This is a genomic window from Streptomyces sp. NPDC001536, assembly GCF_042894505.1.
Lineage (GTDB): Bacteria > Actinomycetota > Actinomycetes > Streptomycetales > Streptomycetaceae > Streptomyces.
Window position 1 is genome coordinate 959,366 of record NZ_JBIAVQ010000001.1, and the last position, 56,981, is coordinate 1,016,346.

At 69.4% G+C, this 56,981-nt stretch carries 49 protein-coding genes, 1 pseudogene and 1 riboswitch (2 of these 51 running past the window's edge); of the genes and pseudogenes, 27 read left to right on the forward strand and 23 right to left on the reverse strand.

All coding sequences use genetic code 11. From position 1 onward, the window contains the following. Together ACFY0U_RS04330 and ACFY0U_RS04335 are read right to left on the reverse strand one after the other, a co-directional pair. Positions 1-51, reverse strand: partial view of a hypothetical protein gene (locus ACFY0U_RS04330; RefSeq protein WP_388629912.1) — the start only. Its footprint begins 711 nt before the window's first position; 51 of the gene's 762 nt are visible here — the first part of the coding sequence; it begins with the start codon at positions 49-51; the stop codon falls past the left edge of the window. Positions 52-279: 228 nt separating this feature from the next. Continuing rightward, the gene (locus ACFY0U_RS04335; protein WP_388629914.1) at positions 280-1,392 is read right to left on the reverse strand and encodes an ROK family protein; all 1,113 of its coding nucleotides are present in this window, start codon (positions 1,390-1,392) and stop codon (positions 280-282) included. A gap of 56 nt (positions 1,393-1,448) precedes the next feature. Here ACFY0U_RS04335 and ACFY0U_RS04340 point away from each other — a divergent pair, with 56 nt between their 5' ends. Beyond that, positions 1,449-2,543 carry a Gfo/Idh/MocA family oxidoreductase gene (locus ACFY0U_RS04340; RefSeq protein WP_388629917.1) on the forward strand — a complete coding sequence of 365 codons (1,095 nt, stop codon included), beginning with the start codon at positions 1,449-1,451 and terminating at the stop codon, positions 2,541-2,543. Then, the gene (locus ACFY0U_RS04345; protein ID WP_388629919.1) at positions 2,540-3,049 is read left to right on the forward strand and encodes a heme-degrading domain-containing protein; all 510 of its coding nucleotides are present in this window, start codon (positions 2,540-2,542) and stop codon (positions 3,047-3,049) included. The genes ACFY0U_RS04340 and ACFY0U_RS04345 overlap by 4 nt, the downstream gene beginning before the upstream one ends. An 82-nt stretch (positions 3,050-3,131) precedes the next feature. Here ACFY0U_RS04345 and ACFY0U_RS04350 read toward each other — a convergent pair whose 3' ends face one another. The 4 genes from ACFY0U_RS04350 to ACFY0U_RS04365 all read right to left on the reverse strand — a co-directional run bounded on the left by ACFY0U_RS04350 (position 3,132) and on the right by ACFY0U_RS04365 (position 5,892). Beyond that, on the reverse strand, positions 3,132-3,989 hold the full coding sequence (locus ACFY0U_RS04350; protein WP_388629922.1) for a fumarylacetoacetate hydrolase family protein: 858 nt from the start codon (positions 3,987-3,989) through the stop codon (positions 3,132-3,134). A 189-nt stretch (positions 3,990-4,178) separates the two neighbouring features. After that, the gene (locus ACFY0U_RS04355; RefSeq protein WP_388629924.1) at positions 4,179-4,877 is read right to left on the reverse strand and encodes a YidC/Oxa1 family membrane protein insertase; all 699 of its coding nucleotides are present in this window, start codon (positions 4,875-4,877) and stop codon (positions 4,179-4,181) included. Positions 4,878-4,994: 117 nt separating this feature from the next. Next, a complete protein-coding gene (locus ACFY0U_RS04360; RefSeq protein WP_388629926.1) occupies positions 4,995-5,297 on the reverse strand; it encodes a DUF6412 domain-containing protein in 303 nt (100 codons plus the stop codon). Between the two features lie 67 nt (positions 5,298-5,364). Further along, a complete protein-coding gene (locus ACFY0U_RS04365) occupies positions 5,365-5,892 on the reverse strand; it encodes a winged helix-turn-helix transcriptional regulator (protein ID WP_388629929.1) in 528 nt (175 codons plus the stop codon). 69 nt (positions 5,893-5,961) lie between these two features. On the opposite strand from ACFY0U_RS04365, the gene ACFY0U_RS04370 reads away from it, so the two are divergent. Continuing rightward, the gene (locus ACFY0U_RS04370) at positions 5,962-7,404 is read left to right on the forward strand and encodes an MFS transporter (RefSeq protein ID WP_388629931.1); all 1,443 of its coding nucleotides are present in this window, start codon (positions 5,962-5,964) and stop codon (positions 7,402-7,404) included. 220 nt (positions 7,405-7,624) lie between these two features. Continuing rightward, the gene (locus ACFY0U_RS04375) at positions 7,625-7,927 is read left to right on the forward strand and encodes a hypothetical protein (protein ID WP_388629934.1); all 303 of its coding nucleotides are present in this window, start codon (positions 7,625-7,627) and stop codon (positions 7,925-7,927) included. Between the two features lie 15 nt (positions 7,928-7,942). On the opposite strand, the gene ACFY0U_RS04380 is transcribed toward ACFY0U_RS04375, so the two are convergent. Next, positions 7,943-8,719 (reverse strand): class E sortase, encoded by a 777-nt coding sequence (locus tag ACFY0U_RS04380; RefSeq protein WP_388629936.1) that lies wholly within the window; start codon positions 8,717-8,719, stop codon positions 7,943-7,945. 379 nt (positions 8,720-9,098) lie between these two features. On the opposite strand from ACFY0U_RS04380, the gene ACFY0U_RS04385 reads away from it, so the two are divergent. Next, entirely contained in the window at positions 9,099-10,571 is a 1,473-nt protein-coding gene (locus ACFY0U_RS04385; RefSeq protein ID WP_388629938.1) for a beta-1,6-galactanase, read from the forward strand. 54 nt (positions 10,572-10,625) lie between these two features. On the opposite strand, the gene ACFY0U_RS04390 is transcribed toward ACFY0U_RS04385, so the two are convergent. Continuing rightward, on the reverse strand, positions 10,626-11,408 hold the full coding sequence (locus ACFY0U_RS04390) for a hypothetical protein (protein ID WP_388629941.1): 783 nt from the start codon (positions 11,406-11,408) through the stop codon (positions 10,626-10,628). Positions 11,409-11,557: 149 nt separating this feature from the next. On the opposite strand from ACFY0U_RS04390, the gene ACFY0U_RS04395 reads away from it, so the two are divergent. From ACFY0U_RS04395 to ACFY0U_RS04425, 7 genes are all read left to right on the forward strand, one after another. Then, complete coding sequence (locus ACFY0U_RS04395; protein ID WP_388629944.1) at positions 11,558-12,574, forward strand: SEC-C domain-containing protein; 1,017 nt, start codon at positions 11,558-11,560, stop codon at positions 12,572-12,574. Positions 12,575-12,595: 21 nt separating this feature from the next. Continuing rightward, positions 12,596-13,018 (forward strand): DUF3592 domain-containing protein, encoded by a 423-nt coding sequence (locus tag ACFY0U_RS04400; protein WP_388629947.1) that lies wholly within the window; start codon positions 12,596-12,598, stop codon positions 13,016-13,018. 355 nt (positions 13,019-13,373) lie between these two features. Then, the gene (locus ACFY0U_RS04405; protein ID WP_388629950.1) at positions 13,374-14,927 is read left to right on the forward strand and encodes an ATP-binding protein; all 1,554 of its coding nucleotides are present in this window, start codon (positions 13,374-13,376) and stop codon (positions 14,925-14,927) included. Between the two features lie 52 nt (positions 14,928-14,979). After that, a complete protein-coding gene (locus ACFY0U_RS04410; RefSeq protein ID WP_388629952.1) occupies positions 14,980-17,919 on the forward strand; it encodes a Z1 domain-containing protein in 2,940 nt (979 codons plus the stop codon). A gap of 54 nt (positions 17,920-17,973) precedes the next feature. Then, entirely contained in the window at positions 17,974-18,375 is a 402-nt protein-coding gene (locus ACFY0U_RS04415) for a very short patch repair endonuclease (protein WP_388629955.1), read from the forward strand. Next, a complete protein-coding gene (locus ACFY0U_RS04420; protein ID WP_388629958.1) occupies positions 18,372-19,373 on the forward strand; it encodes a DNA cytosine methyltransferase in 1,002 nt (333 codons plus the stop codon). Before ACFY0U_RS04415 ends, ACFY0U_RS04420 begins: the two co-directional genes overlap by 4 nt. Positions 19,374-19,384: 11 nt before the next feature. Then, entirely contained in the window at positions 19,385-20,692 is a 1,308-nt protein-coding gene (locus tag ACFY0U_RS04425) for a DNA cytosine methyltransferase (protein ID WP_388629960.1), read from the forward strand. Positions 20,693-20,698: 6 nt separating this feature from the next. Here the strand turns inward: ACFY0U_RS04425 and ACFY0U_RS04430 are convergent, their stop codons facing one another. Genes ACFY0U_RS04430 through ACFY0U_RS04440 form a run of 3 tightly spaced genes read right to left on the reverse strand, consistent with a single transcriptional unit; the run spans position 20,699 to position 24,770 of the window. After that, positions 20,699-21,577 carry a DUF6339 family protein gene (locus ACFY0U_RS04430; protein WP_388629963.1) on the reverse strand — a complete coding sequence of 293 codons (879 nt, stop codon included), beginning with the start codon at positions 21,575-21,577 and terminating at the stop codon, positions 20,699-20,701. After that, a complete protein-coding gene (locus ACFY0U_RS04435) occupies positions 21,574-22,569 on the reverse strand; it encodes a hypothetical protein (protein ID WP_388629966.1) in 996 nt (331 codons plus the stop codon). Before ACFY0U_RS04435 ends, ACFY0U_RS04430 begins: the two co-directional genes overlap by 4 nt. Positions 22,570-22,571: 2 nt before the next feature. Further along, entirely contained in the window at positions 22,572-24,770 is a 2,199-nt protein-coding gene (locus ACFY0U_RS04440; RefSeq protein ID WP_388629969.1) for a helix-turn-helix domain-containing protein, read from the reverse strand. A 493-nt stretch (positions 24,771-25,263) separates the two neighbouring features. Between ACFY0U_RS04440 and ACFY0U_RS04445 the strand changes: the two genes are divergently transcribed. The 7 genes and pseudogenes from ACFY0U_RS04445 (at position 25,264) to ACFY0U_RS04475 (ending at position 38,371) form a co-directional block, all read left to right on the forward strand. Continuing rightward, positions 25,264-25,467 carry a hypothetical protein gene (locus ACFY0U_RS04445; protein WP_388629971.1) on the forward strand — a complete coding sequence of 68 codons (204 nt, stop codon included), beginning with the start codon at positions 25,264-25,266 and terminating at the stop codon, positions 25,465-25,467. A 120-nt stretch (positions 25,468-25,587) separates the two neighbouring features. Next, the gene (locus ACFY0U_RS04450) at positions 25,588-30,360 is read left to right on the forward strand and encodes a DEAD/DEAH box helicase (protein ID WP_388629973.1); all 4,773 of its coding nucleotides are present in this window, start codon (positions 25,588-25,590) and stop codon (positions 30,358-30,360) included. Then, positions 30,357-32,261, forward strand: a complete 1,905-nt coding sequence (locus ACFY0U_RS04455; protein WP_388629976.1) for a UvrD-helicase domain-containing protein — start codon at positions 30,357-30,359, stop codon at positions 32,259-32,261. The genes ACFY0U_RS04450 and ACFY0U_RS04455 overlap by 4 nt, the downstream gene beginning before the upstream one ends. Then, a complete protein-coding gene (locus ACFY0U_RS04460; RefSeq protein ID WP_388629978.1) occupies positions 32,258-35,509 on the forward strand; it encodes a helicase-related protein in 3,252 nt (1,083 codons plus the stop codon). Before ACFY0U_RS04455 ends, ACFY0U_RS04460 begins: the two co-directional genes overlap by 4 nt. Then, entirely contained in the window at positions 35,506-37,368 is a 1,863-nt protein-coding gene (gene drmB / locus ACFY0U_RS04465) for a DrmB family protein (RefSeq protein ID WP_388629981.1), read from the forward strand. The genes ACFY0U_RS04460 and drmB overlap by 4 nt, the downstream gene beginning before the upstream one ends. 154 nt (positions 37,369-37,522) lie before the next feature. After that, a pseudogene (locus tag ACFY0U_RS04470) lies at positions 37,523-37,719 on the forward strand (Scr1 family TA system antitoxin-like transcriptional regulator); the annotation flags it as partial. A 154-nt stretch (positions 37,720-37,873) separates the two neighbouring features. Then, positions 37,874-38,371, forward strand: a complete 498-nt coding sequence (locus ACFY0U_RS04475; protein ID WP_388629984.1) for a peptidylprolyl isomerase — start codon at positions 37,874-37,876, stop codon at positions 38,369-38,371. Positions 38,372-38,467: 96 nt separating this feature from the next. On the opposite strand, the gene ACFY0U_RS04480 is transcribed toward ACFY0U_RS04475, so the two are convergent. Together ACFY0U_RS04480 and ACFY0U_RS04485 are read right to left on the reverse strand one after the other, a co-directional pair. Next, positions 38,468-39,022, reverse strand: a complete 555-nt coding sequence (locus tag ACFY0U_RS04480) for a GNAT family N-acetyltransferase (protein ID WP_388630453.1) — start codon at positions 39,020-39,022, stop codon at positions 38,468-38,470. Positions 39,023-39,119: 97 nt separating this feature from the next. Further along, complete coding sequence (locus tag ACFY0U_RS04485) at positions 39,120-39,932, reverse strand: alpha/beta fold hydrolase (RefSeq protein ID WP_388629986.1); 813 nt, start codon at positions 39,930-39,932, stop codon at positions 39,120-39,122. Between the two features lie 171 nt (positions 39,933-40,103). Here ACFY0U_RS04485 and ACFY0U_RS04490 point away from each other — a divergent pair, with 171 nt between their 5' ends. After that, positions 40,104-40,406, forward strand: a complete 303-nt coding sequence (locus tag ACFY0U_RS04490; protein WP_388629988.1) for a hypothetical protein — start codon at positions 40,104-40,106, stop codon at positions 40,404-40,406. A 61-nt stretch (positions 40,407-40,467) separates the two neighbouring features. Next, the gene (locus tag ACFY0U_RS04495) at positions 40,468-41,142 is read left to right on the forward strand and encodes a hypothetical protein (RefSeq protein WP_388629990.1); all 675 of its coding nucleotides are present in this window, start codon (positions 40,468-40,470) and stop codon (positions 41,140-41,142) included. Here ACFY0U_RS04495 and ACFY0U_RS04500 read toward each other — a convergent pair. After that, on the reverse strand, positions 41,139-41,498 hold the full coding sequence (locus ACFY0U_RS04500; protein ID WP_388629992.1) for a VOC family protein: 360 nt from the start codon (positions 41,496-41,498) through the stop codon (positions 41,139-41,141). The genes ACFY0U_RS04495 and ACFY0U_RS04500 overlap by 4 nt on opposite strands. Before the next feature lie 93 nt (positions 41,499-41,591). Here ACFY0U_RS04500 and ACFY0U_RS04505 point away from each other — a divergent pair, with 93 nt between their 5' ends. Then, on the forward strand, positions 41,592-43,082 hold the full coding sequence (locus ACFY0U_RS04505) for an alginate lyase family protein (protein WP_388629994.1): 1,491 nt from the start codon (positions 41,592-41,594) through the stop codon (positions 43,080-43,082). A gap of 141 nt (positions 43,083-43,223) precedes the next feature. Here the strand turns inward: ACFY0U_RS04505 and ACFY0U_RS04510 are convergent, their stop codons facing one another. Both ACFY0U_RS04510 and ACFY0U_RS04515 read right to left on the reverse strand, forming a co-directional pair. Then, entirely contained in the window at positions 43,224-44,684 is a 1,461-nt protein-coding gene (locus ACFY0U_RS04510) for an MFS transporter (protein WP_388629996.1), read from the reverse strand. A gap of 121 nt (positions 44,685-44,805) precedes the next feature. Continuing rightward, complete coding sequence (locus ACFY0U_RS04515; RefSeq protein WP_388629998.1) at positions 44,806-46,182, reverse strand: DUF445 domain-containing protein; 1,377 nt, start codon at positions 46,180-46,182, stop codon at positions 44,806-44,808. Positions 46,183-46,369: 187 nt separating this feature from the next. Between ACFY0U_RS04515 and ACFY0U_RS04520 the strand changes: the two genes are divergently transcribed. After that, positions 46,370-47,707, forward strand: coding sequence for an SGNH/GDSL hydrolase family protein (locus ACFY0U_RS04520; RefSeq protein WP_388630000.1), 1,338 nt, complete (start codon positions 46,370-46,372; stop codon positions 47,705-47,707). A gap of 178 nt (positions 47,708-47,885) precedes the next feature. Here the strand turns inward: ACFY0U_RS04520 and ACFY0U_RS04525 are convergent, their stop codons facing one another. Genes ACFY0U_RS04525 through ACFY0U_RS04540 form a run of 4 tightly spaced genes read right to left on the reverse strand, consistent with a single transcriptional unit; the run spans position 47,886 to position 51,446 of the window. Further along, entirely contained in the window at positions 47,886-48,707 is an 822-nt protein-coding gene (locus ACFY0U_RS04525) for a DUF1707 domain-containing protein (protein ID WP_388630003.1), read from the reverse strand. Between the two features lie 33 nt (positions 48,708-48,740). Beyond that, the gene (locus ACFY0U_RS04530; RefSeq protein ID WP_388630005.1) at positions 48,741-49,754 is read right to left on the reverse strand and encodes an ATP-binding cassette domain-containing protein; all 1,014 of its coding nucleotides are present in this window, start codon (positions 49,752-49,754) and stop codon (positions 48,741-48,743) included. Positions 49,755-49,759: 5 nt separating this feature from the next. Then, positions 49,760-50,617 carry an ABC transporter permease gene (locus ACFY0U_RS04535; RefSeq protein ID WP_388630456.1) on the reverse strand — a complete coding sequence of 286 codons (858 nt, stop codon included), beginning with the start codon at positions 50,615-50,617 and terminating at the stop codon, positions 49,760-49,762. Positions 50,618-50,645: 28 nt separating this feature from the next. Next, positions 50,646-51,446: an ABC transporter permease gene (locus ACFY0U_RS04540; protein WP_388630008.1), complete on the reverse strand. Its 801-nt coding sequence runs from the start codon at positions 51,444-51,446 to the stop codon at positions 50,646-50,648. A 213-nt stretch (positions 51,447-51,659) separates the two neighbouring features. Between ACFY0U_RS04540 and ACFY0U_RS04545 the strand changes: the two genes are divergently transcribed. Beyond that, a complete protein-coding gene (locus tag ACFY0U_RS04545) occupies positions 51,660-54,050 on the forward strand; it encodes a transglycosylase domain-containing protein (RefSeq protein WP_388630010.1) in 2,391 nt (796 codons plus the stop codon). Here the strand turns inward: ACFY0U_RS04545 and ACFY0U_RS04550 are convergent. The 3 genes from ACFY0U_RS04550 to ACFY0U_RS04560 all read right to left on the reverse strand — a co-directional run bounded on the left by ACFY0U_RS04550 (position 54,044) and on the right by ACFY0U_RS04560 (position 55,263). After that, a complete protein-coding gene (locus ACFY0U_RS04550) occupies positions 54,044-54,364 on the reverse strand; it encodes a multidrug efflux SMR transporter (RefSeq protein ID WP_046259004.1) in 321 nt (106 codons plus the stop codon). The two genes, ACFY0U_RS04545 and ACFY0U_RS04550, sit on opposite strands and share 7 nt — an antisense overlap. A 33-nt stretch (positions 54,365-54,397) precedes the next feature. Further along, positions 54,398-54,473, reverse strand: a riboswitch (guanidine-III (ykkC-III) riboswitch). A gap of 58 nt (positions 54,474-54,531) precedes the next feature. Beyond that, a complete protein-coding gene (locus ACFY0U_RS04555; protein WP_388630013.1) occupies positions 54,532-54,882 on the reverse strand; it encodes a GroES family chaperonin in 351 nt (116 codons plus the stop codon). Positions 54,883-54,933: 51 nt separating this feature from the next. Then, on the reverse strand, positions 54,934-55,263 hold the full coding sequence (locus ACFY0U_RS04560; RefSeq protein ID WP_388630016.1) for a DUF3618 domain-containing protein: 330 nt from the start codon (positions 55,261-55,263) through the stop codon (positions 54,934-54,936). A 95-nt stretch (positions 55,264-55,358) separates the two neighbouring features. Here ACFY0U_RS04560 and bcp point away from each other — a divergent pair, with 95 nt between their 5' ends. From bcp to ACFY0U_RS04575, 3 genes are all read left to right on the forward strand, one after another. After that, positions 55,359-55,826: a thioredoxin-dependent thiol peroxidase gene (gene bcp, locus ACFY0U_RS04565; RefSeq protein ID WP_388630019.1), complete on the forward strand. Its 468-nt coding sequence runs from the start codon at positions 55,359-55,361 to the stop codon at positions 55,824-55,826. Between the two features lie 196 nt (positions 55,827-56,022). Continuing rightward, complete coding sequence (locus ACFY0U_RS04570) at positions 56,023-56,664, forward strand: HNH endonuclease signature motif containing protein (RefSeq protein ID WP_388630022.1); 642 nt, start codon at positions 56,023-56,025, stop codon at positions 56,662-56,664. Continuing rightward, positions 56,661-56,981: the 5' portion of an HNH endonuclease gene (locus ACFY0U_RS04575; protein WP_388630024.1), read on the forward strand. It continues 375 nt past the right edge of the window; the window shows 321 of its 696 coding nt (coding positions 1-321); it begins with the start codon at positions 56,661-56,663; its stop codon lies off the right edge, out of view. Before ACFY0U_RS04570 ends, ACFY0U_RS04575 begins: the two co-directional genes overlap by 4 nt.

The following is a 56,981-nucleotide window of genomic DNA, read 5'->3' on the forward strand; positions in this document are numbered from 1 at the left end:
GAGGGCGGCTGCCGCGGTGATGGTCAGGGGGGCGGGCGTGAACAGTCGCATGAACACATGAGCATGGCGGGTGGGGGGTGGGGGCTGGGGGTGCCGCTCCGGGTGGGGGTTGAATGCCGCCCGATCGGCGGTGGGGGTGCGCCTCGTATGCCTGCGGCGGCCCGTTGCGGTTCGGTGGGGGTTCGCGTTGCGCACTACTCGTCGTCGGGGGTCGGGGCCGCACCGGGGGGTGTCCCCTGCTCGCCGTTGCGCCGGTGCGGGTCTCGTCCCGCCTGGGCGTCAGCCGTCGGAACGGCCGAACAGTGGTGCGAGCAGGAGTTGGGCGGCGCCCTCCGCTACTCCCCGGGGGCCGCCGTCGGCCAGTCTTACGGGTACGGCGTCCGCGGTCCGTGCGCGTTCGGCCAGTGCTGCTCGCACTCCTCGTACGAATGCCTGCGGTGCTGCGGTGATCGTGCGGCCGCCCAGGAGTACTACGTCTATGTCGAGCAGGCCGACCAGGTTCGCGGCGCCCGCGCCCAGTACGCGGGCCGCTGTCTGCGTGTCTCCCTGTGCCACCGCTGCCAGGCACAGGGCCTCGATGCAGCCGCGGTTTCCGCAGGGGCAGGGGGGGCCGTCGAGTTGGATGACCTGGTGGCCGAACTCGCCGGCCCCCGTGCGGGCTCCGCGGTGAACCTTGCCGCCGATCACCAGGCCGGCGCCCAGGCCCGTGCCGAGGTGCAGGTAGGCGAAGTCGTCGGCCTCGTCTCCTACGGCCAGGCCCAGGGCTGCCGCGTTGGTGTCCTTGTCCACGACGACCGGCATGCCGAGGCGGTGTGCCAGTGCGTCGCGGAGGGGGAAGCCGTCCCATTCGGGGAAGCCGGTGACGCGGTGCAGGACGCCCCGTCCGTGGTCCAGCGGGCCCGGCAGGGCCACTCCCAGGCCGAGTACGGACGTCGGCCGGAGCTCCGAGAGCAGCGCCTCGGCCAGGACTGCCACCCCCTCCACCACGGCGTCGGCCCCGGACCCCAGGTCCATCGCGACGCACCGCTCCCCCACCACGGTCCCGTCCAGGTCGACCAGCACCGCCCGCAGCTCGTCCCGGTCCAGGTGCGCTCCCAGTGCGTGGCCGGCCTCCGGGACCAGTCGCAGTACCGTCCGGGGCTTGCCGCCCGTGGAGGCCCGGTGGCCCGCCTCCGTCGCGAGGTCCTCCTCGCGGAGCCGGGCGGTGATCTTGCTGACGGCCTGGGGGGTGAGGCCGGTGCGGTCGGCGAGTTCCAGGCGGCTGATGCCCCCGGCTCCGGCGGTGCGCAGCAGGTCCAGCACCAGGGCGGTGTTGTGGCTGCGCAGCCCGAGCAGGTTCACTCCGGCCGTCACCGGGCGCCCGCCGCCCGCCGGCTTCTTCGTCCTGTCCACGCCACCATTCTCCCTACCGCTTGCACTTTGGCAACAGCGTTGCCAAAGTGGGAGGCATGACTGGTACGACTGGTACGGCTGGTACCCCCCTCCGCGTGGGCCTCATCGGCTACGGCCTCGCGGGCTCCGTCTTCCACGCCCCGCTGATCGCCGCGACCGAGGGCCTCGTCCTCGACACGGTGGTCACCTCGAACCCCGAGCGCCAGGAGCAGGCCCGCGCCGCGTTCCCGGACGTACGCGTCGCCGCCACGTCCGACGAGCTGTTCGCACAGCGGGGCGGCGAGCTCGATCTCATCGTCATCGCCTCGCCCAACAAGACGCACGTCGCGCTCGCCACCACCGCCCTCGAGGCCGGTCTCCCGGTCGTGGTCGACAAGCCCGTCGCCGGCACGGCGGCCGAGGCGCGGGGTCTGGCCGCTCTCGCCGAGGAGCGGGGGCTGTTTCTGTCCGTGTTCCAGAACCGGCGGTGGGACAACGACTTCCTGACGCTCCGCAAGCTGCTCACCGAGGGTGAACTGGGCGACGTATGGCGCTTCGAGTCCCGCTTCGAGCGGTGGCGGCCGCAGCCCAAGGGCGGGTGGCGGGAGTCCGGTGACCCGGCAGAGATCGGAGGTCTGCTGTACGACCTCGGCAGCCATCTCGTGGACCAGGCCCTCGTTCTCTTCGGGCCCGTCACCTCCGTGTACGCCGAGTCCGACATTCGGCGGTCGGGCGCTTCCGTCGACGACGACACATTCATCGCCCTCACCCATGAGAGCGGGGTGCGGACCCAGCTCTACGCCACCGCCACCACCGCCCAACTCGGGCCCCGCTTCCGGGTGCTGGGCTCGCGGGCCGGCTATGTGAAGTACGGTCTCGATCCCCAGGAGGCCGCCCTCAAGGACGGCGAGCGGCCGGCCGAGGACAAGGACTGGGGGCTGGAGCCCGAGTCGCTGTGGGGGCGGGTCGGTGCCGGGGAGTCCCCGCTGACCGGTGGCGGTCGGCCCGAACCGACCCTCGCCGGCGACTACCCCGCTTACTATGCGGCCGTGGCGAAAGCCCTGCTCGACGGCGGTCCCAACCCGGTGACCGCACTGGAGGCGGCCGCCGCCCTCGACGTGCTCGAGGCGGCCCGCCGTTCGGCCCACGACGGAGTGGTGGTGAAGCTGTGACGCACAGTGGTGAATTGACTCCGAAGTTCCACCCTGAACTGACCCCGCCGCTGGAGGAGTTGGAGGCCCAGGAACGGCGCCTGGTCTTCAGCCGGTTCACGAACGACGACGCGTGGGCGCTGGGCTCCCTGCTGGTGGAGCTGGCCCGTGAGCGCCAGGCCCCCGTCGCCATCGACATCCACCGCGCCGGCCAGCAGCTCTTCCACGCCGCCCTTCCCGGCTCCGCCCCGGACAACGACGCCTGGATCAACCGCAAGCGGCGGGTCGTCGAGCGCTACGGGTCGGCCTCGTATCTGGTGGGCGCCCGGTTCCGCGCCAAGGGGACCACTTTCGAGGAGAGTTCACGCCTGGACCCCGATGAGTACGCGGCCCACGGCGGCTCGTTCCCGATCACCGTGGAGGGTGTCGGAGTCGTGGGCTCGGTGACGGTGAGCGGTCTGCCCCAGCTCCAGGACCACAAGTTCGTGGTGGAGGCGCTGGAGGAGTTCTTGCAGAAGAACGTATAGCCGACCCGCCTGAGGGGCGCGGGGAACTGCGCGACCAGCCACAACCGGCCCGCAGATGCGTACGTCGCGCAGTCCCCACCCCTCAGGCGCTCTTGAACTCCTGACGCTGACGCCCGAGCCCCTCGATCTCCAGCTCCACCACATCCCCGGCCCGCAGGAACGGCTTCGGCTCCGGCTGCCCCAGCGCCACGCCCGCCGGCGTCCCCGTGTTGATCACATCGCCGGGGTACAGCGTCATGAACTGGCTGACGTACCGCACCACTTCCGCCACCGGGAAGATCTGCTCGGCCGTCGTCCCGTCCTGCTTCAGCTCCCCGTTGACCCAGAGCTTCAGGGACAGGTTCTGCGGGTCCGGCACCTCGTCCGCCGTCACCAGCCACGGGCCCAGCGGGTTGAACGTCTCGCAGTTCTTGCCCTTGTCCCAGGTCCCGCCCCGCTCGATCTGGAACTCCCGCTCGGACACGTCGTGCGCCACCGCGTACCCGGCGACATGCGCGAGCGCCGCCTCGTGGGAGTCGAGGTAGCGGGCCGTACGTCCGATGACCACGGCCAGCTCGACCTCCCAGTCGGTCTTCTCGGACTTGCGGGGCACGAGGACGGTGTCGTGCGGGCCCACGACCGTGTCCGCGGCCTTGAAGAAGATGACGGGCTCGGCGGGCGGCTCGGCGCCGGTCTCGCGGGCGTGGTCGTGGTAGTTCAGGCCGATGCAGACGATCTTGCCGATCCGGGCGAGCGGCGGTCCGACGCGCAGCCCGGTGGCGTCCAGCGCGGGCAGTTCGCCGGCCTCCGCGGCCGTACGGATCCGCCCGAGCGCCGCGTCGTCGGCGAGCAGCGCTCCGTCGATGTCCGGGACGAGACCGCTCAGGTCCCGCAGCGTCCCCTCGGCGTCGAGCAGCGCGGGTGTCTCCGCTCCCGCCGTACCGACTCGCAGCAGCTTCATGATCACAATCTCCCTCGATCGCGGGGCGTCGTCCCATGGGTGCAGCCATCGGATGACTGGTCGATCCTCCAAGGTCGACGTCCAGTCCGCAATACCCGGTTCACGGACTGGACCGAGGGTCCCGGGGCTTCGGGACTTCGGGACTTCAGGGCTTCGGGGCCTCGGGGCCTCAAACGGCCTCAGGCCGTCTCAGCGGTAGAGCGCCGCCCGTTCCACCGCGCTCCACGTCGTACTGGTGACGACGTACAGCGCGGCCGCCAGCGGCACCACGGCCACGGTGAAGAGCGTGAAGAAGGACATGAACGGCATGACCTTGCTCATCGCCCCCATCCCGGGCACCGGCTGGCCGTCCATCACCGGCACGGCCGGATTCGCGGCCATCATCCGCTTCGTACGGCGGAAGTTGAAGGCGGCCACACAGGCGACCAGGGCGAACAGTCCGACGTAGACCAGTCCCGCTCCCCCGAACACCCCGTCGCCACTGAGCGCGTCCGCCCAGTGGTCGCCGAGGGGCGCGGCGAAGAGCTGGTGGGTCAGGAGCGGGTTGGTCGTGTTCGAGAACAGGTGGTAGAGGAGGAAGAACGCGGGCAGCTGGCACAGGCTCGGCAGGCAGCCGGACAGCGGGGAGACCTTCTCCTCGGCGTGCAGTGCCAGTACGGCCTTCTGGAGCTTCTCGGGGTTCTTCGCGTGCTTCTTGCGCAACTCGGCGATCTTCGGCTGGAGCTCGGTGCGGGCCTTCTGCCCGCGCGCCGCCGCGCGGGACAGGGGGTGCACGAGGAGGCGTACGAGCGCGGTGAACAGGACGATCGCGCCGGCCGCGGCGGATGCGCCGAGCAGCGGCTGGAGGAGGTCGGCGAGATGTTCGACCAGGGTGGCGAAGACGGACATGGGTGAGCCCTCCGGGGGTCTCGTCAGTGCCGGGTGTGAGAACAGGCGGCATGACGACCCGCGTGGGGCGCACAGTCGTGCGTCAGGAAAAGGAGGCAGGTGGAGAAGCAGGTGCCCCTACGCGGTGGTCGCCAGGAGGGCGTGTCCGGGCGCGCGGGGCCTGGTGCGGCCCCTGGCATCGGGGTCGCGTTGCGGCAGGAAGGCCGTACGGCGGGCGCGGTCGCGGATGGCCGTACGGACCCGGGTGGGCGGTACGGCGGGTGCGCAGCGCGCGACGAGCAGGGAGCAGGCGGCGAAGGCGGAGCCGGCCGCGGCGGTCGCCGCGAGGGCGACGGTGGCGGAGAGGCTGCCGGTGTCGAGGAGTGCGACCTGGAGGAACAGGAGCAGCAGGGGTACGGCGGGGCGTGAGCCGCGGATCATCGGCCACCCCTCCCCTCGCTCACCGGATCGCTCGCCGGACGGCGTACGTCATTCGTACTTGTGTCGGTTATACCTGATCGGTCACTACCGGCTCCAGCAGCCGCTTGGGCTTCAGCAGCGCCCGGCTGACCGGATCCACCGGGTCCGGATCCAGTCCGGGGCCCGGCGTCATGAGGACGTCGGCGGGCGGTACGACGGTTGCGCAGGCGGGGCACTCGCCGTACGAGCCGAGTTCGGTGCCGCACTCCGCGTGCCGGAAGGCGCGCAGCACCGTCTTGTCGTAGTGCTCGCGGCCCCACCGCCCCAGTGAGCGCACCACGGGCCACAGCTCGATGCCGCGGTCGGTCAGGACGTACTCGTCGCGCGGCGGCGACTCCTGGTACCGGCGCTTCTCCAGGACGCCCTCCTCGGTGAGCATCTGGAGGCGGGCGGCGAGGACGGCGCGGGGGATGCCGAGGTGGCCGAGGAAGTCGTTGTAGCGCCGTACGCCGTAGAGCGCGTCGCGGACGACGAGCAGCGTCCAGCGCTCGCCGACGATCTCCAGCGCGCGGGCCATCGAACACTGCTGTGTCACGTAGTCCTTGCCCAGTGCCATGCCGTCCACCTCAGTCACTTTGCGAGCGGATGGTTCATTGACCGAACCTTCCCTGTTACGGTACTCCGCATGACAAGGTTCAGTGAACGAACCCTCACCGAGGCACCGACTCCGGCGCCCCTCGCACCCGCCGGGCCCACCCTCGCCCTGACCAGCGCCGCCACCGCCGTGGCCCTGATGACGTACACCGCGCCGATGGTCACGCTCCCCGACATCGCCGCCGCCCTGCACACCCCGCTCTCCGCCCAGGCCTGGCTCCTGAACGGCACCCCGCTCGGTCTCGCCGCCCTCCTCCTGGTCGCCGGCAGCCTCGCCGACGACTACGGGCGCCGCCGGGTCTTCGTCGCCGGCACCCTCGCGCTCGGGCTCACCACGGTCCTCGGCGCCTTCGCCTCCACGACCTTGCTCTTCACCCTGGCCCGCATCGCCCAGGGCGCGGCCAGCGCGGCCCTCCTCGCGAGCAGCCTCGGCCTGATCGCCCACGCCTTCCCGACACCGGCCGGACGGCTGCGCGCGACCGGGGTGTGGGGCGCGTTCGTGAGCGGCGGGATCGCGGTGGGGCCTCTCGTGACCGGCGCGATGCCGAGTTGGCGGTTGTCGTACGTCGTGCTCGGCGCCGCCGCCGTGGTCGTGGGGGTCTTGTCGGCGCGCGCGTTGCCGCGTTCCGACGGCGGGAGGGCGACGGCGGGCCCCGCCGCGGAGGCGCCTTCGAACGACCACGCGTCCCGCGCCCCACGCGGTCCCCGCCCCGACCTCGGCGGCGCCGTGACCTTCGGGCTGGCCCTGGTCGCCCTGGTCGCCGCCCTGACGCTGGGCCGGGACGGGTGGCTGCGGGCCCCGGTGGGGCTGCTGCTGCTCGCCTCGCTGGTACTGCTGGCCCTCTTCGTCGTGGTCGAGCGGCGCGCGACCGCCCCGATGATCGACCTGGGTCTCCTGCGCCGCCCCGGTTTCCTCGCCTCCTCCGCGGGCGGGCTCTTCACCGGGCTCGCGGTGATCGGCCTGTTCAGCTTTCTGCCGGCCCTGCTCCAGCAGACGATGGGGCTGTCGCCGATGGACACGGCCTGGCTGTTCCTCCTCTGGTCCGGCCTCTCCTTCGCGGTGGCCCTCCAGGCACGCCGGCTCTCCGGCCGGATACCCCCGCGTCTGCAACTCGCCCTCGGCTTCCTGCTCCACGCGGCCGGCGTCCTGACCATGCTGGGCTCCCTCGACTCGGGCTCCTGGACCCGCCTGCTCCCCGGACTGGTCGTGGCGGGGGTGGGCAGCGGTCTGCTGAACGCCGCGCTGCCGCTGCTCGCCGTCGAGTCGGTACCGGCTCGGCGGGCGGCGATGGGGTCGGGGGCACAGCAGACCCTCCGGTACATCGGGTCGTGCGCGGGGGTCGCCCTGACGATCGCCCTCGCGACGTCTTCGGGCGGGGATCTGGCTCGGGGGGCGGATGTCGCGATGGTGGTGTCGGCGGGGTTGGGTGTGGCGGCGGGGGTTTTGGTGGGGGTGCTGCGGGAGCGGGGGTGAAGGGGGAGGGGTGGGGTGGCCGGGATCGGGGCTGGGACGGGGTTGGGCCGCGCTCGGCTGGGTTCGGCTCGGTCGGCCAGGTTGGTCGGGCTCGGCTCAGTCGGCTGGGTTCGGCTCAGCTCGTCTGGGCGGGCACGGCACGGCAGGGTTGGCCTCGGCACGCCACGGCTGGGCTGACTCGGCACAGCGGGGCCGGGCTCGGCTGGTGGACGTCGACTCGATGGGACTGACCCGCGTCGCCGTGGACGCCTTGTCCGGTCCCCAGGTCACCCTCGACGGCATCCGGCTGATCGGCCGGCCGCCGTCGGAGCTCGCGGCCGAGCTCAGCGCCTGCCTGGAGAAGACCGACAGGGACATCGGGATCACCACCGAGGGCGATGTCGGCGCGCACGAGCTGGGGATGATCCCTCGTGCGCAGCGCGCCGGGGATGTCCTGCTCACGCGGGTGGTCTTCGGAAGGCCCAACGACTGGGCCCACACCCTGTACGACTGCGTACCGGCCGAGGAGTGGCACGTGCGCTGAGGGGCGGCACGTGCGTCAACGGGGGCGCATCGAGACCAGTTTGCCCCAGACCACCAGGCGGTACCGGGACGTGTACTCCGGGGTGCAGGTGGTCAGGGTGATGAAGTAGCCGGGCGCGGTGTAGCCGCGGGTGGGGTGGACCGTCGAGCTCGGGATCTTCCGGAGCACTCCCGAGTCGCGGGCCGAGGTCTGGGCGAGGGTCCTGTCGACGGCGTACGTGTAGACGGCGTCCCTGGTCTCGACCTGGAGGGTGTCCTTGGGCGCGAGCCGGTTGATGTACCGGAAGGGCTCGCCGTGGGTGTTGCGGTGCCCGGCGAGGGCGAAGTTGCCTGCCTGGCCCGGCTGTTGGGTGCCGGAGTAGTGGCCGGCGTAGCCCTTGTCGAGGACGCCCTGCTTGCCGACGCCCTCGGCGACGGGGACGCGCAGGCCCAGGCGGGGGATGGTGAGGATGGCGTAGGCCTGGGACCAACTGGGCTGCCGGGAGCGGGTGGTGGACCGCTGCGGCTGCCCGGGGGCGGGGTCGGTGGTCGCGGTGCCGGTGCTCTGGGTATCGGTGCCCTGGGGGCTGGGGGCGAGGGCCGGCTCCTGCTCGGTGTCCCACTCGCGCTCCAGCGCCTCGACCTTCCGCTCGGCGCCCCGCAGCGCCTCCCGGTTGGTCCACCACAGCTGATGGACGACGAGCAGCAGGAGTACGACCCCTACGGTGACGAGGAGTTCGCCGCCGGTCCACAGCACGCGCCGGCGACGGGCCCGCCGACGCCGGGTGTCGTGCCCCACGACGGGAACCCGCATGCCGTACACCGCCCTCCGCCCGTGCACGCCGTCTCCACCGGGCCCGCACGATAAGCGCTGCCACCTCAAGTGACCAGCCCGGCCGCCGTATCGCTTCCGACCGCCGGTATCCGTCACCTCTCGCTGTCCAGCACCGCTCGGCGCCCATCGCCTCTCGGCGCCCCGCCCCCACTAACCGCTACCCCTTCGGATAACCGTTGGAAAAATAGAAACCCGGATAGAAAGAAAGCGCTGTCACACATCTCGACAACCCCATGCACCACACCTGATGCTTCGTGATGGCACGCGGGGGGCGCGATGGGCGAGCCACTACGTCGTCAGCCCGGCCATCTGTTCAGGGACAGGAGCCGAGCCCCACGGAGAGGCAGAGAAGACAGCCATGATCCGACGCAGAACGCTGCTGACAGCCGCAGGAGGCACCCTCCTCGGCAGCGCCCTGGCGACCGGCACCGCACGCGCGGACGCCACGATCGCCGTCAACCCCGGCACTTCGTACGGCACTTGGGAGGGCTGGGGCACCTCGCTGGCCTGGTGGGCGAACGTGTTCGGCGCCCGGGACGACTTCGCCGACCTCTTCTTCACCACCAAGTCGACGACCTACAACGGCACTTCGCTCCCCGGTCTCGGTATGAACATCGCCCGCTACAACCTGGGCGCGTGCAGCTGGAACTCGGTCGGCGGCGAGTCGATGGTGGCCTCCCCCAACATCCCCGCGTTCAAGCAGATCGAGGGCTACTGGCAGGACTGGAACAACGAGAACCCCACGTCCTCCGCCTGGGACTGGACCGCCGACGCCACCCAGCGCGCGATGCTGACGAAGGCGGTGGCACGCGGCGCGACGACGGAGCTGTTCGCCAACTCCCCGATGTGGTGGATGTGTTCCAACCACAACCCCTCCGGCGCCTCGGGCGGCGGCAACAACCTCCAGACCTGGAACTACCGCCAGCACGCCTCCCACCTCGCCGCCGTCGCCCTCTACGCCAAGAACAACTGGGGCGTGAACTTCGCGACGGTCGACCCCTTCAACGAGCCCTCGTCGTCCTGGTGGACCGCCACCGGCACCCAGGAGGGCTGCCACATGGACTCGGCGGTCCAGTCGGCCGTACTGCCGTACATGCGCAGCGAGTTGAACAGCCGCGGGCTGTCGGGCGTGAAGATCTCCGCCTCGGACGAGACGAGCTACGACCTCGCCCGCACCACCTGGAACTCCTTCAGCTCCACGACGAAGGGGTACGTCGACCAGGTCAACGTGCACGGCTACCAGGGCTCGGCCGGCCGCAGGGACCTGCTCTACACGGACGTGGTCACCACGGCCGGCAAGAAGCTGTGGAACTCGGAGACCGGCGACGGCGACGGCACCGGCTACACCATGGCCTTCAACCTCCTCTACGACTTCCGCTGGCTGCACCCGACGGCCTGGGTCTACTGGCAGGTCATGGACCCGACCGCGGGCTGGGGCGTGATCAAGTACGACGCGAGCACCTTGCAGGCCGGCGCGATCGAGACGAAGTACTACGTGCTGGCCCAGTTCAGCCGCCACATCCGCCCCGGCATGCGCATCCTGGACACCGGCGTGAGCTATGCGACGGCGGCCTACGACGCAACGGCGAGGCGGCTGGTCATCGTGGCCCTGAACACCTCGACCTCGGCCCAGACCCTGACCTTCGACCTGTCGCGCTTCACGACGGTGACGGGCGGGACGGGCGGCCTGGTCCCCCGCTGGAACACGGTGACGACGGGCGGGGACGCCTACCGGTCGTACTCGGACAGGTTTCTGAGCGGGAAGTCGGTGGCGGTGCCGTTCGCGGCGAAGGCGGTGCAGACGATTCAGATCGACGGGGTGACGATCTGAGGGAGTGAGCTGGGGCGAATCGCTGGGGCGGTTCGCTGGGACGGGGCCGGCCGATCAGGCCGGTTCCGTCGGCTCCGCCTGGGAGGGCGAGCGGTCGCGGGCCGCGGTCCGGCGCACGTGCTGGTGGAGCCGCCAGGCCGTGACCGCGACGATCGGTACGACGACGGCGGGCACGATCCAGGACGGAACGCCGATCCACACGGCCGGCAGCCCCACGCCGGCACAGGCGGCCGTCACGACGATCAACAGGGTCTTCCCCAACGGCCGCCAGGTGAACGGCTCGCGACCGAGGGGCCGGGCGATCCGTACCGCGCCGAACCCGAGCCCCAGCGCCGCGAGGAGCCCCAGGAAGGTGCCGAGGGCGTACGTCATCTGGGGCTCGTCGCGAGGCGCGTCGGAGGTGTTCTGCCGTAGCTCCCCCTTGCCTACGGTCATGACGTCGCCGCGCCAGACGGTGCCGGTGATCCGGTCGCCCGGCGCGAGCCGCTCCAGGACGGGGTCCGGGTCGCCGAAGGACACGGTTCCGCTCCAGACAGGGGTGCCGTCCAGGGTCGCGGTGTAGCCGCCGCTCCTCTTGCCCGGCTCGTTCCTGGTGCGCTCGACGGTGAAGGCGACCGTGAGGAGACAGTCCGCCCCCTTCCCCACCGTCGAAGGATCCGGGCACGGCTCGGCGGCCCGGTACTCCCGATACCGCTCGACGTCGTGGGGCAGCCAGGCGGAGAACACGAGCCAGCAGCTCACGGCCGGGACGAGGGAGAGCAGGACGAGCAGGACGCCCACGAGTCGCACCCGTATCGAGGACCGCGGCTCCGTCCCTGTCGTCCCGGTCACCGTCATCACGCGCCCCCGTATCGCCGTGCCGTGGTGTCGCCGTCGCCCCCTATGGTCACCCACCCGGCGGCCACGAACCCGGGCCGGAGCCTCGCCGGGTGTCCTGGCCTGCGTATATCTCTCCTCATTGGGCCATCGGCAGTACGGTGTCCCCCATGCGCCCCGACACGCCTGCCGAGAACGTCGACCACACCGCCGAAGCGGCACGCCTGGAGCGAACCGCCGGCCTGTATCCCGAGGACGCCGAGGCCCTGCTGTTGCAGGCCGCGGCCCACCTGGAACTGGCCGGCGACCGCCCCGCGGCGACCGCCCTCTACGACAGCCTGCTGGCATCGCAGACCGGCCTGGAGAACCCCTTCCTGGTACGGGCCCTCAAGGCGTCGAACCTCTGGGAGTACGGCCATGAGGCAGAGGCCCGCGCCATCATCGAGGGGGTCCGGGCGGCGGCACCACGGGACCCGGCGCCGTGGGTGATCGTGGCGGAGGCCCTGGAGGCCCACGACGAGCTGGAGGCGGCCCAGGAGACGTTCACCGAGGGCACCCGCCTGCTCCTGGCGGACGTGCAGGAGCCCCCGTACTCCACCCACCCGCTGCTGTTCGGCCGCCACCGGGTCCGCCGCATGCTGGGCTCGGTCCACGACGACTGGGACATGCTCGCGGACACCCTCCACACGTCCCCGGTCCCCCTGGACGAACTCCACGACCCCAAGCGCGTCTGGTCCCTCGGCTCGGACAACCCGGTGGAACTGGCGGCGGAGATCTCCCGCCTGAGGGCGGAGCTCGGCTCCTACCGCGAGGCCCTGTCCCGCCCCTTCCCGGTGGCGGTCCTGCACTGGCCGGCGGCCGAACTGACGGAACTGGTCACGGCGTACCCGACCCTCGCGGAGGACTACCCCTCCCACGAGGAGCACCTCGCGACGATAGAGGCCTCCCTGAGGGAACTGGCGGCGTCCGGAACGGGGAACCTCGGCATCGTCACGGGCACGGTCCCCTCCTACGAGGCCTTCGCCGCCTCGGAGGGTGCGTCACCGGGCGACGGGGCGCTGCTCCCGCAGTACGCGACGACCCTGGCGGCCCGAGGACGAGCGGTGGCTTGGCCTCCGCAGCGGGGCGCGGTTTGCTGGTGCGGGTCGGGGCGGGTCTACGGGGAGTGCCACGGCACACAGGCATAACCGATCCAGGGGGAACCGGACATGTCCCAGCCAGGCCTGACAGTCGCCCTACTCTTCGTCGCCCTCTGGCTGGGCACCGGCCTCGCCATCATCTACGCAGCCCTCCACAACCACCGAGGCCTCCGCCTCCTGGGCGTACGGGGCACCCGCACCAAGGGCGAGGTCGTCCGGGGCCCCCGCCGCGAGGGCCCCACGGTCCACCCCGCCCAGGTCCGCTACCAGGCGGGCCCATCGAACCAGACCTACCGCCGAGCCCCGCTCAACGCGGAGTACGTGCCCGAGCTGGAGGCCGGGCTGCCGGTGACGGTCCGGTACGACCCGGAGGATCCGCGGCGGATGGTGGTGGCGGGCACGGGGAAGACAGCCGGGCCTGTGTCCAGCCTGTGGGGCGGGGTGGGGTTGTGTCTGTTCGGGGTGGGGTTGGCGGTGTGGGCGTTGGTCTGACCCCGGACGTCACCCCCTGTAGACGGGCGGAGCATTGGTGTACGTGTGCCCTGTCGGGGCCGATGATGCCGACGGCAAAGGGGCTGCAGATTGTCCGGAGTCGTCTGCCCACCACGCTCCGGATGGCGATGATCGAACGGCCGCAGCTTCTGTCCCCTTCACCAGCAAAGCTGCTCGGCTCAACCACGACCACCTCCTGCCACGTCAAAGCACAGGACAGATAAGGGAATTATCGGCCTACTTCAACGTTCTACCTCCCTCTATGTCCCACCTTTGCAGTACGGTCACATTCACCGTCCATATCGAGGGGCCGACGTCTTCGGAGCGGTCCTGACCTGTGTATTTCGAGGAACCAATGCCTTACGAGCCCGGCACCGTCTGGCAGTACGACGTCCCCACCACCGGCAGCACGCATCTGCCGCCAGACGCCGGCTACGGCAGAGCACTCACCAATCAGGGTTACGGCTTCGAAGTCGCCGTGGCGGACCTGATCGACAACTCGATCGACGCGGGCGCGGACAAGGTCGTCGTGCACTTCCTGCGGGACGCCGAGCGCATCCTCACCCTGCTGATCATCGACAACGGCAAGGGCATGGACGAGACCGGCCTGGACGACGCGATGACGGTCGGCAGGCGCCGCACCTACGGTGACCACGCCCTCGGCATGTACGGCACCGGCCTGAAGGCCGCGTCGCTCTCGCACGCTTCGTCCCTCACCGTGGTCAGCCGCACGAAGCGCAGTCGCGCCGCGGGCCGCCGCCTGACCGCGGAGGGGATCGAGGACAGCTTCCGCTGCGACACGGTCGACCCTCGCTACGCCCAGGATCTCGTCGACCGGTACGACGGCATCATCGAGTGGCACGGCACGGTCGTACGGTGGGACCAGGTACGCGCCTTCGAAACCGTGACGCCGGGTCAGAGCGACCAGTACCTGTCGCAAGCGATCTCCCGCCTGGAAACCCACCTCGGCCTCTACCTCCACCGCTTCCTGCAACGCGGCCTCCAACTGGACATCGCGGTGTGGGACGTGAGCAGCAGCGCGGACGAGCTCGGCGAAGAGGTGGACCACATCGCCGTAGAAGCGCTGGATCCCTTCGGCTACAAGGTGCCCGGAAGGAAGGGGTATCCGCGACAGTTCACCGCGCCCGTGGAGGGCATCGGGGACATGCGTCTGACCGCCCACATCTGGCCCGCCAAGTCGAAGCAGGCAGGCTTCCGGCAGATCGGCGCGCTCGCGGAACGTCAGGGCTTCTACTTCTACCGGAACGACCGCCTTGTCCAGGCGGGAGGCTGGAACGGTCTGCGCAACCCCGAAGGACACCACGTGTTGGCCCGGGTAGCCGTGGATCTCCCCACGCACGCGAACAGCGTCCTCAGCCTCGACGTGAAGAAGGAAAAGGTCACGGTCACTCCGGCTTTCACCCTCGGCGTGGACAAGGCGGTGGACTCCGGGGGCAACACCTTCCACCAGTACCTCGGTGACGCCGAGGCCGCCTATCGGGACGGTTCAAGGCGCACGGAGATCGTCCGCAAGCCGGTCACCCCTCCCGGCAAGGGAATCGATCCGAAGATCAAGCGGGTCATCAAGGAGGAACTGCCGGAGAAGGGAGGCGAGGAGCCGATCACGTTCACCTGGGCAGCGCTTCCCCGCGATCGCTTCTTCGACCTCGACCGCGAGAACAACACCGTCATCCTCAACAAGGATTTCCGCGAGGACTTCAACGACGGGAGACGCGGCGGCGCAAACGACGCTCCGGTCTCGAAAACCCTGCTGTACCTGCTCCTTGAGGACTGCTTCGGGCTCGGCCGCTGGGAGCGAAGCCGCCAGGACCGCGTGGACTACTGGAACACCATCCTTGTGGCTGCTGCGGAAGCGCACCGCATACGGCGCACACAGGCGTTCTCCTGACCGCCGTACGGCTCCCTGACTCCCTCCCCGCACCGCTGATTGAGGCCCGCACATGAGCTACACCCCGGCCGACGTTCTCCTGGACATCCATGCTTCCGCTCTCGCGGGCATGGCCGGCAGCCCCAAGCATTTCGAACGCTGGGCCGCGCTGGCCGCCGACGAGGACCATCCCGACGCCGATCTCAGCGAAGAACGCTTCCACGAGAGTCTGGTCGGCGCGGACGAGGCACTCATCGCCGTGTGGAGCCGCCACCTCACCGCATGGGACTTCGCGGAAGAACCTCAGTGGGCACTCGGCACGTCCGCCCGCACCGACGAACGACGGACGGTCGTCTACGACCGGCTGCGCTTCGGCAGCGACCTGCGGAAGGCGCTGGACAACGCCGTCCCCGTGGCAAAGCTCCCCGGCCCCACCGTGATCACCCGTGAGTTCACCCCCTGGTACACCCCGGAGCGCACGGCTGCCCGCTCCTTCTACTGGAAGTCGTACGAGGGGAAGCTGCGCGCCAAGGGCTGGTCCGACGCGGCGATAGCCGGCCTGGACGAGGCGAGCCGAGCGGTCGTCGAACGCCTCACCGACCCCGAGCAGCCCGCCGCCCGGCAGGCGAAGGGCCTGGTCGTGGGCTACGTCCAGTCGGGCAAGACAGCGAACTTCACCGGAGTCACCGCCAAGGCCATCGACGCCGGCTACCGCCTGGTCATCGTCCTCGGCGGAACCCTGAACCTCCTTCGCGCGCAGACCCAGCGCCGCCTGGACATGGAGCTGATCGGCCAGGAGAACATCCTGCGCGGCGCCGACATCGAAGACCTGGACTCCCTCGTCGGCATCGACTACGTCAGCGACGACGACGCCGACTGGCCCGACTTCGTCCAGCACGGCGGGCGCCCCTCCACGCTGGGCGCCTTCGACATCGAGCGCCTGACGACCCGGGACGACGACTACAAGGGCCTCGCCCAGGGCATCCGGGCCCTGGAATTCGAGAAGCGCGAACCGACCCGCCCCCTGCACGACCCGGCGAACCTCCACCACGCCGCGGCCCGCGTTCTGGTGGTGAAGAAGAACAAGTCCGTCCTCACCAAACTCGTCAAGGACCTCAAGCAGATCCACGGCCTGCTCGGAGAGCTCCCGGCCCTGATCATCGACGACGAGTCCGATCAGGCTTCCGTGAACACGCTGGATCCGAAGAAGTGGGAAGCCGGCAAGACCGACCGTACCGCGATCAACGGGCTGATCTCCCAGCTTCTGGGGCTGCTGCCGCGGGCGCAGTATGTGGGGTATACGGCGACTCCGTTCGCCAATGTCTTCGTCGATCCCGGTGACGAAGAGGACATCTTCCCCCGCGACTTCCTCATCTCGCTTCCCCGTCCGACCGGTTACATGGGCGTCCAGGACTTTCACGACCTGGACGAGGCCGGGCCGGGGCAGGCCGAGACGACTCACGTCCGCGGCATCCACGACTCCACCGGCGACCGGCTCCAGGAGGCCTTGGACGCCTTCGTGCTCACCGGTGCCCTCAAGTTGTACCGAATCGCAAACGGCCTCCCCGAGAGACCGTTCCGCCACCACACCATGTTGGTGCACGAGTCGGTCAGGATGGCCGAGCACGCCGTGCTCGCCCAGCGCATCAGCACCATGTGGCACAACGCGGCGTACCAGCGGGCGGAGGGCCACACTCGCCTCGCTTCTCTCTTGGAGAGAGATTTCCACAAGTACGCGGACGACGCTCTGCCCATCCCGGAGACATACACGGACCTCAAGCCGTACATCTCCCGCGCCCACCAGCTCATCGCCAAGGGCGGCACGCCGGTCATCGTCGTCAACGGCGACAGCGAACGCGACTACAACCAACCCGACCTCGACTTCGACCGCACCCCGCACGTCTGGAAGATCCTCGTCGGCGGCACAAAGCTCTCCCGCGGCTTCACGGTCGAGGGCCTGACGATCACGTATTACCGCCGTACGACCCAACAGGCGGACACGCTGATGCAGATGGGCCGCTGGTTCGGCTTCCGGCACGGGTACCGGGATCTCGTACGTCTGTACATCGGACGTGAGGAAACGCTCGGCCGCGGCCGCAACGCCAAGACGGTCGACCTGTACGAGGCCTTCGAGGCCATCTGCCGCGACGAGGAGCTCTTCCGCGAGGAGCTGGCCCGGTACGCACCCCTGGTGGACGGCCGCCCCCAGGTGACGCCCGCGCAGATCCCGCCGCTGGTGGCGCAGCATCTGTCGTGGGTGAAGCCGTCGGCGCGGAACAAGATGTTCAACGCGGAGCTGGTGGAGGTCCGGTCGCCCGGAACATGGGTGGAACCCACGGCCTACCCCGAGAACCCGGCGGAACTGGTCCACAACACGGAGGTCTGGGAGCCGGTGCTGGCCGCGCTGGGGGACACCCCGGTTCGACTGGCCGTCGGGAGCGAGGCCGGTTACGAGGCAAGGGTGGGGACCGTCTCCCACGAGACGCTGATGCAAGCGCTGTGCGACCTGCGCTGGTCCGTCCCGAGTCAGTTCTCGCCGCACCTCGAATTCCTGTTGCGAGCGGGACAGCGACCGGCGACGATCGACGACTGGTTCGTGATCACGCCTCTGCAGACCGCCGCCGGTCGCCGCGAGGCCCGCATCCTGGGACAGGGCCTGTTCACCCCGGCCCGACGGACGCGTCGTCGCGCTCCGCTGTTCGGCGCGATCAGCGAGCCGAAGCATCGCGCCGCCGCACTGCGGATCGCGGGCGCCGTCACCACGGCCGGGAGCGTGGCGGTCGAGGAGAACGTCCGTCCCCGTCGGGGCGCCCTGGTGCTCTACCCGGTGGTGGAGTCCGAGCTCCGGCTCACCGCCGACGGGTCGGTGGATCCGCGCGACCTCGTCATGGCCTTCTCCTTCGTGGCCCCGAAGTCGTCGGTGGGACCGGGCAGCCCGCTGGTCCGGTTCCGCGCGATCGACTCGGGCCGGCAGGATGCGATCGTCATCGATCGAGACTACGTACGTCCCTGAGGCGCGACAGCATTGAGCAACCTGACACCTTCTTCGCCCGGAGTCTCCGCACGCATGTCCCGGCAGGTCAGCAAGAACACCGGGGCCGAGCTGGCGGTACGGCGCCTGCTCCATGCCGCCCGCCTGCGCTACCGCGTGGAGTACCCGGTGCCGGGCATGGCACGGCGCCGGATCGACGTGGCGTTCCCCGGAGTGAAGGTGGCGGTCCTGATCGACGGGTGCTTCTGGCACGGGTGTCCGCAGCACGCGACGCAGCCGAAGGCCAACGCGGAGTGGTGGCGCAACAAGCTGGACCGGAACATGGCGCGCGATCGGGAGACGACCGAGCATCTGATCGCGGAGGGCTGGACGGTACTGCGGTTCTGGGAGCACGAAGCTCCCGAGGAAGTGGCCGTACGCGTCGCGGCGGCTGTGGAGGGACGTCGGGCGGAACGGGCCGGGGGGAGACGGAAATGAGCGCTCTGACCTTCGTGGATGTGTGCTCCGGGGCGGGTGGGCTCGCCCTCGGATTGGAGCGGGCGGGGTTCGAGCCTCGTCTGCTGCTGGACGACGACGCGGACGCCGTCGGCACACTGCGGGCCAACCGGCCGCAGTGGAACGTCCTGCAGACCGACCTGATGGACTTCGACCCTGCCGAGCACCCCGAGAGCCAGGACGTGGATCTGCTGTCGGCGGGACTGCCACGAGTGAAGTCCAACGCCACGATCACCCGTGACGAAACCGGCCGGGAGGAACAGCTGCTCCGGGCCACGGTCTATCTCGCGCACGCGATCCGGCCCCAGGCTCTGTTGCTGGAGAACGTGCCAGGCCTGGCCGACTCGGACAGGTTCGGGGAGTTCCGTGACTTCGCTCGTGCCGAACTGGAGCACCTCGGCTACGAGTTCAGCTGGTTCGTCCTCAACGCCGCGGACTTCGGCGTCCCTCAGGACCGCAAGCAGGGTGTCCTGGTCGCGATCCAGCGGCCCTGGTTCACCGGCTTCCACCCGCCGGCCCCGACCGTGACAGAGCATGTGTCCGTGGGCAAGGCTCTGGGCCCCTCGATGCGGTCTCTCGGCTGGCCGGACGCCGACCGGTGGGCTGCCCAGGCGACCTCGGTGGCACCGACACTGGTCGGTGGTTCGAAGAACCGCGGAGGAGCCGACCTCGGTCCCAGAGGGACGAAGCGGAAGTGGGAGACCATGGGGGTCAACGCCCATTCGCTCAGGAACGAGCTTCCGGGACCGGATTTCGTGTGGAACCCGGAACTGGGCCGGGACGGCATGGTGCAGGTGACCGTGGAACAGGCGGCCGTGTTGCAAGGGTTCCCGCCCGACTGGACAGTCACCGGCAAGAAAACGCCACGTTATCGACAAATCGGCCATGCGTCGCCTCCGTCGGTCGGCGAGGCACTCGGCCTGGCCATCGCCGCTGCCCTGGATCGGAAACCGGATTCGATGATGTCCGCAGCCGGCTAGACTTCCACCCCATGACCAGCACGGCGCCCCACCAGTCCATCCTCGACAAGCCCTTTGTCCTGGACCTCTTCGCCGGACCTGGGGGGCTGGACGTCGCAGGGCGGGCACTCGGCATCCCGAGTCTCGGTATCGAGTGGGACAGGAGCGCCTGTCTGACGCGGTACGCGGCCGGGCTGGACACCCTTCACGCCGATGTGAGCGCGGTGCGCAGGGACGCCTTCGAGTCGCTGCCGCCGGAGATCAACGTGCTCGCCGGCGGCCCTCCGTGCCAGACCTACTCGGTGGCCGGGAAGGGCGCGGGCCGCAAGGCGCTGAACGAGGTCAAGGACTACATCAAGCGCCTCATGGCGGAAGAGAAGATCGACAAGGACCTGGAGAACCTCAGCGATCCACGCACGGCGATGGTCCTGGAACCGCTTCGCTACGCGATTCAGGCGACCAGGAGTCCGAACCGGGAGAACCGGCCGTACGACGTGATCGTCCTGGAACAGGTCCCCGCGGTCGAGGCGCTCTGGGAGCACTACGCCGAGGTGCTGGAGGAGACCGGCCTTCCCGACGGCACCAAGTACAAGGTCGTCGTCGACGTACTCGACACCGAGACCTACGGGGTTCCGCAGACGCGTTCCCGCGCGGTGCTGATCGCTCGGCGTGAGGGGCTCGGCGAGCCCTCGCTTCCCGGGCCGACTCACCGTGCCTACGACCCGAAGGAATGGAATCGCAGGCAGGAACGGGACACGGCCTCGGCCCATCAGCCGACGCTCTACGACGAAGCCGTATCGGAGTCCGAGAAGCAAAAGAACGTGGACGACGACCTCCAGCCCTGGAGGTCGATGGGTGAGGTGCTCGCCCCGCACGGGCGTAGAACTCCCTTCCTGGTCCGCTCGAACTACGGCAGTTCCGGAGTCCCTGGGCGGCGCGGGGTTCGGACCGACCGGCAGCCCGCCACCACCGTCACCGGCCGCATCTCCCGCTTCGTGGTCTTCGAACACCTCGACGAGAACATCGTTTACGAGGGTCCGCGGTTCAGCATGAACGAGGCGGGATTGCTGCAGAGCTTCCCACCGGACTATCCGTGGTCGGGTACGGCACGGGCTCAGCAGGTGGGCAATGCCGTTCCTCCCCTGTTCGGTGCGCACCTGTTGAGTGCCGCACTCGGCCTGCCCGCGCCGGACCCGGATGTGATGAAGGAGTCCTGGCAGCCGGCCACGGAGGAAAAGCGGGCCAAGCTGCGGAGCCACGGCTGTGGGGACGCGTACGAGTGCACCGCCAGGTGTCCGCGTCCCGAGGATCAGATTCCCGTCCGTTCCACGATGAAGTAGACCTGGTCAATCCACGCTCTTCCTGCCTCGGACCGGCGCGGTCTCGAACATCTCGGCGAAGTATTCGGTGAGCGCGGCCACGGACCCTTCCGGGGCGGGGTCCTCGTCGGGTCCGGACGGTAGATCGTGTCGATCGACCGGCAGTGCGGATTCCGCCGCCGCGATCCAGTCCCTCAGACGGGCGGGGTCACGAGGCTCGTCCGGTGCGAGGACGTCGTAGACGAGGGTGGCGCCCGCCGCATTGATCGCGACGCTGAGGCCATCGGCCTCGCGCCCGGTGGTGACCAGTCCGCTCTTCAGCAGACGGACCAAGGCCTGAGCGGTGGGACGGTGGTCGATGATCTCCTTCTTCAGAATGCTGTGGATGAGATCCTGGTTCCCGCAGGCGACCTCGACCGGTTCGTAGTCCGGTCCGTTCCGGAAGAGCTCGGCCACCCACCAAAGGCGGGAGAAGCACTGCCGGTCCGCGGCCCCCCGGAAGCGCTCCGCGGGGACGCGCCGTTCTGGCCTGTCCGCCTTCGGCTCCGACAGATGACGCCAAGCAACGTAGTCGGGAGCCACGGCCAAGGCCAAGTGGTTCCACAGCCGCTTGTCCGCCGCCTCTCGCCGTGTCAGCCGCAGCGTCGCGTGGAGCCGTGGCGCGAGCCAGGCGTCAGCGCGGGTGCGGTCCTCCCTGAACGCGAACATGGCGTCTTCCACCAGGCTCCGGATCGGCTCGACCGACCACCTGGCGTCGTCTTCGGGTAGCGCCTCGACGACCTTGGCCAGATCGATCCCCTCATGCACCTGCTCGGCCTTGAGCAACTCCTCCGTGAGGAACGGATCGGCGTCTGCGGCCGCGAGCAGCGCCAGGCGCTCCGGTAGGAATTTCGGTGCGGTGATCACGTCTCACTCTCTCGGTTCTGCTGTTCGAGACTGCGGATGGCATAAGCGAGCGCCCTGCCGGCATCGGCACGGCGGACAGCCGCGTAGTGGATGCGGGTCTGAAGTTCGACCCAACCCGACTCGCCGGTGCGACGGCGGTGCACCTGGCGCAGGGCTTCCTCGACGTGCACGCCGGGGATCACGTCCGGGAGCATCTCCCGGAGTACCTCGCCCTGCCAGTCGGTCGGAAAGATCGGGCCGCCACCGGGTTCCACCTCCAGGTCACCGATGGCGCCGTGGAACACCGCGGTCCAGATGTCAGTGGCCATCTGGGCGACCAAGAGGTCGCGCACCTTGCTCTCGACACCGGAACCGTTGCTGTCCAGCAGCCCGAGGACACCCTCGACATCGGTGTTCACGAACACGGTGGGGACACGTGCTGAGGCATCCACGATCCAGGGTGCGTCGGCGCAAGCCCGCAGCGACTCTCTTGAGCTGTTCTTGAAAGAGGCTTTCTGGACGTCCAGTCGGAGCCCGCTCACCGGTTCGTCGGAGACCGTGTCGATGGTCCAGCTGCGGCTCGTCTCGGCGATCGACCGTCCTCTTACACCGTCCACAGTCCCGACGGCGTGGACGGCCAGGGAAGCCCGCCCCAAGTGGTCGTCCCGGCACACCTTCAGGGACCCTGACCAGTCCAGATCGCCCCCCGCGTCACGCGTGAGGTCCACGGACGTACGGACGTTGGTCTCACCGTCAGTCAGCACTGCGAGGACGCGCAGGTCGGACCAGGCCGCGTCCGGCGCGTTCGCCCCCGGCGGGAGCGTTGCCGAGAGGCCGATCGTGGCACTCACCCAGTCTGTGTGGCCCGCGATGCCCAGTGCGACAGCCTGCTGCTGGGTCGAGTAGGCGGTGGTCTCCAGCTGATCGCGGGTGCCGTCGGGGAGGTTGAGGGAGACCGAGGTCACTCTGAGCTGGATCGGTCGGTTGAGCCTCTTGTACGGGTAGATCTTCATGGTCACTCCCCCTTGCCGGCACGGAGCTCGACAACGAGGCGTGTGAGCGTGGTCCTGACCGGATGGCTGGTGACATCGGTGGACCCTCGGAACTTCGCACGCCGTGCACCAGGTGTGAAGCGCAGGACACCGTCGTCCACCTCGCAGCCCTCGACCGCCACGAGTTCCGCCCAATCCAATTTCGGGCGGCCCCCGGAACGGACGTCCAACTGGGCGACCGGCACCATCGGAACGACCTCGTCGCCGCGCGGAATGCTCACCTCGGCGGTGATCTGCCATTCCCCGTCGGCGCCGATCGTCGCGTCGAGGTCGTTCAGTTCCGGAACGACCGGCCCGGTGGGCACCTTGGCCTTGGGCCTCTTCTTCACGGTCAGTGCCTTGCGCAGGGCTTCCCCGCCCTCACGGCCGCCGCGCTTCGGCTGTGCGACGACGAGTTCCTTGACCGCGCTGTTGACCTCGGAGGTGAGAGCTTGGATCCGACGGTGCGCGGACGGCGACCACCGCAGGGTCAGCTCCTCCGTCTGGCCCCAGCGGTCGTGCTCGGGCGGTTCCGCGGCGCGCAGGAACTCCTCGGCGTCCTGCGCGAAGAGGGCCGACTCCCCGGCGGCCTCTCCCACCAGGAGGACGGCCTGGAACGGATTGGTGCCGATCGGCAGGTTCGGGACCGTCGCTTTCTTGACGGTCATGCGATTGCCGCGCAGCGAGTGCACCTGGTTCTTCGGCCCGTCCTTCTTCTGGTCGGCGTCGGTGAGGGCGTCCGTGACCAACACGACCGCTTGGTGGGTGCCGAGAGTCCCCCGGGCACCTCCGAGCAGAGGGAGGTTGAGCGGGACGCTTCGCGCCACCACCTGCCCGGACTCGGTGAGCCGATCCACGGTGGTGCCCTCGTAGTACGCCCGCAGTGCACGAGTCCGGGAGGGCTGCTCGACGGACGGGTCCACCTGTTCCTCCGCCACGACCACTTCACCGTCGTTGCGCACGGCACGCACGAAGACCTCCAGGCGGGGCAGTTGACCTCCCCCGCCGGTCATCGCGGCCCAGAAGTCACGGCCCAGCGCCTTGACCAGACGCCGGTGCATCCTGCGGATGTCACGTGTGTCCTGGGTGCCCTCCTCGTCCACGTCGCCGCCCTCGTCGTCGACGTCGGACGACTTCTCGTCGAGGCTGGCCACGTCGTGCGCGCCGACGATGAGGAAGGAGGTACCGGGTTCGTCGTTCTCCCGCGTCAGGTGCAGACGCGCAACGGTCTCCTCGTCCGCCCACCAGGAGCGGGCGACCTCCGCACCCGGCGAGTCGGGGTCGGGGCGCCCGAGCCAGGCGGGGCCCGCGTACGGCTTGCCGTCGACCTCCCGCCAGGGCAGCTCGAGACGGCCGATGAGCCGACGCTCCTTACGCCCTTCGTGCGGCTCGGACAGAGTGGAGTTGATGAGTACGAGCCCGAGGGCACTGGTGGCCCACAGCGTCGCCTTGCCCAGGCCGTAGGAACCGCCCGCGTCACGCCCTGACTTGAGGCTCTCCAGCTGGCGCCTGACCACGGCCGCGAACTTTCCGTCCGCGTAGTCGTCACCGGTGAGCCCCGAGGCGTTGTAGTCGTCGACACGCAGCAGGACCAGGCGGCCCTTCTCGTACATGTCGCGCACTCCGGCGTCCACGACACGACCGACCTTCTGATTGGCGGCGATCTCCGAGACGGCGGAATAGTGCGGGAAGAGCTCGTTCCAGAGAATCGCCTCGCGGAAGTCGTCCAGCGCCTTGCCGGTCAGCTCATGCAGCGTGTAGCGGACACGGACCGGGCGACCGTTGTCCGTCAGTCGTTCGTCGAGGCTGTTCTGGCACGTCTCGCGAGCGAGAACCTGCACGTCCGCATCGAAGGCGAAAGCGGCGGCATTGCCCAGGTCACGGCCGCCGTCGCGGTAGCCGGGACGGTGATACCAGATGAGCGGGAGGCCGGCCTGGGTGTCGGTGGTGCGGGTGTGCACCGTGCCGAGGTCCGTGCCGAGAGCTTTCGCGATGTCGACCATGACAGTCGGGCGTGGAGTCGACCTTCCGGTGATCCACGCGGAGACGGCAGCTCGAGTCAGTCCGAGCTCCTCAGCCAGTTCGGCCTGGTTCTTCCCTGCCAGCTTGAGCTGACGGGCCAGCCAGGGCCCGAACTCCTCACCTGTCTCCACGCGCCACCCGTTCTTCCCTTGGAGTCGCATGCGCGTCACATGCTGTAGACCAGGAGGCTAATTTGACACACTCGCAGGCGTCAACCAAAAGTTGATCGGGTCGAACAGGCTCGGTCACTCCAGATCGTTGTCTGACATGTCCAGATAGCCCGACTTCCGCACGATCGCCCGCCCCACGGAAGCGCGGAACGGTCAACTCCCCACACCTGAACGGAAGTTCGGGGTTGCGCATTGGAGTGGCTGTGGATAATTTAGTGACGATGGTGAATCCATCTCGCTCGTGAAACCCGCAAATCGGGAAGGCCGGGCGGCCTGGAAAGAAGTATGTCCAAAACCGGTCCCGGACCTCACAAAGAAACATTTCTCCAAAACGACTGGCGCCACCCGAGATTCACCCGGTAGCGTAATCATCGGGAAAAGGATCTCTCTCAAGACCGACCATGCATTCACTTCACGGGGGACGTGTATCCGAATACACCCCTGCGCGATTTCAAAAACACGACGTAACAGGGGTGGACCCTCTATGGGTGGGCAGGACTGCGACTATTTGTATTCGTCCCGGGATTTGAGCGCATTTGAGCTGGCGATTCAGACGGCAACGAGCAGGGTCCAGGTGGTGGAGGTTCTCCACGGCTTCAACCTGACCGAAGAGGATTTCACCGACAGCTTCCCCGACCTGGCCAAGACGGTTCAGAACCTGCCGGACAGAACTTCCCCCGCGGCCTGACCGACCAGGCACGCCCGACCATCAGCGCCACCTACGACACGGGCCGGCTGCACGAAGCCGGCAGTCGGCCCGCCACTCACGCTTTCGTCCGGACCTTGATACCTCAGGAGCGCAGAAGCAGTGCCACCTTCGTCCTCTTCGGTGATCCAAACCGTTCTCGAGCAGTCCTCACGCGTCCTGCAGACCTATGCCGTGGACCCCGGCCTCGTGGCCGAGCATGCAAATGGCGAGCGCCGTATCACTCAGGGCGGATATGGTGACCGCCAGCTTTTCGAGCTCGTCCAGAACGCGGCCGACGAAATCGCCGACGAGCCGGGCGGGCGAGTGCATGTCGTCCTCACCGAGGGGTACTTGTACTGCGCCAACGAAGGAAATCCGGTGACCCCGGAAGGCGCGGAGACAATTCTTCGGATGAGCATGTCGAAGAAGCGCGGAGGTCAGATCGGACGATTCGGGGTCGGCGTGAAATCCGTCCTCGTCGTGACCGACGCCCCGGAGTTCTTCAGCCGCACCGGAAGTTTCGGATTCGACCGATCCTGGTCGTACGCGCAGATCAAGGACGTGCCCGGGGTGACGGCACGCTACGGCCCCGAGTTCGACGCGCCCGTCCTGCGGATGGCCCGCCCCCTCGACATACAGGCCGAGCGCGCGGCCGACCCCGTCCTGAACGAGTTGCTGACCTGGGCAACCACCGTGGTTCGTCTGCCTCTGCTCCCGAAGGCCGACGACCGGCTGGGTCGGGACATGCACGGTGGCCGCGCCAAGGACCACGGTGAGCCCCGCGAGGAGTTCCCGGTCGGTTTCCAGCTCTTCTCGCCGCACGTCGCGAAGGTCGTACTGGAGGACCGCCGGCCCCGACCCATGGCCCGCCGGACCCTGACCACCGAACAGGCCGGCGATCTGCACACCGTGGTCGAGGAGCGGACCGGCAAGGCCGTCGTCACCGACCGATGGCGGGTGTTCACGACCACCCACGAGCCCGGCCCCGCGGCCCGTGCGGACGCCGGTGAGCTCCACGACCGGCTCTCGCTCGACCTCTCTTGGGGTGTCCCCACCTTGGAGAAGGACCTCGAGAGCGGCCTCTACGTCAGCCCGCGGGCGCGCGGGCGCGGCAGATTCTGGTCCTTCTTCCCGACCAAGTACGAGATGTCGCTGAGCGGCATCCTCAACGGGGCCTGGAAGACGAACGAGGACCGCCAGAACCTCCTCGACTCCTCCCCCTTCAACCAGGAGATGATCCGGCGAGCGGCACAGCTGGTCGTCGACTCGCTGCCCGCCCTCGCGCCCGCCGAGGATCCCGCCGCCTATCTGCCGCTACTGCCCGGTCGTGACAAGGAAGCGATCAGTTGGGCGGACGCGTTCCTGACCGTAGAGGTCTGGAAGCGCGCCGCCGTCACTCCGTCGCTGCCCGACCAGGACGGCGTGCTGCGCGTGCCGACCGAGCTGCGGGTGCACCCTCGCCCCAAGGACCCGAAGAAGGAACTGAAATCCCTGGCCCGCTGGCTGCGGATGTGGCACGCGTGCCCGGACCGGCCGTCGAACTGGCTGCACCCGAGCGTCGAAACGGACACTCTGCGCTCCGGCAAGGTCGAGCACATTCTCGGCGCGGCCAAGCATCAACGAGCGGATGTACGCGAGTGGTTGGAGGCCCTCGTCGCGAAGGGCACCGCTGAGGCGTCCGCGACGGCGATCCGCATCCTCGCCGACATGATCGAGGTCCAGTCCCCGTTCGTCGAGGAGGCCCGCAAAGCCCACATCGTCCTCACCGAGGAGCACGGTCTCGTCGCCCCCGTGCACGGCAAGGTGTACCGCCGCGCCGACCAGGACGGCCTGCGTGAATCGACGGTGTACGTGGTCGACGAGCTCGCCCAGGACCTCTCGCTGGCGCACGCACTCGATGTCCTGGGGATTCGCGAGGCCGATGCGGACGGCCGGTTCGACAGCGTTCTCGACCAAGGTTTCGGCCACTACAGGGAGTCCGACTGGCAGCAGTTCTGGGAGCTGTTCCGCCAGGCCGGGGTCCGTCGGCTGGCCCACAAGGTCCTGGAACGGGTGCCCACGCCGCGCGCGACGCTTCGTGTGCGGACCGCCGACGGGCGGTTCCGGCCGGTCGAGGACTGCATGCTGCCGGGTGCCGTGGTCGACGCGAAGCGCGATCCCGCTGTCGCCGTCGACATGGCGTTCCACTCCGACGACATGCCCTTCTTCACCCAGATCGGCCTGCGGGAACGACCGTCCGGAGGGGTGCAGCCCCAGACGGACGAGACCTGGTTCGAGGAGTACCGCGAAGCCGTCCACGCCTCCTACTTGCGCGGCCTGGACAGCCGTGCCCCCCGCCCCTCGCTGAACCGGATGAAGGTCGAGGGTGCCGCGATCGGTGGCCCGCTCCACCTTTTCCGTGCCCTGTCCGAAGAGTCGCGCGCCGCCTTTCTGAAGGTGTTGCCCGACGACGCCGTGGTGGACAACTGGACACGCCAGATCGGCGCGCAGACCGGCACCCGGCAGGCGGTCGTCTCGCCGATCCGCTGGATGCTGCGGAAGTACGGCATGGTCACCACCTCCCAGGGGCTCAAGCCGCTCAGGGAAGCCGTCGGTCCCCAACTCGCCGCCTACCGCGATGTGTTGCCCGTCGCCGACATCTCGCCCGAGAAGGCCCGAAAGCTGCGGCTTCCGACCACCGTCGACGAGGTTCCCACCGACCGCTGGGACGCGCTCCTCGAGGAGGTGTCCCGCAGCGACGACGACACCTTCGTCGGGGCCACCTATGTGATGCTGACGCGCTTCGGCGCGGACTTCCCCGAGGACTCCCTGACTCGCTGCCGGATCGGCGACACGTGGAGCACCCGTCCCGACGGCGAGATCACCCTCGCCGTCGGCGCCGCCGAGTACCGGGCGCTCCGTGCCGAGCAGCTCCCGGCGCTGCTCGTACCGACCTCCGAGGACGCCGAGCTGATGGTCGAGAAGTGGGGCATGCTCCGCTACTCCGACGTGATCAGCCGAGAGACCCGCGAGGTGCCGGAGGGCGACCCCGTACCGCTGGTCGAGCTGTTCCCCGCTCTGCGGCAGCGTCTGAACAGCGGGAACCGCAACAGCATGGTGCAGCGCTGCACCGAACTGGAGGAGGTCACCCGCACGCCCAACGGCACGCAGGCCTCCCCTCTGGACGCCGTGCGCCAGGACAGCACGGTCAAGGTCCGTGTGCCTCTGGAGCCCGAGCCGATGCTGCGGCTGATCGACCGCGAGCTGGGCCTCGGCCTCGGCACGGCCGGCTGCCGCGCGGTGCTGGAGCACCAGGACCGCATGGCCCGCGACAGCGAGCTGAAGGCGGCACAGGCCGCGGTGCGCGAGGCCGAGGACGTGGTGGCCAAGGTCGAGCTGCTGATCGGAGCGGACGCTCTTCGGGCCGGGCTCCCGGAGGGGCTGATGGAAGCCGAGCTGCAGGCGGCCGACGGTGTGGAGCCGGCCGGGCGTCGGATCGCGCAGATGGCGTTCAACGCGCACGGCGACGGTGTGCTCCAGCAGCATGCCCGGGACATCCAGGCCCGCTTCCCCAACGCGCCTGTCGCGTACGGGGGTTCGTCGGCCGCCGTCGCCTTCGTCTCGGACCTGAGACTGCCTGTCGCGTTCGCCGGTTCGAGGACTCCGTCCCCGCCTCCGTTCGAGACCGTCGAGGGCCCTCGGGATTTCCCGAGCCTCCACGACTACCAGGAGGACCTGGTCCGGAACATCTCCACCATGCTCGACCGACTGGCCCCCCAGCGCGGCATGCTGTCCCTGCCCACCGGCGCCGGAAAGACCCGGGTCACCGCCGAGGCCGTGATCCGCTGGGTCAAGCGGGTCGGCGACCTCAAGGGTCCGGTGCTGTGGATCGCGCAGACCGAGGAGCTCTGCGAACAGGCTGTACAGAGCTGGAAGTTCGTCTGGAGCAAGGTCGGCGCGGAGCGCCCCCTCGCCATCAGCAGGCTGTGGAGCAGCAACGAGGTCGGTGATGTCGTCGACCATCCCCACCTCGTGGTCGCCACCGACGCCAAGCTGGAGCGGTGCCTCGGCGTCGACCAGTACGCCTGGTTGCGGCAGGCCGTACTGGTGATCGTGGACGAGGCGCACACGGCCATCTCCAAGCGATACACCGAGATCCTGAGCCAGTTGGAACTCACCCAGTACGAGACCGGTCGGCATCTGCTCGGGCTCACCGCCACCCCGTTCCGCAGCACCAACGAGGACGAGACCCGCCGCCTGGTCAATCGCTTCGGCAACAGGCGACTCGACCAGGGTGTCTTCCCGTCGGGTGACCCGTATCGCGACCTCCAGGACTGGGGCATGCTCGCCCAGGTCGAGCACCGCACCCTGGAGGGCGGCCGGATCGAGCTGACCCGGGACGAGAAGACACATGCCGACCGCATGGCGATGCTCTCCCGCGCCGCCGAGCAGCGGCTCGCCGACGACCACGCGCGCAGCCGCCGCATCGTGGACTCGGTGGCCGAACTGCCGGACGACTGGCCGACCTTGTTGTTCGCCACCTCCGTGGACCACGCCAAGTATCTGGCGGCCATGCTCAACGACCAGGGTGTCCCGTCCGCCGCGGTCGACTCGACGACCAGTGCGCAGGATCGCCGTGCTCGCATCGAGAAGTTCCGAAACGGACGTATTCGCGTGCTCACCAACTACGGTGTGCTCACCCAGGGATTCGACGCGCCGGCCACTCGTGCCGTGGTCGTGGCCAGGCCGGTCTACAGCACCAACGTCTACCAGCAGATGATCGGTCGGGGACTGCGCGGACCACGCAACGGCGGCAAGGACAGCTGCCTGATCCTCAACGTCAGCGACAACATCGAGAACTTCGACACCCAGCTCGCCTTCACCCAGTTCGAGCACCTCTGGAGCCGTACGTGACCGACGCCTACCTCGACAGCCCTCCGCTCACCGAGGAGCAGCGGGCCGTGGTCGAGCAGCCCTGGGACGCGCGCGTGCTGGTCACCGCCGGTGCGGGGGCGGGGAAGACGCACACGTTGGTGCGCAGGCTCGACGCGCTGTGTGGTCACGAGGACCCCGACGAGGCGCTGGAGGCCGCCGAGATCCTGGTGCTCACCTTCTCCCGAGCGGCCGCCCGCGAATTGCGTGAGCGCATCGCGCGGCACGGGGAGCGGGCCCGGCGCGTGCGCGCCCAGACGTTCGACGCCTGGGCCTACGGAGTGCTCGTCCAGGCGTATCCGGACGGCGAGTGGGGTGCGGTCGGCTTCGACCAGCGGATCACCGCCGCGGTCGAAGCGGTCGAGAAGGGGGCGCTGGAGGCCGGCGACGCCGTCCCGCCCGCTCATGTCGTGATCGACGAGGTGCAGGATCTGCTGGGCGGGCGCCGAGAGCTGGTCGAGGCCCTGCTCGACCGGTACCAGGACAGTTGTGGCTTCACCGTCGTCGGCGACGCGGCCCAGTCCGTCTACGGCTTCCAGATCGCCGACCCGACGGAGCGCGCCGACGAAACCGGTCGGTTCTTCGACTGGCTCCGCTGCTCGTACCCCGACGACCTGGTGGAGCTGCGTCTCACTCAAAACTTCCGGGCCACCACCGCCGAGGCTCGGATCGCGCTGACCCACGGCCCCCGGCTCCAGCGGATCAGTGACACGGACGAGGCGGCGACCCTCTACACGGAACTTCGCGACCTCCTTCTGGATCCGGCGAACGGAACGGGCGATCTCACCGCCCCGTTCGCTCTGGACAGTCTGCGGAACCTCACCGACACCTGCGCGATCCTCACCCGCGACAACCGCCAGGCGCTGGTGGTCTCCGGCCTGCTCCACGAGCACGGCGTCGACCATCGGCTGCGGCGCCCCCTCGAAGAGCGGCCGGTGCCGTACTGGGTGGCCGAGTTGTTGCGCCGCACAGAGGCGACCGGTCTCACCGAGGATCGGTTCCGCTCCCTGCTCGCGGAGGTCCCTCTGCCGTACGAGCCGAACGCGAGCGCCCTGTGGACGGTGCTGCGGCGGGCGACCCGTTCGACCGGACGCAATGTGCTCGATCTGGAGCGGCTGCGGCGCCTGGTCGCCGACGGCAGGTTCCCTGACGAGGCGGCCGATCCCGAGACCACACGGATCGTCGTCTCCACCGTGCATCGGGCCAAGGGCCTCGAGTTCGACCGGGTGATCGTTCTGGCCCCGCCGAGCGTCGCCGAGCTCCACAAGCAGTACAAGGAGGAGTTGGACCTCCCCGCCGAGGTGCGCGCCCTGTACGTGGCGATGACGCGCGTCCGGCAGGATCTCTACCACGCGAGTCCTCCCGAGCTGCCGATCGTCAAGAGAGCCGGCGGCAGGAAGAACGGGCGCCGGTACGTAGGTGGTTGGCGGTCGTACGACCGTTTCGGGGTCGTCGCCGAGGCAGGCGACGTCTGTCGCGACAACCCGCCCGGTCACGAGACCGACGCGGCGGCGACTCAGACGTATCTCCTTGAACATGTCCGTCCCGGTGCAGAAGTCGTGCTGTGCAAGCGCCACGACCTGCCGATGGGTGAGTGCCAGAGCCCGCCGTACGCCCTGATGCACGACGGGCGAGAGATCGCTGAGGCATCGGAGCGGTTCCGCGAGGAGCTGTTCCAGGTGCAGAAGGTGAACCGGACGTGGGACCCGTGGTGGCCCGACGAGATCCACGGCCTGCGCGTCGACGTCCTGGAGACGGTGTCGGGCAGTACCGCCGCCGGCGTCAATGCCGGTCTCGGCGACCGAGGTGTGTGGATCGTCCCCCGGATCATCGGCATCGGAATGTACCGACGGGCCGGCAACAACGAGGAGCAGGGCGCATGACACAGGACACAGGTCGGCACTCCGAGCACTATCGGGTCCGGGACGAGGAGCTCCTGATGGGGCTCCGCCGCGAACTCCTCGGCCCCGCTCCGGACGCCGCGCCGGAGGACCGGGACGAGGTACTGGCCCAAGAGGCGCCGATCGACCGCTACCTCACCGGCGTCCTCTACCCGCGTGCGGCGAGCGCCGCCGCGGAGGAGCAGCTCCGGGCGGACGACGACGAACACGACGGCCTGGACATCGCCCCGCAGCGCACCCGTGACAACGTCGAGGAGTCCGGCACGGCTCAGGAGGTGGGTGCCGCCGGATCCCGCCGCCCCTCGTCCATGGGACTCACCTTCGCGGTCGCTGCCGCCACCGAGGCGATCGTCGTCTCGGCGCGCGCAGCCGTCTACGAGCCCACCGACGCGGACGGCAAGCCGATCTCCGCACGTCGGGCCGAGGCCCGCACCACGTCCGACCAACGGGAGCAGTGGCGCCGCAAGGAACTCGACCTTCCGGAGCAGCGGATCGACGTGACCACCCCCGATCCCAGGTGGCAGGAAGACCTCGCTCCGGGAGTGGCGCTGCGCGCCAACATCCGGCGCCCCGACCCATCCACCGGCACGGTCACGATCACGGTCACTCTGGTCAACACCCACCGAGTCGGCGAGCGGGAACTTCAGGACGCGTTCTCCTTGTTCCAGTGCGGTCTCACGATCAGCGCCGCCGACGGATCGACCGTTTTCGTCGAGCGTCCGGCCCCAGCCGCTGCTCATGACCCCGAGGTCGCGACCAGCCGGCTGCTGCACCGCCACGCCCCGACCTTCGCCGTCGGTCACGGCTGCGCCGCCGAGTGGGACTGGACGCCGCCGCCGATCGGCGTGACCGACACCGTCGTGGCCGCCGTCACCGAGGTGCGGAGCGAGTTCGTACCGACCGTGGAGGTACTGCTCACCGACTCCAACCCGGAGATCGACGACTCCCCCCTGTCCATGCTCGGCTTGGCCGACGGCTCCGACGCCGAGATCGTGGCCGCCCTACGAGCACTCGCCGACGGCTACGAGCGCTGGATCGACCGCAAGGAGACCGAAGCGGACGCGCTGGCCGACGACATGCACCAGAAGCCCGCCCAGGACCAGGTGGAAGCCTGTCGTGAGGCGCTCGGACGCATCCGCGCGGGCATCGAACTCCTGGAGTCCAAGCCCGACTTGATGCGAGCCTTCCGGCTCGCCAACCACGCCATGGCCTACCAGCGGGCTCGAAGCGCATGGGTGAAGAACGGTCGGATCGGCTCCCCCGACCCGACCGCCGGCCGCTGGCGCCCGTTCCAGATCGCGTTCCTGTTGCTCTGCCTGGCCGGTATCGACGACCCCGAGCACGACGACCGGGGCATCTCCGACCTCCTCTGGTTTCCCACCGGCGGTGGTAAGACGGAGGCGTATCTCGGTTTGATCGCAGTGACCTCCTTCCTGCGCCGCATCCGCAAGAAGGAGAGTGGTGGCGGCGTCACCGTGCTCATGCGCTACACGCTCCGGCTGCTCACGCTCCAGCAGTTCGAGCGGGCCGCGATCCTGATCTGCGCCATGGAGCACATGCGGCGCGCCAGGCCCGAGTTGGGGCACGAGCCGTTCTCCATCGGCATGTGGGTGGGCCGCTCGGCGACCCCCAACACTCTGGCGGAGGCCGAGGGGAGGCTCGCCGAGCTCCGCGGAGACCTCGACAAGCGTCTCGCCACCGAGAACCCTGTCCAGCTCCACGCCTGCCCCTGGTGCGGCACCCGCCTCGACGCCCGTGCCTACGAGGTCGACGAGGACGCCAAGCGGATGCACGTCCGGTGCCCCGGTACAGACTGCGCTTTCGCCGACGGTCTGCCCGTCCACCTGATCGACGAGGCGGTGTACGACGCCCGACCCACGCTGGTGATCGCCACCGTCGACAAGTTCGCCTCGATGCCCTGGCGTCCCGCCACCGCGGCGCTCTTCAACCGGAACGACCCGAGCGATCGCACCCCACCCCCGGAACTGATCGTTCAGGACGAACTCCACCTGATCTCCGGGCCATTGGGCACACTCACCGGCCTCTACGAGACCGCGGTGGATGCGCTCGCGGGCCGACCCAAGGTGATCGCCTCCACGGCGACCATTCGCCGCGCCGCCGACCAGGGCCGCCACCTCTTCGCGCGTGAGGTCCGCCAGTTCCCGCCCGCGGGCCTGGACGCCCGAGACTCGTGGTTCGCGGTGGAGACCCCGCGCGAGGAGAAGGCGAGCCGCCGCTACGTCGGGCTCCTGGCCCCCGGCACCAGTCAGTCCACGCTCTTGATCCGTACGTACGCCACCTTGTTGCACCGGGCCCAGCAGGCCAGGACCGAGGACGAGGTGCGCGACGCGTACTGGAGTCTCGTCGGCTACTTCAACAGCCTCCGGCTGTTGTCCGCGGCCGAACTCCAGGTCCACGACGACGTGGTGGCGTATCTGGAAGTGCTCGCCGAACGGGAGGGCGCGCCCCTCCGCTCGGTGGCCAACTACTCGGAGCTGACCAGTCGGATCGATGCCAGCGAGATCCCCACCCGCCTCAAGGGCATCGAGAAGAAGCTGCCCGACGAGGACGCCGTGGATGTTCTCCTCGCCACCAACATGATCGCGGTCGGTGTGGACGTGGACCGGCTCGGGCTGATGGCCGTCATGGGCCAGCCGCAGACCACGGCCGAGTACATCCAGGCCACCAGCCGCGTCGGTCGTGCCCATCCCGGACTGGTCGCCGTCATGCTCAACGCGACCCGATCCCGCGACCGGTCCCACTACGAGAACTTCCTGCACTTCCACTCCGCCCTCTACCGCGAGGTCGAGTCCACGTCGGTCACTCCTTTCTCCGCACGTGCTCGCGAGCGAGGCCTGCACGCCGTGATCGTCGCGCTGGCCCGCATCCTCATCCCGGCCGCCTACGACAACGACGCCGCAGGCCGGATCGAGTCCTACGAACACCTTCTCCGCGAGGAGGTCAGGCCCATCCTGCTGAATCGCGTCCAGGACGTCGCCCCTGACGAAGTCGACGCGGTAGGGCGTGCCTTCGACGAGTTCGTCGACTGGTGGTGCGACGAGGCCGACACGCACGGCGGGCTGCTCTTCGAGCCGCGCCGAGGCAGCCGCACCCCCTCGCTCCTGAAGTCGTACGACGACGAATCCGAGGACGCCGATGCATGGCGCACCCTGTGGAGTCTGCGCGATGTCGACGCCGAGTCCGCCCTGTTCATGGAGGCAACCCGATGACCCCGCCCCCCGCACGTCGCCGCCGGACCGGCACGAACGGCGCCACGCCCGCCCGCAATCTGCCTCGACGCGGCGCTGTTCGTCGGGCTCAGGCGATCACCACGTACGGTGTCGGCTCGCTCGTCGCCGTGGACCAGGAGTCCTTCATCGTCTCCGGCCTGGACGGAGCCGATGAGCACTGGAGCAGCGACGAGTCCCCCCGGATCCACGAGCGGCGCCTCGCCCGTCTCCTCGACGTCCAGCACTTTCGGCTGCCCCCCGCGTCCGAGGACACCAGCAGGGACGGCATCCGGGTGCGTCGTTTCCCTCTCATGCACGCCTGCCCCGAGTGCAACGACCTGCGCCGACACCGCGACTTCAATCCACCCGCCGGCCGGAGCGTCTGCGGCACGTGTGAAGCCGACCTCGTGCCCTCCCGTTTCGTGATCGCCTGCGAGGCCGGGCACCTCGACGACTTCCCGTACTGGCACTGGGTCCATCGTGCCTCGGGCGCCGGTACCACGACCGCCGGACAGTGTGGAGGGACGCTCAAGATGCGTACCTCCGGCCGTAGTTCCTCGCTCCGCTCGATCCTCGTGTCCTGCACCTGCGGGGTGCCCGAGGTCTCCATGGAGGGCTCGTTCCGCAAGAGCGCGCTCAAGGATCTGGGCCTGCGCTGCCGTGGCACCCGCCCGTGGCTCGGTACCTCCGCCCCCGCCCAGGTCTGCGGCATGGCGCCGCGCACCCTCCAGCGCGGTTCCTCGGCCGTGTGGCAGCCGGTGTTGAAGTCGGCGCTCTCCATCCCGCCGTGGAGTGACGGCCGCGCCGATCCACTCGCCGAGCACTGGGACGAGCTCCGCAAGCTCAACAGCCGCGCGGAGGTCCAGATGTGTCTGAAGTTCGTGTTCAAGGGCGAGAGTCCGGTCCCGGTCGACGAGGTGATGGCACTCCTGGACGCGGAACGCGAGGAGGATCCGAGCGGCGAGGACGGGCCCACCTTCGACCACCGCTATCGCGCATTGCGCAACAAGGAGTACGACCGACTCTGCGCGGGCAACGACGAACGCGAGCGGTCCCGGGACGAGCAGTTCATCTGCGAGACCCCGCTGGGTGACACGAGCGTGCTCCGTCCTCTCGGCGTCTCGGGTCCGATGCTGGTGAAGAAGCTCCGTGAGGTGCGCGCGCTCAAGGCGTTCACCCGGCTCGCCGACCCCGACGCGACGACCGAGCCCAACGAGGTTCCGCTCTCCGACTCCCCGCTGCAGTGGCTCCCCGCGATGGAGGTGCGCGGCGAGGGGGTCTTCCTCCGCCTGGACGCGGAACGACTCGGTTCCTGGGAGAAGGCCACCGCAGTCGCCGCTCGGGTCGAGCGGATGCGCACGGCTCACCAGCGGGTGATGGAACAGCGCGCCGGAGATCCGAGTCGCGTCCCCCCTTCCCCGGCGACACCTCGCATGGTCCTGCTGCACACGCTGGCCCATGTGCTCATCAACGAGTGGAGCCTGGAGGCCGGCTACCCGGCCGCCGCCCTGCGGGAGCGTCTGTACGCGGCGGACGACATGGCGGGTGTGCTCGTCTACACCGCGACGAGCGACTCGGCGGGTAGCCTCGGTGGGCTCGTCGCCCAGGGCGAACCGGAGCTCCTCGATCGGACGATCCGTTCGGCTGTCCGACGTGCCGAGTGGTGCTCCTCCGACCCTCTCTGTGTCGAGTCCGAGGCGTCCGGCACCGGCGGAACGAACCTGGCCGCCTGCCATGCCTGCGTGATGCTGCCGGAGACGAGCTGTGAACACAACAACATCCTGTTGGACCGTGCGCTGCTCGTCGGCACCCCGGATGACTCCGACCTGGGTTTCTTCGCACGAACGCTGAACCACTGAGAGCTGGGTGGCGGCAGGGCGCCGAGGAAGACCGGCGCGGTGACGGGGACCGGCGCGGCAGCGAACGCTGCCTGCCGGACGACACCGATCACCGACTCCTCGAAGATCGTCGAACCCAACCTGCTCGGTCCGAGCTCGCCGGAGAGCCGTGATTTTTGACTCGGGCACCCATCCGGGCCACAGACACCTTCACGCTGCTCGGCGTCCCCGACCAGGCAGACCCAGACCTGGTGTACCGCGACGGCATCACCGATGCCGTGTACTTGGAAGGCCAGCATCATGTTCGTGAGTACACGAGGGCTTTTCGACGGACTGCGCACCGCAGCCGTAAGCCCTCAGCATGTCGCTCAATGCCCAACGGCCGCGACGCGCTACCGACGCTCTCCTGGGCCGATCGTGATTGCCCTGAGTACAGGAGCAGAGGTGACCTGCCAGTCCGGACCGTACCGCAACGCACCCGCCCCCACGATTACGGCAGCTCAAGCGGAGGGTGCAGGATAGTCCCATGACAACCAAGGTCTACTTCGACATCACCATCAACGACGAGCCCGCCGGCCGTATCAACTTCAACCTCTTCGAGGACGTCGTCCCGAAGACCGCGGAGAACTTCCGCGCGCTGGCCACGGGCGAGAAGGGCTTCGGTTATGCCGGGTCCTCGTTCCACCGGGTCATCCCGGACTTCATGCTGCAGGGTGGGGACTTCACCCGGGGCAACGGTACGGGTGGCAAGAGCATCTACGGTGAGAAGTTCGCCGACGAGAACTTCAAGCTCAAGCACGACCGTCCGGGCCTGCTGTCGATGGCCAACGCGGGCCCGAACAGCAACGGCTCGCAGTTCTTCATCACCACGATCGTGACGAGCTGGCTGGACGGCAAGCACGTGGTGTTCGGCGAGGTCGCCGACGAGGCCAGCATGGCGGTCGTCAAGAAGATCGAGTCGCTCGGCTCGGGCAGCGGTGCGACCTCGGCGAAGATCACCATCGCCGAGTCCGGTCAGCTCTGACACCGGTAGCCTCCGCGGACGGCCGGTGCGGTGTTCATCACGCCGGCCGTCGCGTATCACCCTCCTCCGAGGGCCCCCTCACCCGGGCGTGACAGCTCAGCCGTGCCAGTCGGCACGCCTCAGCTCGTACTCGACCTCCCCGTGCTCCGACCCCGCGATCGCCTCCGGCCACTCGCTGCGGAACCCCCGTACGAAGGTCAGCCCCGCCTTCTCCATCACCCTTCGCGACCCGGCGTTCACCGCCATCGTGTTCGCGGTGACCCGCTCCACCCCCAGCTCACCGAAGCCCTTGCCGATCAGCGCACGGCAGCCCTCGGTTGCGTAGCCACGACCCCACGCGGCCTTGTTCAGCCGGTATCCCAGCTCCACGACCGCGGCGCTGTGCTCCTCCAGCGGGCGGAACTCGAACCAGCCCACGAAGACACGCGTCTCCCGCTCCTCCGCCGCCCAGAAGCCGCGGGTGCCCAGGCACGGGTAGTCGTGGAGGAGGTGCGGGAGGGTGCGGGTGCGGATCGCTTCCAGGGACGTCGGCTTTCCGCCGTTCAGGTAGCGCATGACGTCCGGGTCGTTGTCCAGCGCGAACAAGGCGTCGGTGTCGGCCTCGGTGAAAGCGCGCAGCCGTAGCCGCGCGGTGGTCAGGAAGACATCCATGGCTCGATCCTCGTCATCGTCCGGTCCGGCTTGGTCCGGCTCGGTCCGGTCCGGCTCGGTCCGGTCCGGTCCGGTCCGGCCCGGTCCGGCGAACATGTCAGCGAGCGTTCGAGTCGTAGTCGTGTCCGACCGTCCTCGTGAACTCCTCGATGGCATCCGCCAGTTGTTCCGGCTCCTCCAGATGTACGTCGTGACCGGCCCCCGGCACCACCCTCACCCGCGTGTCCGGGCGCAGCTCCCGCATGTCGGCGGCCTCGGTCGGACGCATCGTGCCGTTCTCGCCCTGGACCACGAGGGTCGGGCAGGTGAGGGACGACCACTCCCGCCAGTAGGCGTTCTCGGCCAGTTCCGCCAGTGACTCGACCATGCGGTCCCGGTCGAAGCGCGGGTGCCAGCCGTCCGCGCGTTCCTCCAGCCCGCTCGCCCACGCCGCGTGCCCGAGGAAACCCTCGGCCTCCGCGAGGGACCGGAACGGCGTCGGCCAGCTGTCCAGCCACCCTCCGATCCGCGCCGGTACGTCCGGACTCGGCCCGGCCGGGCCCGCCTCGACGAGGACCAGCGCGGCCACCAGTTCCGGGCGGGCGGACGCCAGCAGCATCGCCGTATGCCCGCCCAGGGACTGGCCGACGAGGGTGACGGGTCCCAGCGCGAGTTCCCCGATCAGGGTCGCCGCGTCCTCGACGTAGGCCGCGCGGGTCACGTCGGGCGGGCGGCGGGTGCTGGCGCCGTGGGCGCGGGCGTCGTACGACACCACGCGGAAGCCGGACCGGCACAGGCGCGGGATCAGGGCGTCCCACTCGCCCATGTGGCCGGCCAGGCCGTGCAGGAGGAGGGCGGTGCGGGGCGCGCCGGGGCGGGGGTGGTCGCGGTAGGCGATCCGGGTGCCGTCGGATGTGGTGACGTGGCTCAAGGTGCCCCCTCGGTTCTCTGCGACGGCCCGTTTCCCGCGGTAGGCGGCACAGGCAGGCTGCCGGTCTCCTACGGCAGGAGGGGCGGTAGGAGTGGTGTCCAGGCCCGGCGTTAGCCTCGGGACATATCGAACGTGATCGCCAGAAGTGGCACCAGTTCTCAGGAGGCAGACATGGCGAAGGTTCCCAGCGCGGTGGTCGCGGCGGGCGGGCTCGTCGGTGGGTACGGCGTGGCCCGTTGGACCAAGAAGCGGCAGCTGGGCGGGGTCGTGCTGGCGGCCGCCGGGGCCGCGGCCGCGCAGCAGTGGCGGCAGCAGGCGGGCGGGAAGGCCGCGGGCGCGCTGACGGCCGCGTATGTCGCCGCTTTCGCGGGGTCGCATCCGCTGGCCAAGAAGGTGGGCGCCTGGCCCGCGGTGTTCGGGGTGGCGGGGGCGGTCGCCCTGGCGTCGTGGGCGGTGGCGGACCGGCGGGGCTGAGAGCGGGCGGTACGGACGGCCCCGCGAGGCGCACGCGGGGAAGCGGGAGGGAACGGACAGGATGCGGCTGGGGATCACGGAGCACCGGGTGCGGCTCGGTGCCGAGGAGTACCGGGTGTTGCGTACGACGGGACTGCGCCGTGCGCTGTGCTGTGACAGTGGGCACTGGCTGGACTTCTGGGTGGACCGGGAGGCCGCGGCGGAGCTGGCGGCGGTCTGGCTGCTGGCCGCGCGTTCGCCCCGCTCGCTGGTGCACGTCCCGCTGCGGAGGCGTGGTGAGCGGCCCGTGGGTCCTCATCCGAGCGAGCCGCACCAGGCCCGTGACCTGCTGCTGGTGCACCACTCCCGGCAGTTCCCGGCCTCCCGCTGGAAGGCGGTCCGGGGCCGGCTGGGGCATGGCAGCCCGCACACGGTCGCATTCCGCCGGGCCGACTTCCCCGCCACCGAGGACCGCCCCGTCCCCGGCGCCCATCACGCCGGGTTCCGCGACCGGGTCCGGCTGGCCACCGCCGCCGACACCCTCGTGCTGAGCGGCAGCGCGCTGCCCTTCGCCGACGCCGCAGCCGACTTCCTCGACCTGGCCGACACGGGTCCCGGCCGGGACATCCGGTGGCACGGGTCCGACGGGCACGCGTGCGCCGAACTGCACCCGTCCTCCGGCCTGTTGGACCGTTCGATGCCGCTGATGCATGTCGAGTACTGCCCGGACTGGGAGCCCGCGCCGAACGGCGGCTAGCTCCGGTGCGTGAGCACGTTCACCACCTGCCCGTTCGGGTCCCGTACGAAGAAGCGCCGTACGCCCCACTCCTCGTCCCGCAGCTCCCGTACGACGTCCGCGCCCGCCGCCACGACCTGCGCGTACACGGCGTCGACGTCCTCGACCTCCACGCTGAGGTCGGGCACGACGGGGGCCGTGCGTTCCTCGGTGAAGAAGCTGATCTGGGCGGTGGGGTTGGTGGGCGAGGCGAGGGTCACCACCCACCCCATGTCCATGACCTCCCGGAAGCCGAGGAGGCCGTAGAAGTCGCGGCTGGCCCGCATCGCTCGCTCCGACTCGACCTGAAAGTCGGGCATGATCCGGCGGACGGTCATGGGTACGTCTCCTCGCAGTCGCCGTCGACTTTCTGTTATCCCCGCTCCCACCCTCGCGTCTCCTCACCGTCCCCAGCCACAGGCACGCGAGGAATGACGCACGTGACTTCGACTTCACTGATCAGCCGCCGCACCATGCTCAAGGCAACCGGAGCCGTCGGAGCGGTCGGAGCCGTCGGTGCCGGTACGACCCTGCCGGCGTCGCCCGCCTCGGCCGCCGACTCCGGCTACGCGCACCCGGGGCTGCTGCACACCACCACGGACCTGGCCCGTATGGCGGCCAAGGTGAAGGCGGGCGCCGCGCCCTACACCGCCGGGTACGCCAGGCTGACCGCCAACCGGCATGCGCAGAGCGGCTGGACGGCGAACCCGCAGGCGACCGTCACCCGCGGCGGCACCGGCCAGAACTACGTGATCCTCTACAACGACATCCACGCCGCCTACCAGAACGGCCTGCGCTACCACGTCAGCGGTGACAGCGCCCACGCCGACACCGCCGTGGCGATCCTCAACGCCTGGTCCGCCAGGCTCACCGCGCTCGCCGGCAACGCGGACCGGTTCCTCGCCGCCGGTCTGTACGGCTACCAGTTCGCCAACGCCGCCGAACTCGTCCGTGACCACCCGGACTTCGAGCTGGACCGCTTCAAGGAGATGCTGTCCGGGGTCTTCGCGCCGCTCAGCGACAGCTTCCTCGTCAAGCACAACGACGCGGTCGTCTCCAACTACTGGACCAACTGGGACCTCGCCGCCATGGCCTGCGTCCTGGCCACCGGCATCCTCTGCGACGACAAGGCCCAAGTCGGCCGCGCGGTCGACTACTTCAAGCACGGCGAGGGGCTCGGCTCGATCAAGAACGCGATACCTGTCGTGTACGACGACGGGCTCGCCCAGTGGTTGGAGGCGGGGCGGGATCAGGGGCACGCCTTGCTGGGGGTCGGGCTGATGGGGACGTTCTGCGAGATGGCGTGGAACCAGGGCATCGATCTGTACGGCTACGACGACAGCCGCTTCCTCAAGGGGGCGCAGTACGTGGCGAAGTGGAGCATGGGTGGGGAGGTGCCGTTCACCGCGAACACGCGGGCCAAGGGGGCCGTTAACGGGTGGTCGGGGTCGGAGACGGTGACCGGGGCGGCGGGGGTCGATCCCGCGATGACCCGGCCGATCTGGGCGATGATCGCGAACCACTACACCAAGCGGCGGGGACTGTCCGCCTCGTACCTCACCCGGATCGCCGCGAAGTCCGGGCCGGAGGGTGGGGGTGGGGACTACGGGCCGAACAGTGGCGGTTACGACCAACTGGGCTTCGGGACGCTGGCGTTCACACGAGACAGGTCGACGCCGTCCGCAGGCCCCTCCCCCACCGCCACGCCATCGGCCGCGGCGTCCGGTGCGGCATCGGCCCCTCGCCCCCAAACCGCGTCCTCCGCATCCGCGTCAGCGACTCCGGCGTCCGGTAAGGACCTCGCGGCCACCGGTTCCACCGACGTCCTCGCCTGGAGCGCCACGGCGGGCATCACGGCCGTCGCGGGAGGCCTCCTCCTGCTCCGCCGCCGAGACAAGGCCCGTCACGGCACCACCGAGTAGCCACGACCCAACCTTTTCTCGCCCCCGCCGCCCCTACCCGTCCCATCCCCCAGGGCCTGCCGCCCCTTCAACCCCGGTCCCTGGGGCTGCGCCCCCAGACCCCAACCGGCCCGCGACGGACCGCCGCAGCCATCCACCCACTCACGCCGCAGCCGTCAGCGGACGCGCGATGTCCTCCAGGGACCGTCGCTCCGCCTTCACCGCCAGCACCGCAGCCACCAACCCCGCGGCGCACATCAGGGCCGCACCGATCTGGAAGGCGAGCACGGTGTCGCCCACACGGCCCGTGCCCGTCAGGTCGGCGAACAGCAGCGGGCCGCTGATGCCGCCTGCCGCGGTGCCGAGGGCGTAGAAGAAGGCGATCGACATCGCGCGGGTCTCCATGGGGAAGATCTCGGAGACCGTCAGGTACGCACTCGACGCACCCGCCGACGCGAAGAACAGCACCACACACCAGCACGCCGTCAGCGTCGCCGCGTCCAGCGCGCCGCGGTCGAAGAGCCAGGCCGTGCCGAAGAGGAACAGCCCCGACAGCAGATACGTCGACGAGATCATCACCCGGCGACCGACCGTGTCGAACAGCTTCCCCAGCAGCAGCGGACCCATGAAGTTGCCGATCGCGATCACCGCGAAGTAGTAGCCGGTACTCCCGGTCGGGACGTCGTAGAACGTCGTCAGGATCGCACCGAAGCCGAAGGTGATCGCGTTGTAGAGGAACGCCTGTCCGATGAAGAGCGCGAACCCCAGCACCGCCCGCCGCCGGTACTTCGAGAACACCGTCCGGCCGATCTCCACGAACGTCACGCTGCGCCGCTGATGGATCGTGAGCTCGGCGTCCGGGGACGGCGGCGGCAGCGACTCGCCCCGCTCCGCCTCCACCCGCTCCTCGATCGAGGACACGATCCGTTCCGCCTCCTCGTCCCGACCGTGGATCAGCAACCACCGCGGACTCTCCGGGACATGACGCCGTACCAGCAGGATCACCAGCGCCAGCACCGCGCCCAGCGCGAACGTCAGCCGCCACCCCACGTCCTTCGCGAACACGGACGTGTCCAGCGCGACGATCGACAGCAGCGAACCGCCCACCGCGCCCAGCCAGAAACTCCCGTTGATCATGAGGTCGACCCGGCCCCGGTACTGCGCCGGGATCAGCTCGTCGATGGCGGAGTTGATCGCCGCGTACTCGCCCCCGATCCCGAACCCGGTGAGGAACCGGAACGCGAAGAACCACCAGGTGGAGAAGGAGATCGCGGTCAGCGCGGTCGCCGCGAGATACACCGCCAGGGTGATCATGAAGAGCTTCTTGCGGCCCCATTTGTCGGTCAGCCGGCCCCAGAACAGTGCCCCCGCGCACGCCCCGGCCACATACAGGGCCGCCGCCATCCCGGTCACCTGACCGGAGGAGATCGGCAGCCCGCTCCCCGGCTCCGACAACCTCCCCGCGATGTTGCCGACGACGGTCACTTCCAGGCCGTCGAGGATCCACACGGTGCCCAGTCCGATGACGATCGTCCAGTGCCAGCGCGACCATGGCAGCCGGTCGAGTCTCGCGGGGATGTTCGACGTAACGGTCCGGCCCGTCTCGGCCTCGGCAGTGGTCATGGGCTCCCTCCTCCTCGAGTGAGAACCCGGGCCGAGTGCCCAGAAGAACCCCGCCCTACGCCAGCCGGAAACCCGACCCGCGTCTGCCCCCGCCCACGCTCACGCCCACACCCCGCCCGCCCTACCCCCCCAACGCCCGCGACACCGTATAGATCAGCAACCCCGCCAACGACCCCACCACCGTGCCGTTGATCCGGATGAACTGCAGATCCCGCCCGATGTGCGCCTCGATCTTCTTCGTCGTGTGCTCGGCGTCCCACCCCGCCACCGTGTCCGTGATGAGCAGGGTGATCTCCCGGCGGTACGTCGTCACCACGTACACCGCCGCCCCCTCGACCCACCGGTCGACCTTGGCCTGCAACCGGGGCTCCACCGCCATCCGCGCCCCCAGCGACAGCAGCGACGCCCGCACCCGGAGCCGTAGCTCACTGCGCTCGTCCTCGGCCGCGGACACGATCATCGACCGTACGGCGGTCCAGGCGGACGCGATCAGGTCCTGGACCTCGCCGCGCCCGAGGACCTCGCCCTTGAGCCGCTCGACACGCGCGCGGGTGTCGGTGTCGGACTGGAGGTCCGAGGCGAAGTCCGTCAGGAACCGGTCCAGCGCGCCCCGCGCCGGATGCGAGGGCATGTCCCGCATCTCGGTGACGAACCGCAGCAGCTCCTTGTAGACCCGTTCGCCGACCTTCTTGTCGACGAAACGGGGGGTCCAGCCGGGCGCGCCGCCCTGCACCGCGTCCATGACCTGCTCGTCGTGGAGTACGAGCCAGTCGTGCGCCCGGGTCACCACCAGGTCCACCACCCGCCGGTGTCCCCCGTCCGCGACGATCTTCTCCAGCATCTTCCCGATGCCCGGCGCGATCTCCTGCGCGTCGGCCCGCCGGGTGATCGCCTCCCCCACGACCGCCTGTACGTCGGAGTCCCGCAGCACGGTCAGCGCCCCGCGCAGTGCCGCGGAGAGCTCCGCCGTCACCCGGTCGGCATGCTCGGGCTCGGCCAGCCACGTACCGAGCCGGCTGCCGATGCCCACCGCCCGCAGCCGCTGGCGCACGACGTCCTCGGAGAGGAAGTTCTCCCCGACGAACTCCCCCAGCGACACCCCGAGCTGGTCCTTCTTGTTCGGGATGATCGCGGTGTGCGGGATGGGCAGACCGAGCGGGTGGCGGAAGAGGGCCGTGACCGCGAACCAGTCCGCCAGCGCACCCACCATCCCCGCCTCGGCGGCCGCGGCGACATACCCCGCCCACGCACCGGCCCCGTGCCCGGAGGCCACCTTGGCGAGCACGTACACGACCGCCACGAACAGCAGCAGCCCGGCCGCCGTGAGCTTCATCCGGCGTACGCCGCGCTGTTTCTCCTCGTCCGCGGCGCTGAACGCGGTCATCGCGCGGTTACCGGCGGCGGCCGGCCGGGCATGCTGCTCTACGTCAGCGGTATCCGATTCATCTGGTTTCGTGCGTTCCATCCACTCCACCCGTTCGTGATCCCCCGTACACATTGTCCCTTCCTGACCGACTCCTGGAACGGAACAGGAGTTCCCGGCGTCTGTCAGGTGGGGGGAGCTCACTCCTGAACTCCGGTGGCCCAATGGGGGGTCCGTTCAACCACCCCTCACCGCATGACGCATCATGAGGTGATCACATCGGAGCCTCGGGCTCCCGTCTGCCCGAGGAGATACGCACCGCATGACCAGGCGTAACGGTTATGCCCTGCTTTCTGGGATGGTCGCCCTGATCGTGGCGCTCTGCGCCGCCATATACGTCGGTGTCGCCGCCGACGACGGCAGCACCAGCCGGCGCACCACCGTCGCCCAGGGCGCCGCCCCGCACAACCCCGCCGCCCCCGCCTCCACCGGCACCTGGGTCGGCGCATGGTCCACCTCCCCGGCGGGCGCCGAGCCCGGCACCGAGACCGCGGGCATGGCGGGCCGCTCGGTACGCAATGTCGTCCACGCCTCCATAGGAGGTACGAGTGCCCGCATCACGCTCTCCAACCTCTACGGCCAGTCGCCGCTGACCATCACCCACGCGTCGATCGCCGTCGCCGCGGGCAGCGACACGGCCGCCGCGACCGCGGAGACGATGCGGCGCCTCACCTTCGGCGGCAACACCACCGTCGTGGTCCCGGCCGGCGGCCAGGTCATGAGCGACGCGGTGCGCGTCACCATCGCGTACGGCAGTGACGTCCTGGTCACCACGTACTCCCCCGTCCAGTCCGGGCCGGTCACCTACCACCCGCACGCCCGCCAGATCTCCTACGTCGCCGACGGCGACCTCACCGAGGACGTGACGGGGACGGCGTACACCGAACAGACCCCGTACTGGCGCTACCTGACCGCGCTGGACGTGCTGAGCAACGAGTCCGACGGCACGATCGTGGTCCTCGGCGACTCGCTGACCGACGGCATCACCTCCACCCAGGGCGCCAACCACCGCTGGACCGACGTCCTTTCGGACCGGCTGCGCACCGCGATCGAGGCCGGCCGCGACCTGCCCCGCTACAGCGTCGTCAACCAGGGCATCAGCGGCAACCAGGTCCTCGCCAACGGCCTCGGCCGCCCCGCCGACAACCAGAGCGGCCTGGGGCGCTTCGGGCGGGACGTGCTCGGCCGCACGAACGTGAAGGTCGTCGTCATCGACCTCGGCGTCAACGACATCCTCCGCAACCCGAACCTCGCCGACCCCGACAAGATCCTCGACGGCTTGCGCACGATGGTCCGCCAGGCCCACGCCCGCGGCATCAAGGTCGTCGGCGCGACCCTGATGCCCTTCCAGGGCCACCGGGGCTACACGGATGCCAGGGAGGACGTCCGCCGGCGGATCAACGCCGCGATCCGCGACGGCGAGGTCTACGACGCGGTCGTCGACTTCGACGAGGCGCTCAGGGACCCGTACAACCCGAGGCGGCTGCGGTCCGACTACGACTCGGGGGACCACCTCCACCCCAGCGACAAGGGGTACGCGCGGATGGCGGAGTCCTTCGACCTGGAGGACCTGAAGGGCTCGGCACCGGCGGAGCTGTAGGGGCCGGGGGCGGAGCTGCCAGGGCGGGGACGGCGAAGCTGTAGGAGGCGGGGCCGGGCCTCGGTCTCACACCGCCCCGGCCGTCAGCCTCGTACCGCCCCGGCCATCGCTCTCGCACCGGCACCGGCTCTCAGCCCCCGGCCAGCACCGGCCCTCAGCCCCCGGCCGGCACCGGCCCTCAGTCCTCGTACCGCCGTCGCTCGCGCCTCTCCCGGCGCAGTTCGCGGTGTTCCTCCATCGCCTCGCGGACCTGGTCCATGGCGTCACGGTGGACGTCGCGGAGGTCGTGGAGGTCGTGCGGATCGCGGTGGTGGGAGCCCAGCTCTCGGCGCGCGTTCTTCCGCTCCAGCCGCTCCTGGCGCCGTTCCTCCTTGAGCCGCTGCCGCTCGGCCCTGGGCAGCTTCCGGTAGACCTCGACGCCGCCCAGCAGCGCGAGCCCGGTGACGATCACCCGTGGGGCCCGCGGATCGTCCGGGACGTCATGCGCGCGCTCGTCGAAGCCGCCCATGATCCCGAGCCCGCGCACGACGACCTCGACACCTGGCGGCACGATCACCTCGATACCGCCCATGATCGCCACGCAGTTGATCTCGACCTCACGGTCCGCGAAGTTCGCCTCGCGCAGATCGATCTCCCCGCCGCCCATGAAGGCGAAGCCGGTGAACCGCTTCGGCACGGTCCAGCGCCCCTTGCGCTGGAACCCGGCCATGACGGCGACGCCCCACGTGGAGGAGCCCTCGCCGCCCGTGATCCGCGACGCCCAACTCCCGTCCGCGACCGGCTCCTTGAACAGGTTCACCGCCGGGCCCGGCGCGGTCGGCAGATCCCGGGTGATGGGTGTCAGCTCGCCGTAGGTCCGCGCCTTGTACGTCGCTTCCAGCCGCTCCTCGAACTCCTCCATGTCGAGACGGCCCTCTGCGAGGGCGTCCCGCAGGATCTCGGCCACTCGCTCACGGTCGGCGTCGGAGGCACGAAGGTCCGGGAGTTCGTCGTCCGTCATACACAGAAGCCTACGAGTTCGAACGTCCTCGCACTATGCGGTCGCCCGCTCGGCGTACATCTTGGCGATGACCGCCTCGATGTCCGGCTCCCGCACCGACAGGTCCACCAGCGGATACTCCGCCGCGATCCGCGCCACCAGCGGCGCCGCCGACTCCCCCGCCGGGAACGCCAGCCACTGCCGGGGCCCCTCCACCTTCACCACCCGGGCGGGCGGCGCCTCGATCGGCGGGAGCTCCCGCTCCAGGTCCACGACCAGGGTCCGCTCGCTCTCCCCCGCCTCGTGGAGGCCGGCGAGCGGGCCATCGTACATCAGACGCCCGTGGTCGATCACCATCACCCGGGAGCAGAGCTGCTCGATGTCCTGGAGGTCGTGCGTGGTCAGCAGGACGGTCGTGCCGCTCTCGGAGTTCAACTCCCGCAGAAAACCCCGCACCTTGGCCTTGGAGATGACGTCGAGACCGATCGTCGGCTCGTCCAGGTACAGCACCTCGGGGTCGTGCAGCAGCGCCGCCGCGATGTCGCCGCGCATCCGCTGGCCCAGCGAGAGCTGCCGTACGGGCACGTCCAACAGGTCGGCCAGTTCGAGGAGTTCGACACAGCGGTCGAGGTTCTCGCGGTAACGGGCGTCCGGGATCCGGTACATGCGGTGCATCAGCTTGTACGAGTCGATGAGCGGCAGGTCCCACCACAGCGTCGTGCGCTGCCCGAACACCACCCCGATCCGGTGCGCGAGCCGTGACCGCTCCCGGGACGGGTCGATGCCCGCCACCCGCAGCCGGCCCCCGCTCGGCGTCAGGATGCCCGTCAGCATCTTGATCGTGGTCGACTTCCCGGCGCCGTTGGGCCCGATGTAGCCGACCATCTCGCCCCGCGCCACCGTGAAGGAGATCGAGTCGACGGCCCGCACCTCGCGCCGCTCCCGCTTCAGGAACCCGGTCTTCTTGCGCACGTCGAAGACCTTCTCGACGCGGTCCAGCTCGATGAAAGCCCCGCCCATGACCCCGTCCCCGGCTTCGTCCATGACCTCGTGCACCACCTCGTCCATGCCCCTCAGTTCCCCGTGCTCTGATACGTCCGCAACCCGGCCCGCCATGCCAGCCCCGCCAGCGCACAACACCCCACCGCCACCAGCGGCGACAGGAACGCCACCCACTGCGGCAGCCCGAGCGGCAGCGGCACCCCCAGCACATACGTCGCCGGCAGCCAGTTGACGAAGGCCAGCGGGAACACGAACGTCACCCCGCGCACCAGCTCCGTCGCGAACACCGTCGGCGGGTACTGCAACATCGTCGTACCGCCGTAGGTGAACGCGTTCTGCACCTCGGAGGCGTCCTTCGCCACGAACTGGAAGGCCGCGCCCGCGATGAACACCGCACCGAAGATCCCGGCACCGCTCAGGATCATCACCGGCATCAGCAGCAGCTTCAGCGGCGTCCAGTCGATGTCGACCGTGGCCAGCCCGTAGACCAGCACCATCACACCCTGCGTGATCCGGCCCAGGCGCCGCAGCCCGAACTGGTCCGCCGCCATCTGCGCGAGCACCGGCGCCGGACGCACCAACAGCGTGTCCAGCGTGCCGTCGCGCACCCGCCGGCCCAGCTTCTCCATCGAGCCGAGCAGCAGATCGGCGAGACCGAACGCGGTGCTGGACAGGCCGTAGAGGAAGGCGACTTGGGGCAGCGCGTAGCCGCCGAGCGCGTCCACACGGGAGAACATCAGCATGATCGCGACGAAGTCGAGCGCGGTCGCCGTGAAGTTGCCCAGCGTGGTCATGAGGAAGGACGCCCGGTAGGCCATCGTGGAGCGGATCCACATCGCGGAGATCATCCGGTAGGCGCGCAGCCCGTCGACGACCCTGCCGCTCACGGCCGCCCCACCGCGCGCGGCCACCTTGCCGGTGTCCAGCACCCTGTCCGTGTCCGGCACCCTGTCAGTGTCAACCACCCTGCACCACCACCCGCCGCGTCGCCGCCCCCTGCACCATCCGCCCGGCCGCCAGCAGCACCACCGCCCACATCGACTGGAAGGCGTACGTGCCCAGCGGATCGGCGTGCCCCATCAGCACATCCGCGGGCGCCTGGAGCAGCGACGACCACGGCAGCACCCGTACGACCTCACCCAGCACGCCCGGGAAGACGTTCAGCGGCAGGATCATCCCCGAGCAGAACCACCCGACGAACATCACCATCTGCGCCACCCCGGTACCGTCGAGCAGCCAGAACGCGCTCAGCGCCACCAGGTACCGAATCCCGAAACTGACCAGCATCGCCAGCGCCACCGCGCCGAAGAACGCCGCCCACGAGGACACGTCCGTCGGCAGCGCGAGGTCGAAGACCAGTGCGCCGAACACGAAGGGAAGCACGCCGCGGCCCAGCAGTTCGAACCCCGCCCGGCCCAAATCGGCGGCCAGCCACCACAGTTGGAGATCGGCCGGACGGTACAGGTCGATCGCGATGTCACCCGTACGGATACGCTCCATGAGTTCGCTCTCGACGCCCCCGCCACCGTTGGCGAGCGTCTTGAACAGCGACTGGCCGATCCACACATAGGTGACGGCCTGCGCCAGGTCGTACCCGCCCAGGTGCGGCTTCTCGTCCCACAACGCGGTGTAGGTGTACACGAGAATCAGCCCGAACACCGTGTTGGTGAACACCCCGGCCGCGGTGGCCGCCCGATAGGTCGCGTACCGTCTGAATCCGCCCGCCGCGACGGCCAGGTACAACCGCCCCGAACCCATCAGTTCCAGCCCTCCTCGGCCCGCCCGGACACCGAAGCGCAGGAGCCTAGCCCCCTGGTGGTGACGGATGCCACCCAATTTCCGGGCAGACGCGCGCCGCTCATCGGGAACGGAACGCATGGTGCGACAGTCTTCATCCGGGGGCGCAAAAGACGTACGAGGGCGTACGGCGACGTACGACGTAAAAGCGTGAAACAGGAGTCCGTGCACGACATGAGCGACGAGCCGCAGCCGCAGCAGCCGAACCAGGGCTGGGCACCCAGAGAACCCTTGGCGGCCGCGGAGCCCGGTGGGCAGAACGGGAAGAAGCCCAAGAGGCCCAAGCGCACCGGATGGCGGCGGATCATCCCCACCTGGCGCATGGTGCTCGGCACCTTCGTGATCGGGATACTGCTGCTGATCGGCCTGTTCTTCCTCGGCTACTCGCTGGTGAAGATCCCGCCCGCCAACGCCCTCGCCACCAAGCAGTCCAACGTCTATCTCTACGCCGACGGCAGCCAACTCGCCCGCGACGGCGAGGTCAACCGCGAGAACGTCGGCCTCTCCCAGGTCTCCGTGGCCGCCCAGCACGCCGTACTGGCCGCCGAGGACCGGGACTTCTACTCCGAGTCGGCGATCGACCCCAAGGCGATGGTGCGCGCCGGCTGGAACACCGCCACCGGCAAGGGCACCCAGTCCGGCTCCACGATCACCCAGCAGTACGTGAAGAACTACTACCTCGCGCAGGAACAGACCGTCACCCGCAAGGTGAAGGAGTTCTTCATCTCGATCAAGCTGGACCGGGAGAAGTCCAAGGCCGAGATCCTCGAGGGCTACCTCAACACCAGCTACTTCGGCCGCAATTCCTACGGCATCCAGGCCGCCGCCCAGGCCTACTACGGCAAGGACGCCACCGACCTCACCGCGGCCCAGGGCGCCTACCTCGCCGCCCTGCTCAACGCGCCCAGCGAGTACGACGTCGTCGCCCACCCCGAGAACAAGTCGGCCGCGCTGGCCCGCTGGAACTACGTCCTGGACGGCATGGTCAAGGAGGGCTGGCTCAAAGAGTCCGAGCGCACCGGCCTGAAGTTCCCGATGCCCAAGGAGGCCACCGTCTCCACCGGCATGTCCGGGCAGCGCGGCTATCTCGTCAACGCCGTCAACGACTACCTGAGCGACAACAAGATCCTCACCTCCGACGAACTCGACGCCGGCGGCTACCGCATCACCACCACCTTCCAGAAGAGCAAGCAGGACGCCTTCGTCGACGCCGTCAACGACAAGCTGATGGACAAGCTCGACAAGAAGAACCGCAAGGTCGACACCTACGTCCGCGCGGGCGGCGCCGCCGTCGACCCGAAGACCGGGCAGGTCGTCGCCATGTACGGCGGCATCGACTACGTCAAGCAGTACACGAACAACGCCACCCGCCGGGACTTCCAGGTCGGCTCCACCTTCAAGCCCTTCGTGTTCACCTCGGCCGTCCAGAACGAGTCCACCACCCAGGACGGCCGCACCATCACCCCGAACACGATCTACGACGGCACCAACAAGCGCCCCGTCCAGGGCTGGACCGGCGGCTCCTACGACCCGGCCAACGAGGACGACGTGTCGTACGGCGACATCACCGTGCGCACCGCCACCGACAAGTCGGTGAACTCGGTGTACGCGCAGATGGCCGTGGACGTGGGCTCCGACAAGGTCAGGGACACCGCGATCGCCCTCGGCATCCCCTCCGACACCCCCGACCTGACCGCGTCGCCCTCCATCGCGCTCGGCGTGAACACCGCCAGCGTCCTCGACATGGCGGAGTCGTACGCCACCCTCGCCAACCACGGCAGGCACGGCGCGTACACGATGATCAAGACCATCACCCGGGACGGCAAGGACGTCGTGGAGCTGCCGGAGCACAAGAGCTCCCAGGCCGTGACCCGCCAGGCCGCCGACACCACGACGTCGATCCTGCAGAGCGTCGTGGAGAACGGCACCGCCACCGCCGCCCAGGCCGCGGGCCGCCCGGCGGCCGGCAAGACCGGTACCGCCGAGGAGGACCAGGCCGCCTGGTTCGCCGGCTACACCCCCGACCTCGCCACCGTCGTCGCGGTGATGGGCCAGGACCCGGTCACCGCCAAGCACAAGTCCCTGTACGGCGTCATGGGCCTGCCGCGCATCAACGGCGGCGGGGCACCCACCGAGATCTGGGCCCAGTTCACCAAGGACGCCCTGAAGGGCAAGTCCGCCAGTGAGTTCGACCTCGAACTCCAGGAGGGCGCCGACGTGGTCGAGACGCCGACGCAGGAGCCGAGCTTCGTCCCCCCGGAGGACACGGAGGGCCAGGACGACGGCGGCACGACCGACGGCGGTCAGGACACCGGCGGTCAGACCGACGGCGGCACGACGGGTGACACCACGACGACCGGCGGCACGACGGGCGACACCACCACGGGCGGCACGACCGGCGACACGACCACCACGGGCGGGACGACCGGCGACACGACCACGACGGGTGGCACGACCGGGGACACGACCACCGGCGGCACCACGGGCGACACCACGACCGGTGGCGCGACGACCGGTACGACCGGCGGCACGTCGGTGGGCGGGGGCCCACCGACGACTCAGTGACCGGACGTCGCCTTCAGCCCGACAACAGCGACGAGCAGCAGACACACGAAGAAGATCCGGGCGGCGGTCGCCGGCTCCCCCAGCACCACCATGCCGAGCACCGCCGCCCCGGCGGCCCCGATACCCACCCACACGCCATAGGCGGTACCGATGGGGAGGGTCTTCGCGGCGTGGGACAGCAGAACCATGCTGGCCACGATGCCCGCCCCGGTGAGCAGGCTGGGGACCAGCCGGGTGAAACCGTCGGTGTACTTCATCCCGATCGACCAGCCGACCTCGAGCAGACCGGCGACGACAAGCAGAACCCAGGCCATGACAGGCACCTCCGAGACACGGATTTCTTCACGGGTGCGTCGTCTTTGCCTTACAGCCCGGTACGGCGCGTCTCGTCGGGTCGCCCTTCAAAGGTAGCAAGGGCACAGCAAAAGGGGCTGGTGACGATGGTCACCAGCCCCTTCCGGCTTCGAATCGCAGGTCGGATCTACAGGTACAGCCCAGTCGAGTCCTCGGACCCCTCGAACCGGTCCGCGGCCACGGCGTGCAGATCACGCTCGCGCATGAGCACATACGCGACACCCCGCACCTCGACCTCGGCACGGTCCTCCGGGTCGAACAGAACCCGGTCGCCCGGCTCGACGGTCCGTACGTTCTGCCCGACCGCGACGACATCCGCCCACGCCAGCCGCCGGCCCACGGCCGCGGTGGCGGGAATGAGGATCCCGCCCCCGGAACGCCGCTCGCCCTCACCGGCGTCCTGCCGCACGAGTACACGGTCGTGCAGCATCCGAATGGGCAGCTTGTCGTGCTGGGTGCTGTTTCTGTTGGCGCTCACGGCTGAGAACCTACCTGCCTGAGGGGGATTCGTCCGCGCCCGGGTCAGCCCTTACGCCTTACGACGCCGGGTTCCCAGGGCGAGCAGCCCCACGAGTCCGACGGCGACGAGCGCGACGGGGACGATGCGCTCCAGACGCGGGGCGCCGTCACCGTCGACGAACTGAGCCTTGGTGTTGCTGACGGCCCGATTGACACCGACGTAGGCCCGCCCAAGGGTGTGATCAATATTGGAGACGACCTTGGCCTTGGCGTCGCCGACGATCGTCTTCGGGTGCACCCGCACCCCGATCTCGTCGAGTGTCTCGGCCAGGTTCTCGCGGCGGCGCTTGATGTCCGCCTCGATCTCCGCCGGGGTTCTGGTGTCCGACGTGTCCGCCACCGTACGGCCTCCGAGGTGTCTGTCGATGCTGTTCTGGACAGTCTGTCAGTTCGCCGGGCGACCGCACTGTCAGCACCCCCGGTTAGGCTGGTCCGATGAGCGAGCGACTCCAGCCCGGGGACGTGGCCCCCGCCTTCACCCTCCCCGACGCCGACGGCAATGACGTGTCCCTCTCGGACCACAAAGGCCGCAAGGTCATCGTCTACTTCTACCCGGCCGCCCTCACCCCCGGCTGCACGAAGCAGGCCTGCGACTTCACGGACAACCTGGAGGTGCTGGCCGGCGCGGGGTACGACGTCATCGGCATCTCCCCGGACAAGCCGGAGAAGCTGGCGAAGTTCCGCGACAAGGAGTCCTTGAGGATCACGCTGCTGGCGGACGAGGACAAGACGGTCCTCGACGCCTACGCCGCCTTCGGCGAGAAGAAGAACTACGGCAAGACCTACATGGGCGTCATCCGCTCCACGATCATCGTGGACGAGGAGGGCAAGGTCGAACGGGCCCTCTACAACGTCCGGGCGACGGGCCACGTGGCGAAGATCATCAAGGACCTGGGCATCTAGCGGGTACGCGGGTACCTGAACGAGACCCACACATCGGCAACATCGGGAGCCAGGCCGGGCCACTCAGCCACCGGCCTGGCTCCTCTTCCATGCCGGGGAGGCGTTCCCTCTTCACGTTCCCTGCGTGACTGTCCGATCAGCGGTTCGTTACTCCGTACGGGCCACGAACGTGTGGCCGGGAACGGAGGGGAGCGGTATGGGGGCCAGCGCGTATCCCAGGGAGCGGCTTGAGGAGGCGGCTCGGGGGGCTCGGACGTTGACTGAGGCGTGTCGGAGGTTGGGGGTGGATCCGAAGAGCTCGACGCGGCGGTACGTGCTCGGTCGGATGAAGAGACTCGGAGTGGATGTCTCGCACTTCGAGCGGGAGGGGGTGAGGTGGACACGGGAGCTCCTTCAGGAGGCGGTCTCGGCGTCGACGAACATGTGCGAGGTGCTGCGGCATCTCGGGCTGGAGGTGGTCGGCGGCCATCACACGCACATCAGCCGCCGGATCAAGGCGTACGGCATCGACGTCTCGCATTTCCAGGTGCCGACGCAACGAGGCAAGGTCTGGCGCCCCCGCACGCCGGAGGCCCTGCTTGTCGAACAGCCGGTCGGCCGGGCGCGGCGCATCCCGAGTGACCGGCTCAGGTGGGCGCTGACGACCACGGGCATGGCGGAGCGCTGCGCCATGTGCGGCATGAACGCGGTCTGGCGGGGCCACCCGCTCCCCCTGGAGGTCGACCACATCGACGGCAACTGGCGCGACAACCGCATCGAGAACCTGCGGTTCCTGTGCCCCAACTGCCACTCGACGACGGACAGTTACCGGGGCCGCGGCAAGGGCCGGACTTCATGAGCAGCGGCGTGCACTACACCCGGGAACGTCTGATCGAGGCCGCCGCGCAGTGTTCCGACATCGACGAGGTCATCGCGTTCTTCGGCACCCGACCGTACGGGCAACTTCGTCGCCACCTGTTCCGGCGCTTCGAGCACTTCGGGATCGACGTCTCGCACATGCCCCGCCAGAAACGGGTGATGACAGTACCCACGAGACCGACCTCTGACGAGCTGCGGCGAGCGGTCGAGGGAGCAATCTCCATCGCGGATACGCTCCGTGCCCTGGGAATGGAGCCCTACAACAGCAGGCTGCGCGCCCAGGTGCGCCGCTGGGTG

Excerpts from the sequence above, each read along its gene's own strand:
- ACFY0U_RS04340 (WP_388629917.1), top strand. The coding sequence starts at position 1,449 with ATGACTGGTACGACTGGTACGGCTGGTACCCCCCTCCGCGTGGGCCTC.
- ACFY0U_RS04350 (WP_388629922.1), bottom strand. The coding sequence starts at position 3,989 with ATGAAGCTGCTGCGAGTCGGTACGGCGGGAGCGGAGACACCCGCGCTG.
- ACFY0U_RS04355 (WP_388629924.1), bottom strand. The coding sequence starts at position 4,877 with ATGTCCGTCTTCGCCACCCTGGTCGAACATCTCGCCGACCTCCTCCAG.
- ACFY0U_RS04360 (WP_388629926.1), bottom strand. The coding sequence starts at position 5,297 with ATGATCCGCGGCTCACGCCCCGCCGTACCCCTGCTGCTCCTGTTCCTC.
- ACFY0U_RS04365 (WP_388629929.1), bottom strand. The coding sequence starts at position 5,892 with ATGGCACTGGGCAAGGACTACGTGACACAGCAGTGTTCGATGGCCCGC.
- ACFY0U_RS04370 (WP_388629931.1), top strand. The coding sequence starts at position 5,962 with ATGACAAGGTTCAGTGAACGAACCCTCACCGAGGCACCGACTCCGGCG.
- ACFY0U_RS04375 (WP_388629934.1), top strand. The coding sequence starts at position 7,625 with ATGGGACTGACCCGCGTCGCCGTGGACGCCTTGTCCGGTCCCCAGGTC.
- ACFY0U_RS04380 (WP_388629936.1), bottom strand. The coding sequence starts at position 8,719 with ATGCGGGTTCCCGTCGTGGGGCACGACACCCGGCGTCGGCGGGCCCGT.
- ACFY0U_RS04385 (WP_388629938.1), top strand. The coding sequence starts at position 9,099 with ATGATCCGACGCAGAACGCTGCTGACAGCCGCAGGAGGCACCCTCCTC.
- ACFY0U_RS04390 (WP_388629941.1), bottom strand. The coding sequence starts at position 11,408 with ATGACGGTGACCGGGACGACAGGGACGGAGCCGCGGTCCTCGATACGG.
- ACFY0U_RS04395 (WP_388629944.1), top strand. The coding sequence starts at position 11,558 with ATGCGCCCCGACACGCCTGCCGAGAACGTCGACCACACCGCCGAAGCG.
- ACFY0U_RS04400 (WP_388629947.1), top strand. The coding sequence starts at position 12,596 with ATGTCCCAGCCAGGCCTGACAGTCGCCCTACTCTTCGTCGCCCTCTGG.
- ACFY0U_RS04405 (WP_388629950.1), top strand. The coding sequence starts at position 13,374 with ATGCCTTACGAGCCCGGCACCGTCTGGCAGTACGACGTCCCCACCACC.
- ACFY0U_RS04410 (WP_388629952.1), top strand. The coding sequence starts at position 14,980 with ATGAGCTACACCCCGGCCGACGTTCTCCTGGACATCCATGCTTCCGCT.
- ACFY0U_RS04415 (WP_388629955.1), top strand. The coding sequence starts at position 17,974 with ATGTCCCGGCAGGTCAGCAAGAACACCGGGGCCGAGCTGGCGGTACGG.
- ACFY0U_RS04420 (WP_388629958.1), top strand. The coding sequence starts at position 18,372 with ATGAGCGCTCTGACCTTCGTGGATGTGTGCTCCGGGGCGGGTGGGCTC.
- ACFY0U_RS04425 (WP_388629960.1), top strand. The coding sequence starts at position 19,385 with ATGACCAGCACGGCGCCCCACCAGTCCATCCTCGACAAGCCCTTTGTC.
- ACFY0U_RS04435 (WP_388629966.1), bottom strand. The coding sequence starts at position 22,569 with ATGAAGATCTACCCGTACAAGAGGCTCAACCGACCGATCCAGCTCAGA.
- ACFY0U_RS04440 (WP_388629969.1), bottom strand. The coding sequence starts at position 24,770 with ATGCGACTCCAAGGGAAGAACGGGTGGCGCGTGGAGACAGGTGAGGAG.
- ACFY0U_RS04445 (WP_388629971.1), top strand. The coding sequence starts at position 25,264 with ATGGGTGGGCAGGACTGCGACTATTTGTATTCGTCCCGGGATTTGAGC.
- ACFY0U_RS04460 (WP_388629978.1), top strand. The coding sequence starts at position 32,258 with ATGACACAGGACACAGGTCGGCACTCCGAGCACTATCGGGTCCGGGAC.
- drmB (WP_388629981.1), top strand. The coding sequence starts at position 35,506 with ATGACCCCGCCCCCCGCACGTCGCCGCCGGACCGGCACGAACGGCGCC.
- ACFY0U_RS04475 (WP_388629984.1), top strand. The coding sequence starts at position 37,874 with ATGACAACCAAGGTCTACTTCGACATCACCATCAACGACGAGCCCGCC.
- ACFY0U_RS04480 (WP_388630453.1), bottom strand. The coding sequence starts at position 39,022 with ATGGATGTCTTCCTGACCACCGCGCGGCTACGGCTGCGCGCTTTCACC.
- ACFY0U_RS04490 (WP_388629988.1), top strand. The coding sequence starts at position 40,104 with ATGGCGAAGGTTCCCAGCGCGGTGGTCGCGGCGGGCGGGCTCGTCGGT.
- ACFY0U_RS04495 (WP_388629990.1), top strand. The coding sequence starts at position 40,468 with ATGCGGCTGGGGATCACGGAGCACCGGGTGCGGCTCGGTGCCGAGGAG.
- ACFY0U_RS04500 (WP_388629992.1), bottom strand. The coding sequence starts at position 41,498 with ATGACCGTCCGCCGGATCATGCCCGACTTTCAGGTCGAGTCGGAGCGA.
- ACFY0U_RS04505 (WP_388629994.1), top strand. The coding sequence starts at position 41,592 with ATGACGCACGTGACTTCGACTTCACTGATCAGCCGCCGCACCATGCTC.
- ACFY0U_RS04510 (WP_388629996.1), bottom strand. The coding sequence starts at position 44,684 with ATGACCACTGCCGAGGCCGAGACGGGCCGGACCGTTACGTCGAACATC.
- ACFY0U_RS04515 (WP_388629998.1), bottom strand. The coding sequence starts at position 46,182 with ATGTGTACGGGGGATCACGAACGGGTGGAGTGGATGGAACGCACGAAA.
- ACFY0U_RS04520 (WP_388630000.1), top strand. The coding sequence starts at position 46,370 with ATGACCAGGCGTAACGGTTATGCCCTGCTTTCTGGGATGGTCGCCCTG.
- ACFY0U_RS04525 (WP_388630003.1), bottom strand. The coding sequence starts at position 48,707 with ATGACGGACGACGAACTCCCGGACCTTCGTGCCTCCGACGCCGACCGT.
- ACFY0U_RS04530 (WP_388630005.1), bottom strand. The coding sequence starts at position 49,754 with ATGGACGAGGTGGTGCACGAGGTCATGGACGAAGCCGGGGACGGGGTC.
- ACFY0U_RS04540 (WP_388630008.1), bottom strand. The coding sequence starts at position 51,446 with ATGGGTTCGGGGCGGTTGTACCTGGCCGTCGCGGCGGGCGGATTCAGA.
- ACFY0U_RS04545 (WP_388630010.1), top strand. The coding sequence starts at position 51,660 with ATGAGCGACGAGCCGCAGCCGCAGCAGCCGAACCAGGGCTGGGCACCC.
- ACFY0U_RS04550 (WP_046259004.1), bottom strand. The coding sequence starts at position 54,364 with ATGGCCTGGGTTCTGCTTGTCGTCGCCGGTCTGCTCGAGGTCGGCTGG.
- bcp (WP_388630019.1), top strand. The coding sequence starts at position 55,359 with ATGAGCGAGCGACTCCAGCCCGGGGACGTGGCCCCCGCCTTCACCCTC.
- ACFY0U_RS04570 (WP_388630022.1), top strand. The coding sequence starts at position 56,023 with ATGGGGGCCAGCGCGTATCCCAGGGAGCGGCTTGAGGAGGCGGCTCGG.